This window comes from Lysinibacillus parviboronicapiens (genome assembly GCF_003049575.1).
Taxonomy (GTDB): Bacteria; Bacillota; Bacilli; order Bacillales_A; family Planococcaceae; genus Lysinibacillus; species Lysinibacillus parviboronicapiens.
This window is the reverse complement of record NZ_PYWI01000017.1, coordinates 57,672-100,116: the sequence shown is the minus strand read 5'-3', so window position 1 is coordinate 100,116 and position 42,445 is coordinate 57,672. Positions and strand designations below refer to the sequence as shown.

Annotated in this window: 38 protein-coding genes and 1 riboswitch; of the genes, 10 read left to right on the top strand and 28 right to left on the bottom strand. The window is 37.7% G+C overall.

The genetic code is table 11. From position 1 onward, the window contains the following. The first annotated feature begins 4 nt into the window (after positions 1-4). Positions 5-97, top strand: a complete 93-nt coding sequence (locus C9J35_RS15100) for an IS3 family transposase (RefSeq protein WP_369122296.1) — start codon at positions 5-7, stop codon at positions 95-97. Positions 98-216: 119 nt separating this feature from the next. On the opposite strand, the gene C9J35_RS15095 is transcribed toward C9J35_RS15100, so the two are convergent. The 5 genes from C9J35_RS15095 to C9J35_RS15075 form a co-directional block, all read right to left on the bottom strand. Continuing rightward, the gene (locus tag C9J35_RS15095) at positions 217-432 is read right to left on the bottom strand and encodes a hypothetical protein (RefSeq protein WP_107925155.1); all 216 of its coding nucleotides are present in this window, start codon (positions 430-432) and stop codon (positions 217-219) included. A 597-nt stretch (positions 433-1,029) separates the two neighbouring features. After that, the gene (locus tag C9J35_RS24250) at positions 1,030-1,227 is read right to left on the bottom strand and encodes a hypothetical protein (protein WP_235616328.1); all 198 of its coding nucleotides are present in this window, start codon (positions 1,225-1,227) and stop codon (positions 1,030-1,032) included. Between the two features lie 118 nt (positions 1,228-1,345). Continuing rightward, the gene (locus tag C9J35_RS15085) at positions 1,346-1,729 is read right to left on the bottom strand and encodes a hypothetical protein (protein WP_235616327.1); all 384 of its coding nucleotides are present in this window, start codon (positions 1,727-1,729) and stop codon (positions 1,346-1,348) included. 279 nt (positions 1,730-2,008) lie between these two features. Further along, entirely contained in the window at positions 2,009-2,989 is a 981-nt protein-coding gene (locus C9J35_RS15080; protein ID WP_054770046.1) for a VanW family protein, read from the bottom strand. Positions 2,990-3,188: 199 nt separating this feature from the next. Then, positions 3,189-3,401: an S-layer homology domain-containing protein gene (locus tag C9J35_RS15075; RefSeq protein WP_054770045.1), complete on the bottom strand. Its 213-nt coding sequence runs from the start codon at positions 3,399-3,401 to the stop codon at positions 3,189-3,191. On the opposite strand from C9J35_RS15075, the gene C9J35_RS23660 reads away from it, so the two are divergent. Together C9J35_RS23660 and C9J35_RS15070 are read left to right on the top strand one after the other, a co-directional pair. Continuing rightward, on the top strand, positions 3,400-3,567 hold the full coding sequence (locus tag C9J35_RS23660; protein ID WP_167395978.1) for a hypothetical protein: 168 nt from the start codon (positions 3,400-3,402) through the stop codon (positions 3,565-3,567). The genes C9J35_RS15075 and C9J35_RS23660 overlap by 2 nt on opposite strands. A gap of 258 nt (positions 3,568-3,825) precedes the next feature. Then, positions 3,826-4,011, top strand: a complete 186-nt coding sequence (locus C9J35_RS15070; RefSeq protein ID WP_054770044.1) for a response regulator transcription factor — start codon at positions 3,826-3,828, stop codon at positions 4,009-4,011. 313 nt (positions 4,012-4,324) lie between these two features. Here C9J35_RS15070 and safA read toward each other — a convergent pair whose 3' ends face one another. Both safA and C9J35_RS15060 read right to left on the bottom strand, forming a co-directional pair. Continuing rightward, positions 4,325-4,933 (bottom strand): SafA/ExsA family spore coat assembly protein, encoded by a 609-nt coding sequence (gene safA / locus C9J35_RS15065; protein WP_107925153.1) that lies wholly within the window; start codon positions 4,931-4,933, stop codon positions 4,325-4,327. 483 nt (positions 4,934-5,416) lie between these two features. Then, positions 5,417-6,052 carry a transmembrane-type terpene cyclase gene (locus C9J35_RS15060; RefSeq protein ID WP_107925152.1) on the bottom strand — a complete coding sequence of 212 codons (636 nt, stop codon included), beginning with the start codon at positions 6,050-6,052 and terminating at the stop codon, positions 5,417-5,419. A gap of 233 nt (positions 6,053-6,285) precedes the next feature. On the opposite strand from C9J35_RS15060, the gene pgeF reads away from it, so the two are divergent. Together pgeF and C9J35_RS23410 are read left to right on the top strand one after the other, a co-directional pair. Next, a complete protein-coding gene (gene pgeF, locus C9J35_RS15055; protein WP_107925151.1) occupies positions 6,286-7,047 on the top strand; it encodes a peptidoglycan editing factor PgeF in 762 nt (253 codons plus the stop codon). 168 nt (positions 7,048-7,215) lie between these two features. Then, positions 7,216-7,596, top strand: a complete 381-nt coding sequence (locus C9J35_RS23410; protein WP_153062960.1) for a DUF5658 family protein — start codon at positions 7,216-7,218, stop codon at positions 7,594-7,596. Between the two features lie 95 nt (positions 7,597-7,691). Here the strand turns inward: C9J35_RS23410 and C9J35_RS15050 are convergent, their stop codons facing one another. The 12 genes from C9J35_RS15050 to C9J35_RS14995 form a co-directional block, all read right to left on the bottom strand. Continuing rightward, complete coding sequence (locus tag C9J35_RS15050) at positions 7,692-8,804, bottom strand: Ger(x)C family spore germination protein (RefSeq protein WP_107925150.1); 1,113 nt, start codon at positions 8,802-8,804, stop codon at positions 7,692-7,694. After that, positions 8,801-9,883 (bottom strand): GerAB/ArcD/ProY family transporter, encoded by a 1,083-nt coding sequence (locus C9J35_RS15045; protein WP_107925149.1) that lies wholly within the window; start codon positions 9,881-9,883, stop codon positions 8,801-8,803. Before C9J35_RS15045 ends, C9J35_RS15050 begins: the two co-directional genes overlap by 4 nt. Before the next feature lie 30 nt (positions 9,884-9,913). Beyond that, positions 9,914-11,308 carry a spore germination protein gene (locus C9J35_RS15040; protein WP_107925148.1) on the bottom strand — a complete coding sequence of 465 codons (1,395 nt, stop codon included), beginning with the start codon at positions 11,306-11,308 and terminating at the stop codon, positions 9,914-9,916. Between the two features lie 651 nt (positions 11,309-11,959). Beyond that, entirely contained in the window at positions 11,960-13,336 is a 1,377-nt protein-coding gene (locus C9J35_RS15030; protein ID WP_107925146.1) for an amino acid permease, read from the bottom strand. A 340-nt stretch (positions 13,337-13,676) separates the two neighbouring features. Then, positions 13,677-15,035 carry a magnesium transporter gene (gene mgtE / locus C9J35_RS15025; RefSeq protein WP_107925156.1) on the bottom strand — a complete coding sequence of 453 codons (1,359 nt, stop codon included), beginning with the start codon at positions 15,033-15,035 and terminating at the stop codon, positions 13,677-13,679. 259 nt (positions 15,036-15,294) lie between these two features. Continuing rightward, a riboswitch (M-box (ykoK) riboswitch) is annotated at positions 15,295-15,460 on the bottom strand. Positions 15,461-15,682: 222 nt separating this feature from the next. Next, a complete protein-coding gene (locus tag C9J35_RS15020) occupies positions 15,683-15,892 on the bottom strand; it encodes a hypothetical protein (RefSeq protein WP_107925145.1) in 210 nt (69 codons plus the stop codon). 70 nt (positions 15,893-15,962) lie between these two features. Next, the gene (locus C9J35_RS15015; protein WP_107925144.1) at positions 15,963-17,483 is read right to left on the bottom strand and encodes an NCS1 family transporter; all 1,521 of its coding nucleotides are present in this window, start codon (positions 17,481-17,483) and stop codon (positions 15,963-15,965) included. Between the two features lie 414 nt (positions 17,484-17,897). Continuing rightward, the gene (gene preA, locus C9J35_RS15010) at positions 17,898-19,160 is read right to left on the bottom strand and encodes an NAD-dependent dihydropyrimidine dehydrogenase subunit PreA (protein WP_107925143.1); all 1,263 of its coding nucleotides are present in this window, start codon (positions 19,158-19,160) and stop codon (positions 17,898-17,900) included. A 205-nt stretch (positions 19,161-19,365) separates the two neighbouring features. Beyond that, positions 19,366-20,718 (bottom strand): NAD(P)-dependent oxidoreductase, encoded by a 1,353-nt coding sequence (locus tag C9J35_RS15005; protein WP_107925142.1) that lies wholly within the window; start codon positions 20,716-20,718, stop codon positions 19,366-19,368. A gap of 150 nt (positions 20,719-20,868) precedes the next feature. Further along, positions 20,869-22,272: a dihydropyrimidinase gene (hydA, locus tag C9J35_RS15000; protein WP_107925141.1), complete on the bottom strand. Its 1,404-nt coding sequence runs from the start codon at positions 22,270-22,272 to the stop codon at positions 20,869-20,871. 229 nt (positions 22,273-22,501) lie between these two features. Then, entirely contained in the window at positions 22,502-22,648 is a 147-nt protein-coding gene (locus C9J35_RS23650) for a hypothetical protein (RefSeq protein WP_167395977.1), read from the bottom strand. 67 nt (positions 22,649-22,715) lie between these two features. Continuing rightward, positions 22,716-23,960 (bottom strand): Zn-dependent hydrolase, encoded by a 1,245-nt coding sequence (locus C9J35_RS14995; RefSeq protein ID WP_054768055.1) that lies wholly within the window; start codon positions 23,958-23,960, stop codon positions 22,716-22,718. 153 nt (positions 23,961-24,113) lie between these two features. On the opposite strand from C9J35_RS14995, the gene C9J35_RS14990 reads away from it, so the two are divergent. The 3 genes from C9J35_RS14990 (at position 24,114) to C9J35_RS14980 (ending at position 28,449) form a co-directional block, all read left to right on the top strand. Then, positions 24,114-25,283 carry a PucR family transcriptional regulator gene (locus tag C9J35_RS14990; RefSeq protein ID WP_107925140.1) on the top strand — a complete coding sequence of 390 codons (1,170 nt, stop codon included), beginning with the start codon at positions 24,114-24,116 and terminating at the stop codon, positions 25,281-25,283. 245 nt (positions 25,284-25,528) lie between these two features. Further along, entirely contained in the window at positions 25,529-26,890 is a 1,362-nt protein-coding gene (locus C9J35_RS14985) for an aspartate aminotransferase family protein (RefSeq protein ID WP_107925139.1), read from the top strand. 38 nt (positions 26,891-26,928) lie between these two features. After that, positions 26,929-28,449, top strand: coding sequence for a CoA-acylating methylmalonate-semialdehyde dehydrogenase (locus C9J35_RS14980; RefSeq protein WP_107925138.1), 1,521 nt, complete (start codon positions 26,929-26,931; stop codon positions 28,447-28,449). A gap of 144 nt (positions 28,450-28,593) precedes the next feature. On the opposite strand, the gene C9J35_RS14975 is transcribed toward C9J35_RS14980, so the two are convergent. From C9J35_RS14975 to C9J35_RS14940, 8 genes are all read right to left on the bottom strand, one after another. Next, complete coding sequence (locus C9J35_RS14975) at positions 28,594-28,926, bottom strand: DUF378 domain-containing protein (protein WP_054768054.1); 333 nt, start codon at positions 28,924-28,926, stop codon at positions 28,594-28,596. Between the two features lie 1,223 nt (positions 28,927-30,149). Then, entirely contained in the window at positions 30,150-30,641 is a 492-nt protein-coding gene (locus C9J35_RS14970; RefSeq protein ID WP_054768053.1) for a methylated-DNA--[protein]-cysteine S-methyltransferase, read from the bottom strand. After that, positions 30,634-31,542, bottom strand: a complete 909-nt coding sequence (locus C9J35_RS14965; protein WP_107925137.1) for a DNA-3-methyladenine glycosylase family protein — start codon at positions 31,540-31,542, stop codon at positions 30,634-30,636. The genes C9J35_RS14970 and C9J35_RS14965 overlap by 8 nt, the downstream gene beginning before the upstream one ends. A 12-nt stretch (positions 31,543-31,554) precedes the next feature. Then, complete coding sequence (locus C9J35_RS14960; RefSeq protein WP_107925136.1) at positions 31,555-32,115, bottom strand: bifunctional transcriptional activator/DNA repair enzyme AdaA; 561 nt, start codon at positions 32,113-32,115, stop codon at positions 31,555-31,557. Between the two features lie 24 nt (positions 32,116-32,139). Then, positions 32,140-32,910 carry an isocitrate lyase/PEP mutase family protein gene (locus C9J35_RS14955; RefSeq protein ID WP_054768052.1) on the bottom strand — a complete coding sequence of 257 codons (771 nt, stop codon included), beginning with the start codon at positions 32,908-32,910 and terminating at the stop codon, positions 32,140-32,142. Positions 32,911-33,447: 537 nt separating this feature from the next. Further along, positions 33,448-34,110 (bottom strand): peptidylprolyl isomerase, encoded by a 663-nt coding sequence (locus C9J35_RS14950; protein ID WP_107925135.1) that lies wholly within the window; start codon positions 34,108-34,110, stop codon positions 33,448-33,450. 156 nt (positions 34,111-34,266) lie between these two features. Further along, a complete protein-coding gene (gene dinG, locus C9J35_RS14945; protein WP_107925134.1) occupies positions 34,267-37,038 on the bottom strand; it encodes an ATP-dependent DNA helicase DinG in 2,772 nt (923 codons plus the stop codon). Positions 37,039-37,601: 563 nt separating this feature from the next. Further along, complete coding sequence (locus C9J35_RS14940) at positions 37,602-38,087, bottom strand: hypothetical protein (RefSeq protein WP_107925133.1); 486 nt, start codon at positions 38,085-38,087, stop codon at positions 37,602-37,604. Between the two features lie 275 nt (positions 38,088-38,362). Between C9J35_RS14940 and C9J35_RS14935 the strand changes: the two genes are divergently transcribed. Beyond that, complete coding sequence (locus tag C9J35_RS14935) at positions 38,363-39,637, top strand: cation:dicarboxylate symporter family transporter (RefSeq protein ID WP_054768050.1); 1,275 nt, start codon at positions 38,363-38,365, stop codon at positions 39,635-39,637. Positions 39,638-39,828: 191 nt separating this feature from the next. Here the strand turns inward: C9J35_RS14935 and C9J35_RS14930 are convergent, their stop codons facing one another. Then, a complete protein-coding gene (locus C9J35_RS14930; RefSeq protein ID WP_054768049.1) occupies positions 39,829-41,361 on the bottom strand; it encodes a thiol-activated cytolysin family protein in 1,533 nt (510 codons plus the stop codon). A 468-nt stretch (positions 41,362-41,829) separates the two neighbouring features. On the opposite strand from C9J35_RS14930, the gene C9J35_RS14925 reads away from it, so the two are divergent. Continuing rightward, positions 41,830-42,276, top strand: coding sequence for a helix-turn-helix domain-containing protein (locus tag C9J35_RS14925; protein WP_107925132.1), 447 nt, complete (start codon positions 41,830-41,832; stop codon positions 42,274-42,276). The last annotated feature ends 169 nt before the right edge of the window (positions 42,277-42,445 follow it).

The following is a 42,445-nucleotide window of genomic DNA, read 5'->3' as shown; positions in this document are numbered from 1 at the left end:
GTATATCAATTATTATAATAATGTTCGTATTAAACAAAAACTGGCCGGCATGAGTCCGGTAAATTACCGAAAACATGCCAGCCAATTAGCTGCATAATAAAACTCTAACTTTAAGGGGTCACTACCGAATCGCGCCCGATTGTTATGGGTTTCGGTCTCTTTTCAAACTTTCATTTGGGAACGTTATTGTATTATGACATGCATAAGCAAACAAATTTAAAGCTCTACTTTCATACGTTTTATTTTTTTAAAACGAAAAACTAAATCAACAAGATATATAATTGATAAAGCCATTGGAAGAACTATTTTTATAATTAAATCATCAACTAAGTACCAACAAACAACATACAAAACTATTAATGCTAATAAACCCGTCCAAAAAGCACGAATAAATTTTTCCTTGTTGTCTAATTTCCAAAAGAAAAATTTCATAGTATCACCAATCCTTTAGTCGCTTTTATTCCTATGATTAATATTTCGCTATCAATGTATAGTGTTCCTTTAAAAAGCTTCCCAAAGCGTCGTTTTTAATAACATATCTTTAAAAAATGTTATTCAATAATATGGCCCGATTGCTGAATAAGTAGAACCTGAATTTCAATGCATTTATTTATCAATCTTTATTAAAAACCACACTTAAATAATTTTGAACCACCATTAATTTAAATTCTTCACTATATTTTGTCATAAAAAAATCACCCCAAAAATTAGTTTTTACTCTAACTTATGGGGTGCAGTAATACAGCCATCCTTTTTTTATTTAAACCTTTCGAATTGATTACCAACCCAACGTTGTTGATTCTCAACATATTGTTCTACTTCAATCAAACGTTTAACTAATTCCTCCTTAGAAAGCCGCATGTACTTCTTTCTAACGTTTGTTAATTCTCTTTCAGGGGAGATTCCTTCTTAAAGTAGATTCATCAAATGTAGAAGGCTTCTCTGGCTTTTTACGAGCATTCTTTACTTTATAAGTTCTACTATGCTGTTTGTAATACTCATATAGTTCTTCATTTCGTTTAATAGTATTTATGTGAATACCTTTCTCTTTATCATCAAATGCTTTTGAATGCCCCAAATATTATGATAGGTTACTGGAATCCCTTGTTCTACAAGAAAATCAATGGTTTGTTTGCCAATAGAAACAGAATGTTCCTTACGTTGTTGATGTACTTTATCAAGCCACTGACGTTTATCTGAATGGATTCGTTCTAATGATTGGTTCATAGTTACGTTCCTCTCTGTACCGCTTGATTAGTACCTGCAATTGAAGGCATTCTTGGCTTATCTTCTCGAACACCCTTTATCTCCTCTTTGTAGCTATGTAGGAAAGCCTGACCATCTATTAATGGATTACCTGTTTTAACCGTATCATTGACTTATAAAATGATTTTAATGCTGATAAAAATCGACTAATTGTGTTTGGACTTTTGTTAGTTAGATTTACAAACCGAAAGGTATCTTTATCACGAATTTTACACTTCATTTCATGCAACAAATAATCTTCACCCACAACACGTATTTTTTCTTCTGAATCATTCCATTGCACATTGTTTCCTTGATAATTACTTTCTTCCTCTAACCATTTAAAAAAGGGAAGTAGACAATTCAAATATGATATTGCAGAGCTTTTATCAATTCTCCCTAAACAATCATGATAATAATCTGTCAAAGGAATAAAGGGCTGGTTATCTTTAAATACAAATAACTGATATTTACTTTTCAACATGCTTCGGACAATACTCAAACCAATACAATTATTATCCCCCCTTAAAAGAACGTATGTTCCTATATTAATTTTTTTCTTAAACCTTGTAAAGTGTTTAACCTTTTAACAAATGTACATGAGAAAGTTAATGTAAATAAAAATGCACATTACTAAAATTTGCATTTAGTAATGTGCATTTTCTTTTAATGTGTAACATTATAAAAGAAACACTATTGAATAAGACATAATGTACAATTACCTTTACTTAATCTTACAGAGTACAGTGTCTTCCACCAGCAACTAAGGATTTTTCAAAAATTCTTCATATTTCTGCGAGGTTCTAACTTCCACCGTAAGAAAATCTTTCCCATAGAGCGTTGTGATTAAAAACGGCACATCACTGGTGTTTTGAAACCGGAAATCTAATCCTCCATAGGACACAGTAGCATCTCTTCCTTTTGGTACATACCCTATATCTAAGGAATGATGATGTCGTTCTACAAATTTTACTGGAATTTGATCAACCGCATTAAAAAGCGTCGAGGATGTTTGGCAAATGCCTCCTCCAATACCCATAACCACTTTCTTATTGATGATTTCAGGTGCAGGTTGATAGCCATTTGCTTCGTCTCTTGGACCGACCACCGTATTAAAGGAGAAGTAATCGCCACTGCCAACAATGACATTATTTATGGCCTTTGCAGAAAGTTCAATATTCTTGTTCCTACCTACATCTGAGGAATTGAAGTACGTGGTAAAGGATGCAACAACTACATCTTCTAAATAAGGAATATCCGCTAGATAATATCCACTTTCCGAAATATATAGCGGCATTTCCACATTTCCGCCGCTTGCTGATACAGCCATTACCTTTTCCACCAATTCACTTTCCTTCAAAAGCACCTGTGGATTTCCTTTAATGATGTGACCATTAGCACCAATTCGATCGAGTACCATTCGCTTATCATAGCCCGCTTCTGTCTCAGTCCCTCTTGCAAGCTCTTTCGCTAGTTGTTCAATCTTCTTTTTATACGTTGCAACATCTTCCTCATAACCTAAATCTTTCGGTGATAAGGTTTGTATGATATCCATTGTATTGGGGTCAACAATATTTACGACTACAGGCGCTGTTTCTTGTGTTTCCTTTTGCTCGGCAGTAACTGGCTCCTGTAAGCCATCGAGTTGTTGCTGTAATTCTTTTTCTTTCTCCGATTTCCCCTGACAACCCGCCAAACCAATGACACATACAAGGCACATTGTAGCTATCCACTTTCTTTTCACGTTCTAAACACCTACCTCTACGGTACTTCTACAGAGACATCTTATTCATGTATTGATAGTAGTGTGTTTATTTTCAGTGATTTTTATTTATATTTACCTATATTGCATTCTTTCGGCTTGTTCACTTTCTAATGCTTCAAGAACAAGTAACCGCAATCGTATAGGAATCGCAATATTTTAAACGTTCGTTATTTTCATACTATATTGACGCATCTGCAAGTGCGGCAATGTAATCATGACTCCAATGCGTAATTGGAACGTTTTGGAAGGTACTCGTTCCATTTGGTGTTATCCCAAATGCACGTACTAGTATTTTCGCCAACTGTGCACGTGTTATATTGGCATTTGGATTAAATGCACCATTTGACCCGGCCACAATGCCTGCTTGCTGAGTATTAGCAGGTGATAGCATGAATGCCGATATGGCGTTACAGGCTACGAAAACAAAACAGCCCTTTTGGAGGCTCGTTTACGCACGATTATTATTATTGAAGGAACAACATGAAGATGCCTTAACAATTTGTTATTCAAGTAAAAACAAAGGCACAACAGGATACACAAATTGCCACTATTATTGAAGCAACTGTTCTTGAGACACTATGTCATCTTAAACTTGGCAACACCGATTTGGCATTAGATATTTTACATGAAGCATTGGCACAAGGAGCACCCTATTATTATATTCGGACCTTTTTAGATGAAAAAGAGATTCAGCCTCTTTTAAACAGCTATTTTAAAATGTTACAAGATAATCGAATGACCAAATGGCAACCTCTTTCACTGCATTATTTGTAGCATCTGCAAGTCGAGGACACAGGTAGCAGTGAATTAGACCATTGACAACACCACGTGAACAAGAAGTGTTTGATTTATTAGCTGACGGTGAAACGAACCGTGAAATCGCGCAAAGGCTGAATTTATCAGAGGGGACAGTCCGTGTTTACTTATCAACCATTTATAGTAAACTCGATATCAATTCAAGAGCAAAGGCAATTCTTATAAAGAAAAATAAAATCCAGTGAAACATGAACAAAGTACTTGGACGTTGCTACTTTCACAATGAGATGCTCCGTTAAAATGACGCTCGTTATATGTAAATGCTACAACCTGTCCTCGTGTTATTAGCACAGTGCACCAAAGTTGTCGTTATACTCAAGCTATCGCAATCTAGTTAGAGCTGAAATACGTTTTCTGTACATTCCAAACAGGTATGTTTCGGTAAATCAGTTGTTTGGCGATGATAGGATTGTGAGCTATCACTCAATTGCGTTTCTAAAATGAACAAGGGCTGTTTCACTATCAGTATATACTGACAGTGGAACAGCCCTTGTTCTATTATTTTTGCACAAACATTTGTGTCCAGTAGTTACCTTCTGCAACATACCCTACACCAATATGTGTAAAGTTTTTACTCATAATATTCGCTCGATGTCCTTCGCTATTCATCCATGCTGTCACAACTTCTGCTGCTGAGCGTTGACCTTTGGCAATATTTTCACCTGCAGATTTATACGTAATACCAAAGTTTTTCATCATAGTGAATGGTGTACCATAAGTAGGACTTGTGTGGTCAAAGTATTTTTTGTCTAGCATATCTTGCGACTTGTATTGCGCTACTCTTGAAAGCTCCCAATCCTCTTTCATCGGTGATAGACCCGCTTTTTCGCGTTCAGCATTGACAAGTTTAACAACTTCTTGTTCTACCGTTGCTTGCTCTTTTGTTGGAATATTAATTTTTTGTCCTGGGTTAATTTGATCTGGATTTGCCAGTTGTGGATTCGCATCAATTAGCTCCTGTACACCTGTTTGGTTTTTCACGGCAATTTGCCAAAGAGTATCTCCTGATACTACTGTATATGAATCGGCTGCCATTGCGCTAATTGGTACTAATAAAGATACTGATAATACTGAGGCCATTGCCACTTTTTTTACTTTTTTAAACATCAAATCATTCCTTCCTGATTGCTCTATATTCATGGTAAATAGTTTCAAAGAATTATTCATCACTAAATATATGGAAGGATTTTTACAATTGTATGACAAGACGCACATTGGGATGCAAGATGCCTTTCATAGCGCTTTTTTGACTGTTTTACTTAGTAATAATTTCGCAATCTATTTGTAATAGGAATAAATTACCATAAACCTTTTTAGCAACCTACTAGTTTTCATGCTGAAAATATAACAATACATTAAATTTCAATTATTGATATTACCGATTGTTAGATGAACTAATCGAACTTTACGGTAGTTGATCAGTCCCCTTAGCTGACTCGTTGGCATCCCAAGTGGTGGTGGGCGTTTATCGAAAAATAAAAAAAATCACACTCAATGAATAGAAGCGTGATTTTCATACTGTTAGTTCACCTGGTTCATCGGCAACGAATGGGCCATTAATTATCTGCCGTCACCAGCCAAAATAAATAATTAGCCTCTTCTAAAATTTATCTTTCTACGATAAACCCTATAGAGCAAAACAATATAGAGCCAATCAAAGATAAATGTAGCGATTGACATAATGGTTATCAATGGCGTTCTAAAATAGATAAAGAACGCCACAGAAGCAAACAAGGTCCCAATCATTTTACAAACAGCAATGAACATTGATTGACCGTCAGTGTTCCCTCTCCAAAATAATAACGAGATAAACAACCCAGACATCATCAGATTTTGCGAAAATGCGGCGTATTTCCCTTCTATATCATTTAGTTCCTGTGTCATTACTAGGATAATTAGAAAGCTTACACTCAGTGTGATCAGGAAAGACGCATAAAAAAGTTTTGGGGACATGATTTTTTTATATTCCTTAGGACCATATTTTAAATACTGTAGCAAAATAACCATGTCGAGTAAAAACCACAGAAAAGTAATGATTTTTTGTAAATCATTTTGCGGATAAATAAAGGTAAAGATGAATTCCCACGATATATTCGCACAAAGCGCAACCATCGGCATGCCATATTTCTTATCTTGAAAGCCACGTTTTATAATGAGTATGTATGTAATAATCCAAAATAGCCCCATGCCTAATTGGCAAATCAATAGAAAGTAATGCTGATTCATATACACGCTCCCTTGTTACATATTTAAAAACAATGTCTTCTTGGATACTATATGACCAGAAAATTATCAATTATGTCTTTTTCAAGTCGTTCCATTTTTAATTGTAGGCGCCAATTGTAGAAATTGTTGCACCTGTTTTTTCTATATAGTATGCAAACCTAAGAAAAAAAATCGTCCATAGCATAAGCTATACTTTGGCAATTCAATCATATATAGTAAGACGGGGTGAAGATATGACAACTAAAATTTATTTCGACAACGAGAAATTCATAGCAGGAACTACCTTGAAGGATGCTACGCAGCAAGAACAAAACAATATGGCACTACATGTCTGCAAAAGTACAGATGATGTGCTTAAGAATCGAATGAAGTTAGCAGCGACATTGCATTGCGACCTGCATGATTTTATCTGTACCGAGCAAACACATAGCGCAAATTTCCAGCGGGTCACAGCTATCGATAAAGGGCGAGGAGCTTTACAAAATGATACAGCCATAGCCAATACCGATGCTCTCTATACATTCGAGCCGAATCTGTTACTTTGCAGTTTTACGGCCGATTGTGTACCCGTAATTTTCTATAATGAGGTGAAGGGCCTTGTCGGGGTTATTCATTCTGGTTGGCAAGGAACGGTCAAGGAAATAACATTACAACTGTTTCAGCACTTAATTCAACAGGAGCAATGCCTACCACAAGATTTTCATGTACAAATTGGCATGGCACTCAGCCAGCAGAAATTCGAGGTGGATGTGGATGTATATGAGAAATTTAAGAACCTCGGCTATGCAGAAGAATTTATGTATTACAATGCACAAACTAATAAATACCACATTGATAATCAACTAACGGTGAAAAAACAGTGTGAACTAGCGGGGATTCCGACCACGCACATTACAATTGATCCAACCTGTACGTATGTTAACGCAGATGGCTTTTCCTATCGCCAAGACAAACAAGCAGGAAGACATTTAAGCTTTATTATGCAAAAAACATAGCAAACCAAAAGTAACACCTATAAGCTTTGAAAGCATACTCATCGCACAAAAAAAGGCAATTTGTCACGCTACTAAGAATGATAAATTGCCTTTACAATATGTTGGTTGATTTTATAGCTGTATAGCCTTCCCGTTTCTCTATGTTTTAAAAAAACGACTGTCTTTTTTATGAATCACGTCCAAAATGGCTATTCTACTATTACTCCCATTTGCAAAGGCGTGATTATTATCTTTAAATGCAATATTCTGTTCCTTGGCCTGCTCATAGCGATATTGAATATTTTTGATGGTTTTGCTACACATTATGGGCTAATGCTAAATAAAATTGAAGAATTAAATCCAATCATGGATGTATTGTGGGTTCTTAGCCCCACATTGTTTTTAGTAGTGAAAATTATGCTGTCGTATTCCATTACTGCACTTTCCTATTTGGTTTATCGAAAGAGCGGTGAACGATTCAAAAATCTCTTCTCCATGTGTTTAACTGGGTTATTAATCATTTACTTAGGCGTATTCGGTCTCCATATATATTGGTTAACCTTGCTTTAACGATAAGACAATGTGAAAAGGACATGTAAAAGGCCTGCGTTCTTATCCCTATCGAACTCAGACCAAACAGTCGCCTGGACACTTTGTTAATTGCCTTATCGTAACGTTCCTGTACTAATAATGGACGTATTCACTTCCACATCTACCTCTAATTTGCTTATAATTTCTCTAGTCATCTCTTTCTTCCATTTTCCATGGTGATACATTCTGAAATATTCACTTAACCCACTAGGGTCCACTTTCATGTCATTCAGCTTAGCAAAAAACTTTTTAATGTCCTCTTCAAGCTCTTTATTTACATCATCCTCTAAAACCGCTAAGCTATCCGTGGTATTTAACTTATTTTCTCGTTCTCCTTTGTACTCGCTCAGCGTCCCTTTAATCTTTAGCTTAATCGTGAGCTTAGGCGTATCTATATTCTTATTGCTTTTAATTTTTACACTGTTTTCTATTAAGTCCATCATCAATCTTTCTTTGCCATGCCCTTGATTCATATTGATATCCAACGGAGCTAAGTTTTTTCTACCTTTAATGGCCTGAATCAACAACGCCTCTTCTGGCTTTATCGTATCAAACATATTATTTCCTTTGAACACAGCTACCCCTTTAATCTCAATTTTATCATTATTTTTATCAATAAACGGGAGAATTGGATCCAAGACCGGATTTGTGATTTCATACATAAAATCATGAATATTCGTATTTGGGTTAAACGCCGTGTTAATGCTTGGTTCCAACAAGTCATTTAAGTAAAAATTGATATTCGGTTTATCCGGATATTTATATCTTAACATCTCTTCTCCTCGTTCCTTCACGACCGCAATAAGCACCTTGTTACCGACCTCAGCATTTCTGTATAAGTGCTGAATGATTTTTAGAACATCCCCGTTTCGTGCTAGCTCTTCATTCACAAGAACGACGCGCAATTGGTTGAAAACAATTTTTTTATCTGACAGTTTTTCGATTTCAACAATCCCATTGGAAACAAGATCTGTCGCAACAGAGAAAATTTGTGTATTTTGCTCTGCTTGCGGAGAATACTGTGGAATTGCCACAGTTAATTGCGTTTTATCTTCATCAATATAGTCAAAAGCCATAATACCCACCATACCTACATCTTCCAATGGCACTTTTAGTTCTTTGTCGGCACAACCTGCCAAAAGAAAAAGGACAACAAAAGAAGTTAGGCAAAGAAATTTTCTACTCATGACTGCACCTGCTTCTTTTTTCGAAGTACATAAAGAATAACTAATAATAACGGCCAAATAATAAACATATAACCAACATAATTACTTGCGGTAAATAATTTATCTTGAAAATTACGTGATAACGGCATCTTCACAACAAAAAAAATGATAATAGCTAGTATATATAAATAAGCATTACTATTCTTTACTACGAGAGAATCTACACCCTTTTTCGCACACCATAGATAGGCAGCGACCGAGGATAATATTAAAAATACCCAGAGTGTGATACCGATAATATCGATTCTTTCAACAAATGAAAATTCGCCAGCTTTAAATAGGTTGAGTACTGAAAATTCTATATTTTTTAATTGCCATTCTGAGTAATACATCACACTAATAGCCGTGGTAATAAAACAAACAAAAATGCTAATCCAAATGCCGATTAATGTATGCTTATAGGCTTTTTTTTGCTGCACTATATATGGATAGTAAAACATGATTAATTCATATCCTAGAATCGATAAATACCCTTTCTTCATGGCTTCATAAAATTCCCCACCAGTAAAATTGAATAAAGGGAGAAAGTGGCTCATCTCCCCCTTTTGAAATGCCCAACTAGTGAAAAACATCATACCTATCGTAATAAAAAAGGTCATCATACAAAATCTGGCAATGGATTTAATGCCACCACTTACAATGTAAATAAGTAATAATAGAAAACAAATCACAGGTAAGGTAATAGTCTGCTCTGGCAGGGCTGTACTCTGAATAAGATGCATGTAATTACTAATAATTCCAGCACTAAAAACAAGAAATTGAAGGATGAAAAAAAAGTTGATGGTTTTTCCTAGCCATTTACCTAACAAAATTTCATTGATTCGATATAAATTTGCATCAGGATATTTCGAACCAATCCAAATCATTGGCCAAAGTGTCACACTTGCGATAACGCCAAATAGAAGTGGCATAAACGTCTGATTATAACCTAAAGAACTAAGTTTTTGAGGGAGTGAAAGAATACCTGTACCAATCATTATACTTTGTGTTAAAAAAACAACATGATATGCATTTAAAAGCTTTTTATTGTTTGTACTCAACGTTAACCACCTCTATTTCCATAAAACCATCTATTTTTTTTGTGCTCTTGAAATCCCCTTCTTTGCCATTAAATATTTAGTTGGAAATCTGATGACACCGTCCAATAAATCTGTCGCTTTCCGAGGAATAAATGGTGTCATATAAGGCGTACCTAAAGATTTTAAATTTTGTAAATGGTTGATTAACCATGCGAATGCTAGCATTTGCCCGAACAATCCAAAAAAACCAGCAGATAAGATAAAAATATAGCGCACAAACCGACTCGTATTACTCATTAAAAAAATGGGTGGCAGGAAAGAAAGTAATGCTGAAGTTGCTACTAACACAATGAGTATATTACTCAAAAGTCCTGCTTCTACAGCCGCTGTTCCTATTACAATACCACCTACGATACCAATCGTTTGCCCGACTTTTGCAGGCATTCGAGAACCGGCTTCCCGCAATACTTCAATGATGAGCTCGATAAACAGTACTTCGATGATTGGTGGAAACGGCACTTTACTTCTTGATTCTTGAAGATTTAATAACAATTCATATGGCAAAATTTCCGGATGAAATGTTAAGGCAGATATATACATTGGTGTAATCATTATCGTCAGGAAAAATCCAAAAAATCGAAGCATCCGAAGCAAAGAGGCAGTGGACCAACGGTTATAATAATCTTCAATTGATATGAACATTTCAAAAAACGATGTTGGGCAAACAACAGCCGCTTGACTATTGTCCATAAATAGGACAATTCGTCCGTCAATAAGATACTGACTGACACTATCTGGTCTTACACTCATATAATACTGAGGAAATGGCGATAATGGATTATCTTCAATCAATTGCTTCAACTCAGATATATCTGTAAAATAGGGATAATCTATGTTATCTATACGCTCTCGAAGGTTTTCCAGATTTTCTTTATTGACAATATTATCCATATACATGATGGAAATTTTAATATTTGTCTCTGTGCCTACTGTGCGAATTTCGGTCTTCAACAATGGATTTTGGATACGCCTTTTCACTAAAGAAATATTGGTCTCTAATGATTCTGTAAAAGCGTCCTGTGGGCCAATAACCGTAGACTCTGTTTCAGTATTTGTTATCGAGCGTGTGGGAGCACTATATGTGTCAATTGTTCGTAGTTGATTTAATTGATGAAAGAATAACAGCGTGTGACCAGCATTCAATTTTTGTAAAACAATCTCTATATTCTTAATATCCACGGATTCAGCTACACGAAGAATTTGACGAATATGATTAGCGAGTGGTATGAATATCATCGATTGTACGGTCATTTTCTCTACCAGAGAAGATATATATATAACGGTAACATTGCCTTCTTCTGTGTAAACTTTTTTTATGACGACATCATCTATTCCATGAATTTCTTTCTTTAGCAATTCAATGACTTGTTGTGTTGTCTCACTCATTTCATTTCAACCCCTTTATAGCGTCTAGCTGCCAGGTATTTACTACATTTTCAATCCATAGACATTTCATATTTTTTATGTAGTTTGTCCTTTTCTTAATCGATTATGTAATCAACATTTTCTGTAAAAATGCAAACAACCAAAGTATTGATTTTACATCAAAACAAAAAAAGAGATATCTCCTAATTTGCAGTAGATACACTGTTCCATCCACAGGCACAGCACCAACTAATTTTTCGAGCGGCCCCACAAAAATGGAGTTTCCGCACGAGCTGTTTCTACAGGAATGTTGCGCCATCCACGCCAATCAATACTGACCGCCTTTGCTGCTAACATACTTGAGATAATCATAAACATGATGTCCAACAATTAAACAATGCACGTAACCAGCTTGAAGTGCATTCAAAAACTCAAAAGGTATTCGGGTTGTGATCACTCCGAATACCTTTTGAAATTTTATCAGCAATACATCTAAGCGGAAGGCCCCGCAGTAGTGTAGCAACGGGGACACTGAAGCCATGCATGCGACAAGCGTCCACCATAACGTCATTCAACGAGTTTAAATAAAGAAAAAGACCGTCGACAAACTCATTTTTTGAGTTTGTCGACAGTCTGAAATGATGACTCTCATACATCATAGTAATATCGCGTTTAGTTGTTATCATCCATTTCTACTGGACGTCTCTTTCCAATACCAAAAGCATAGAAGCTAATTGTAACAAGCACAAGGAAAACAATTCCCACGATTAACGATACACGTGTATCCTCATTAAACCACATACCGATCAGTACCATTATTAAAAAAGCAATAGTTATATAGTTTGTAACTGGAGCAAATGGCATTTTAAACGGATGTTCTGCCAGTTGTCCATCTTTTACTTTTCTAAATCGAATTTGACTGATTAAAATAATAAACCAAGGAACCATCCCAGGAAGTACACTTGCACTATATACATAGACAAATAAATTTTCAGGAGCAATATAACTCAGTACAACGCCAATGACTAATCCAACAAGCACACCCGCTGTCCCGAATATCGGAACACCATTCGTAGAAAGCTTTGCAAAGAATTTTGGTGCTTGGCCATTCATCGCTAGTGTATAAAGCATACGTCCTGCGCTATAAATACCACTATTACAACCTGACATTGCCGCCGTGATGACAACGAAGTTAATAATCCCTGCTGCTGCAGTAATCCCTACCTTTGCAAAAGTTGCCACAAATGGGCTACCAATTGTTCCTAATTCATCCCACGGGTAAACTGTAATAATGACAAAAATCGCACCGATATAGAATATTAAAATACGCCAAATAATGCTTTGAATCGCATTGGTAATTGTTTTTTGCGGGTTTTTTGCTTCTCCCGCAGTTATCCCGATAAGCTCAACCCCTTGGTAAGCTGCTACAACCAATGATAACGCAAAGAAGAAGCCAGTCCAGCCACCAGTAAAGAAGCCGCCATGTTCCCAAAGATTTGATAACCCAATCGCAATGCCTCCATTACCAATACCAAAGAAAATCAGGCCAAAGCCTGCGATAATCATCAGAATTATCGTGACAATTTTAATCATTGCAAACCAGAATTCAAATTCACCAAACGATTTAACCGAGATAAAATTCGCTAAACCTAGAATCACCATCGCGATAAAACCTGGAATCCACGCTGGTAAATCTGGATACCAATACTGCATGTATGTTCCTACGGCAATAATTTCGGACATCCCAACGATAATCCACTGAAACCAGTTACTCCACGCCGTTAAATAGCCTGCTAATGGATGGATATATTTATAACCGAATGTTGCAAATGAGCCTGTGCTTGGTTCCATATAAAGCATCTCACCCATTGCACGCATGATGAAAAATATAAAAATCCCTGATATAGCATAAGCAAGTAGCACAGACGGTCCTGTCCACTGAATGGCACTGGCAGAACCCATAAATAGCCCTACACCAATCGTACCGCCAAGAGCAATCATTTGAATATGACGCGCCTCTAAGCCTCTTGTTAATTCTTTATTTGCCACTTGAATGAGCCTCTTTCCTTCATGTTGTTTCACATTTAAATTACTTTACTAATAATAATAAATTCTTTCTAAAAACACAATTGTATTTTTAGGAAAAACAGCATTTAAGTAATATTTAACCGGTAAAAAAGTATGAGAGCACTCGCTAAAATATTATTTCTAAATATTTTTAATATGTAGAATATTCGCATTTATAATTAAAAAGAATCCATTTTGACAGATCAAAGTGGATTCTTTTTCAGCACATTCGGTTAGGATTTTAATATTATTTGATGATTTTCATGTTGTTCCACAAACGTGCCCGATTGTGGAATAGTTTAATCTACAGGAACTTAAATCTCTACATCAATTTTGAAATAAACATTGTTGCAATTCCAAAGTAAATAAGTAAGGATAGGATATCATTCAGTGTTGTAATTAAGGGACCAGACGCCACTGCCGGATCGATTTTAAATTTATATAAGATTAAAGGAATAATAGTCCCAGCCAAAGTCCCGATAATCAGAGTCACAACTAATGAACTTCCAACAACTAAACCTAGAACCGCATTCCCTTGCCAAATATAGGCTATAATCGAGATTAATATGCCACAGGTAATACCTATAATCAACCCTACTTGCAGTTCTCTAATAATAAGTTTAATAACTACGCCTTTATTAGTATCAGTAGTAATTAGACCTCTTACCACAACAGCTAATGATTGAGTACCTGTATTTCCAGTCATCCCAGCAATCATAGGCATAAAGAAGGCCAGTGCGACGACTTTGGATAATGTTTCTTCAAAACCACTAATAATGGTTCCCGAAACTAATCCGATAAATAACAGTAAAATTAGCCAAGGCAGTCGGCGATATGCAGCCACATGTGCCTTCGTGTCAAAATCAATGGCTTTACCAGATGCCGAAAGTTTCTCAATATCTTCGTTTGCTTCCTTGATAACGACGTCAATAATATCATCGACTGTTACAATTCCTACCAATTCATTATTTTTTTCAACAACAGGAACTGATAAAAAATCATAACGCTCTATTACACGAGCTACTTCTTCTTGATCCGTTTCAGCAGAAACGGAGATTACTCTGCTATACATAATATCCTGAATCTTTTCAAATTCATCACTTATTATTAAATCTCGATAGGATACAACACCTACTAATTTTTTATCATCATCAATTACATATAAATAGTTTATCGTTTCTGAGAATTCTGCAAATATTTTAAGTTTATCAACTGATTCTCGAATAGTATAGTGTTGAGGAATCCACACAAAACGGTTTGTCATGATTCGTCCTGCCGTTTCAGGAGGATAGTTCATAATATTTTTAACAATTTTCGATTCTTCTTGCTTCATGCCTGAAAGCAGTTCTTCAATTTTATCAGGTGATAGGTTTTCTAACAATGAAGCTAAATCATCATTATCCATTAAATCCATTACCTGACCTGATTCTTCGATCCCTAATTTATTCAGAACTATTAATTGATGTACTTTTTCAAGCTCTTGAATGAGTTCAGCGATTTGTTCAGGAGTAAGAAACAATAAGAAACGTGTATGATATTTTTCTGGTACCCCCTCAAAAATCCGTGCAATATCATACGGTTGGAGTTCCTTCAATATTGCTTGGAATTCTTGTTGTTTTCCTTCTTTTAATGCCTTAATAATCTGAATTGTTATTTGGTTTTCTGGCATGTTTTTAATCATTTTAACAACCACTCCTTCATTGAGGAACAAAAAATATTCCCCCAACGATAAAACAATCGTTAAGAAAGATAAATTAAAATTCCTCATGGATATTCTGTGTATTTAATTCATTTTTATAATACTTCGAGTCTGGTTCTGAATAGTCATAGTTATCCATTTTCCTCACCTCACATAAAAATAAAACACCTTCATAACGAATGAAGGTGTTTAGACGGTACTATAAACGTACATGATTGCACAACAAAAAAATTGTAGCAAATCTGCTCCTCCATTCGTAGAGCTTTAGCACTGTGTGGCATAGGACAAAGCCAGCTACATTAAAAACCACCTTATGTCGATGGTTTCTGTTGACCCATTGGCGTCTTTCGACATTTCTGGGCAGTAGCATATCTCCTACACAGGAGCCTCACCTAACGAGGATATTTAATTACAAGTTCACTCTAAAAGAATATCTTTTAGAAGTCAATGGTTTTTTTAAAACTTTATATGGATACCCTAGATTTTTTTCTTAAAGTTACCTGCTAATGAATGGCATTTTGATTAACATTTTTTTATAAACCATCAGGCTTTATGATGGTCATAACCCTATTCCATTATCTAAAAAGAGTCATGGAATAGAGTTTTTATCGCTACATATAAAATTTGCCTTATTGCAATAATGTTTGTTCTTGAAGTTTTGCTGCGAAATACTTACGTGCATCTGCTGTGAGGATCTGTAAATGTACAACTTCATCCTGTCGTCCAAACTCTACAAACATCCCACTTAAGTTTTCATAGACATATTGAATCTTATAGCCACTGTCCAAAAAATGATCCACTTTATTTATTTCATCCATACTTTGTAAGTAATCTGACATGCAATCACCTCGCTTTGTTCAACATTACTGGCCTTAATTCGCTACCGTGGAATATCCACTTGCTTTTATTTTATTCAGCACCTTTTATTTCAAGTACTGGATCAATTGACTCTACTGCATCCCCTTCATCTGTGTTGACAGGTGGCATGGGTACTGGTTCTTGACCGAAGATTTCATCCAAATTATGACCAGCAGTAATTCCTAAATACTTGGCATCACTTGGATCATCTAGTTCTGCTTGTGGGTACTTTTTGAACCACCAATATTTCGCTAATAGATAATAAAGAATGGCCCCAACGAAGAAACCGATTAATGATGAATAAGTTGGAAACATATTTGCGATGGACCCACCGATAATCCAAGCAATTAGCCCCGCTAAGTTGAAGCCTTTCATATACTTAAATTGGCCATCTAACTCGTAAAGATCTTTTACATTTACGCGTCGTTTACGAATTAAGTAATAATCAGCAAATAAAATGCCTACAATGGCTGTTAAAATACCACCTATAATTAATAGGGCATTGACCAAAACATCAAATAGGCTCCACGGCTGTGCTAGTATTCCAATAATCCCTGCAATGACAACCCCTACCCAAAACGGAACTTTAGGCCCGCCAATATTCGAAAAAATCGTGGCTGCCGGAATAACATTGGCAGAGGTATTTGTAGACCATTGTGCTAATACAATCATTAGCAGAAGAATACCTAAGACAATCCCACTAGCACTTTGTTGTAATGCGTTTATAGGATCCGCTGATGACACTGCCATATAACATACCGCACCAATTACAATCATAAAAGTATTGGTAATAGGCATCACAATCAACGAACCAATTAACTGTGTTTTATTGCGTTTGAACCAATTACGTTCATTTTTTGGTGCTTTAAAAAAACGTGATAGTGTAGGCATATCGGCTGCTAATGTTGCCCAGAAGCCCATATTTGCCATGATAACAACCATAAACGCAGTAAAGGCTGCCATACCCGTTGTTGGTGCTTCCACCCAAGTCCAGACATCTTTGCCTTGGGAAGTCGCATTATCTGCCAGCGTAATATACATCCAGCACGAAATTAAAATAATAATCGGTGCTGCTAAATCTGCAAATCGCTCAATCGATTTAATGCCGAGCGATGTATTGAATAACTGTAACGCCGCAAAGACAAGGAAACATATAAACCAATTGTCATAGCCAAAAAGCAAATTCAAAATACCATTAATCGCCATTGCACCAAAATATGTGTTGATACCAAACCAACATGCTGCTGTCACGCCACGAACAAGTGACGGTATATGCGTGCCAAATGTACCGAATGGCGCGCGCATATATACGGGGAATGATAAGCCATGTTCGATACCAATATCACCAATTAACGTCATAAATACGCCAATTAAACACGAACCTATTAATGTCGCTAAAATAACCATTGGCATTGGTAAACTCATAATAGCCGATCCACCAATCGCAAAGGCCGCTAAGACTATCGCCATCCCTACCCAAATAACCGCAAAACCAAATGCGCCAATATTTCTTTGTTGATGTGTCACTGGAAGTAAATCTGGGGATTTCAAATAATGCCCGTCATTCTCCATACATTTCGCTCCTTTTTAATCAATTACGTCTCGGCGTAATTGAGTCCGAATTTTGAAGTGAGCTAGAGTCTACATGCGGGCCGATTTTGCAGTCGGTCATTTTTTATAGCCACAGAAACATGGCGTTTTTCGATGTAGAATCTAGTTAGCCGCTAAGGCATGGCTACGCCGAAGTTACACTAACATCCTCAATTGATTTCCTTCAAAATCCGTGACATCCGCCGGAGGCATGTTCTTTATTCAGGCGTCGGCTGATTATCCACTGCCTTGTAACTGTTACAAAAAGAGGACGCTTCTACCGAATAAAGATTTTTTCGTGACAGCTACATGCGGTATTTCTTTCTTTTAGCTAATGTTAAGCCATTGGCAAAATGAAAGTGGCCTTTCAGTACATACCTAAACAACGGGATTTCTTTATCGAGAGAGACTACCGATAAGCGACTGGCGTTCATTCCAAGTCATTGGCGCAATAGCAGATTTTCTTTCAACCATTGTAATGGCGCCATCTACAGGGCACACAATGGAGCATAAATTACAGCCAACACAATCCTCTTCACGCACCTTTAGCATCGGACGATCACTCTCTGAATACAAGTCAATACATTGATGCGACGTATCTTCACAAGCGATATGGCACTTATTACAGTTAATGCATACATCATTATTAATTTCAGCAACGATTTTGTAATTTAAGTCTAAGTTGCCCCAGTCAGAATAACGCAGGACAGAGCGACCCACTAGATCCATCGCCGCGGCAATCCCTTTATCATCTAAATAATTATTGAGACCATCAATCATGTCCTCTACAATACTAAATCCGTGGTGCATCGCCGCTGTACACACTTGAACTCCAGTTGCACCCATCAGCATAAACTCTGCAGCATCTTGCCAGTTGGAAATACCCCCGATGCCAGATATAGGCACATCGATTAATGGATTTCTAGCACATTCTGCCACCATGTTGAGCGCAATCGGTTTAACAGCAGGGCCGCAATAACCGCCATGTGCTCCCTTTCCGGCAACATGAGGCACTGTGTTCCACGTATCTAAATCAACGCCGGCTAAGCTATTAATTGTATTAATCATACTGATAGCATCGGCTCCGCCTCTAGTCGCCGCTTCAGCTGTGACCGTAATATCTGTGATATTCGGTGTTAGCTTAACAATGACTGGCGTACGTGCAACCTCTTTCACCCAATGCGTTTGCTTTTCAACCAATTCAGGGACTTGACCAGAGGCAGAGCCCATTCCTCGTTCTGCCATCCCATGTGGACAACCAAAGTTAAGCTCAAGACCATCAACCCCCACATCTTCTACTCGTTTTACGATTTCATGCCACTTTTCTTGCTTTGGCTCTACCATTAATGACGCAATAATCGCATGATTAGGAAACCTTTTTTTCGTGTCATAAATTTCTTTTAAATTAACTTCTAACGGCCGATCTGTAATCAGTTCAATATTATTAAAACCCGCTACTCTTTGTCCGTTATAGCTAACTGCGGCAAAACGTGATGAAACATTCAAAATCGGTTCACCCAATGTCTTCCATACAGCGCCGCCCCATCCCGCTTCAAATGCACGTTGCACTTGATAGCCTGAATTCGTTGGCGGTGCTGAAGCGAGCCAAAATGGGTTTGGTGATTTTATGCCCGCTAAGTCAATGCGCAAATCTGCCATGTCGCTTCCCCCCTATCAAAATCGCCCCAGCGAATTTGGCATCCAGACTTTGGATCGAGTGAACACGCTACACTCTTGACCAAAATCAATGGTATCCGCCGGACACTATCACTACATTCAGCGAACATTCTACATCCGCTGTGCAAAACTCGAAACGATCATTCTCTTATCACGTATAGAAGTGTAAACCTTCTGCTACATGCAGTTATGCAATCTCGCTAGGCTTTCGCAAACGCTCATGTATCCTGTAGGCTGCATCTTTTCCTTGCTGAACAGCTGTAACAACCATCGCCTCGCCTTGTCCATTTCCGAAGACGACATCTCCACATGCAAACACTTTGCTATGGGACGTTTGCATTGTCGTTTCATCAATATCGACTACACCATTGGTATGCTTTAACTTAAAGGCTTCAATCAATGATACAAAGCGGGTCTGACCAATAGCTTTAATGACCGCATCCACTTCAATTATAAAATTGGAACCTTCAATTTCTTCTGGTCTTTGACGACCATCAGCACCTGCCTCACCTAATTTCATCTTGATGCATTCAATCGCTACTACTTCACCAGCATCATTACCAATAATTTTTTTGGGCGCAGTCAGCCACTTAAACTCCACACCATCCTGTTTGGCAAATTCAAATTCGAAGTGGTAAGCTGTCATTTCATTTCGTGTTCTTCTGTAAAGAATTTTCACATTATCTGCACCTAAACGAACAGCACATGTCGCACCATCAATTGCCGTATTTCCCGCGCCAATGACCGCTACTCGTTTGCCTACAAAATCGGTTGAAAGCGGGCCGATTTTTGTTTGCCTTACAAACTCAATGGCATCATGGACACCCACTAAATCTTCACCTTCAATACCAACTTTCGGCACAGCGCCCATACCAATCGCCAAAATGACACTGTCATATTGTTGTAAAATTTCATCCGCCGAGATATCTACACCTACTGTTGTATTCGTTTTAATGTCCACGCCAAGCTTGACAATTTGCTCGACTTCCCAATCTACAACCTCGTTTGGCAGGCGGAACGACACGATGCCATAATTCCCTAAACCACCCGCTTTCGACTCGGCTTCATAAACTGTGACATCATAACCAAATCGGCTAAGCTCGCGCGCAGCAGATAACCCAGCAGGTCCCGCGCCAATAATGGCTACCTTTTGTCCATTGCTTTGTCCTTTTGTAAATAGCTCAACATTCGACTCCATCGCCCAGTCGGTTGCATAGCGCTGTAAGTGGCCGATTTTTATTGGTTTTGTCGAGGAATTTAACACACATGCCCCTTCACATAACTCTTCTGTCGGACATACTCGCGCACAGCTTGCACCAATCGGATTTGCCTCAAGAATCGTTGTGGCCGAACCTTTCATATTGCCTGAAGCAATTTTCTTAATGAAATTTGGGATTTGAATGCTAGTCGGGCAAGCTGTAATACATGGTGCATCGTAGCAATATAAGCAGCGGTTTGCCTCTTCTATCGCTTCATTTTTTGTCATCCTGCTTGTCAATTCAACAAAATTTCGGTCAAGCTGTGAAGTCATTGAAACCATTTCCACATCCCCCTCATGTGTTCACTTTTCCTAACACGATTGTTTGTGCTCTCCAGACAGAAACAATCGGACATCCACGAATAAAAGATGAATGATGCCTTGGTATAATTGCGTCACGCTTTTGGTACAATTAATATTTGCTGAAAGAAGTTAAATTTTTATCGTTTCTGCAGTAGCCGGTTTTAAACCCCGTTTTAAATATTGGCCACTACCTAATCCCCCTACGAATTCTTTATCCTTAATGACATACTCCCCGCGTACAAGTACACTGATAGGTTCTCCAGTAACTTCCCAGCCTTCATACGGGTTATAGTCCACATTCATATGATGTGTCTTAGCTGAAATTTCACGTTTTACCTGTGGATCAAAAATAACAATATCGGCGTCAGAATCGATGGCAATCGTGCCTTTTTGTGGGTATAAGCCGAAAATTTTTGCAGCACTTGTAGAAACCATATCGACAAATTCATTGATTGAAATTTTTCCAGTCGTCACGCCTTCTGAATATAAAATGCTGAATCGATCTTCGATAAACGGACCGCCATTTGGAATTTTAGAGAAATCATTTAAGCCCAATTGTTTCTTGCCATTGAAACTAAATGAACACTGATCCGAACCAATTGTTTGTAATTGTTTTGCTTTTAGCGCGTTCCATAAATGCTCTTGGTGGTATTTCGGACGAAGTGGTGGTGACCAAACATATTTTGCCCCTTCAAAACCTGGCTGTGCTAACGCAGATTGATCTAGTGTTAAATAAGGCGGACATGTTTCGCCATACACGTCATATCCTTTTTCACGTGCTGCAATAATTTCATCTACTGCCTCTTTACAAGTAACATGCACTACGTACAGCTTGGCACCTGCGATATGAGCCAGTTCAATTGCCCGTTTCGTCGCTTCGCCTTCCAATTCCACTGGGCGGGTAAGTGCATGATAGATTGGCTCTGTATGACCTGCTCGTTTCGCTTCTTCGACAAGTTCATCGATGACAGAGCCATTTTCACAGTGCACCATCACGACAGCACCTACATCTTTAGCGATTTTAAATGCTTTAAATAGCGTACGATCAGTCGCTTGGAATTCTTTTGCATAGGCCATGAACACCTTCACAGACGTAATGCCTTGCTGTTCTAGTAATACCGGTAATTCTGCTTCTGTCTCAGGTGTTAAATCCCCAATCATTAAATGGAAACCATAGTCGATTGCCGATTTGCCCTTTGCTTTTGCATGCCACTTTTCTACAGCTGTCGAAAGCTTTTCTTCACCGGCAGTTAAACAAAAATCCAAAATAGTTGTGGTGCCGCCGAATGCAGCGGCAATCGTACCAGACTTCCAATCATCATCCGTCACTGTATTGTTAAATGGCATATCTAAATGTGTATGGGGATCAATACCTCCAGGCATTACATACTTGCCAGTAGCATCCACTATCTCTGCATCTAAAACCGTTAAATCTTTACCAATTTGCACAATTTTCCCGTTCTCAATGAAAATATCTGCCTCATACACATCTGAAGCAGTTGCAATTAGTCCACCTTTAATAATTTTTTTCATACTCCCCCACACCCTTCATCTCAAATTAATAGCTAAATGAATCCATTTTATAAGTCCCTTCATGTCAATAAACGCGAATATTATTAAAGAAAATCAAGTAATTATTCCTCTCACACAGTTATAATGCGCTACAGCTGGACGCTTTCTGTGGGCAAGCACCGAGCTACTTTCTTAAATTACGTTCGGTCCAGCGTCTCGGTTTGCTTGCTTTCCCGCTCGAGTCGCCATCTTACACGCCTATCAAGAATGTTCGTGTTTCTTTAAATGCCAACGTGAAAAAGCGACGCATTGTCATGAAACCTTTACTGCTAGAAGTGTGAATTGCGTTGATTGCACGGCTACTTCCACCGATAATCGGAAAGCACTGATAGAGCATCTATCAACGCTCATGGCCCGTTGGTGTTGGCGCTATCATGAATGGGCTTTCCATAACTAACGGCATATTAATGTAATGTGTAAGTCACACCCATGCTGAACTTTGTTTGCAGTGTCAAAACTGTCTCCAATAAGACATCAGCACCCTTCGCACAGTCCTCAAATGGCGTCTCTTCTTCTTCACAATGGCTTTTCCCATTAATACTCGGTACGAAAATCATTGCTGAAGGAATGATACTAGCCATATACTGGGCATCATGGCCAGCCCCACTAAACATTCGCTGAGAACTATAGCCGAAGCCCTGACATGATTTTTCCACTTCAGCGCAAATCAATGCATCAAAAAACACAGTATCTCTCCCCCATCGTTTAGCTGGCTGAACATGGCAACCTTGTTGTTCGTTCGGGAGACCCTTTAGTACTTGTTCTACTTTCTGCATCACCTCTGGACTCTGATGACGTGAATCTATCGTAAACGTTACTTTATTCGGTATAACGGTATGAATATTAGGTGATACATGCATTCGCCCAAACGTGTACACCAGTGTTTCATCGATTTTACCAAGCTGTTCATGTAAATAGGTAATGATTGTGGATGCTACAATCATGGGATCTTTACGCATCGACATCGGTGTTGTCCCAGCATGATTTGATTCTCCAGTAATTGTTATTTCATAACAAACCATGCCTAAAACGCCTTCCACCACACCAATCTCCAGTTGCTGTGCAGCTAATACGGGCCCTTGCTCAATATGCAGTTCTATATAAGCAAGTGCTTCATGCAAACGGTTTTCTTTTTCCCCCTCATAACCACTTTCTTGCAGTGCCTGTTTAAACGTCATGCCGTTTTTATCGACAGACTGTAGCATTGTGTCCTTGTCAAATTTGCTAGCAATCACACCTGAACTCATCATCGCTGGGTCAAATCTTGCGCCTTCTTCATTCGTAAAATTAACAATCATTAATGGCACATCTAGTTCTATATCATTTTCCTTCAACGTTCTAATTGCTTCTAATGCTGTTAAAACACCTAAAACACCATCAAATTTTCCGCCTTTTTCAACCGAATCTAAATGGGATCCCATAACAATTGGCGGAACATCCTTTTTCCCTGGTAGAATGGCATAGATATTTGCCATATCATCTATCGTAATTTTCATACCCAATTCCTCACAACACTTACAAAAATAGTCTCTCGCTAATAGGTCCTCGTTTGAAAGAGACAAACGCGTAACGCCCCCATTTGGCGTTGCTCCAAATTGACTAAATTGTTCAATTGACTCTTGCAATCGTCTACTATTACATTTATACATATGCAAGTCCTCTCTTTCACATTAGTAATTGAAGGTTCATTTATGTAAATTCTAAGATAGAAAAAAACGGTGAGCTATAGCTATAAACCTAAAAAAATATGTGCATCTGCACATTATATATGGTAAGTTATGTTCATATTAAGGGGGGGTTATATGGGGACGATTCGCAAAATTGTGGAGGGAGTTCAATTCCCTATGCTAACATTAGTAGCTGGTCATAGTGGTTTGTATCGTAGAGTTACAGGTATTAACGTAGTAGAGAGCATTGATTTAATCATGTTTTGCCGACCAAATGAATTAGTCGTAACGACAGGTATCAACCTATCACAACAGGACGACGCCTTGGAACAACTTGTTAAACTCGCCTTCGCTAAAAAAGTAGCGGGCTTTATTGTGAACACAGGTCCTTATATTCCGGACATTCCTGTATCGGTTATTACTTTTGCTAACGAGCATGATTTCCCACTTTTTCAAATGCCATGGAATTGTCGTGTAGCCGATCTATTAAAAACAACCTTTCAATTTATCGCCACGCATCAGCAAGAGCATTCTGTTGAAGAAAAAATTCTTTATAACTTACTTTTTCACTACAAACAGCACTCAAATGCTATGAAAGAAAATCTACTCCAACTCGGATTTCTACAAGGTCGAGAGCTAGCCATCATTACTTGTACAACCGTTGGCGGACAATCTAGCATTGACCGATATGAGGTCATGATACAGTTCGCATTTCAACATAGATATAAGCGCTTCTTGAAACTGAAGTATAAAAATCACCTCATTTTTTTAATCGATCGAGCACAAATCAATACACCAATTATCCCCTTCTCAAAAATTGTTGAAGAAATATACGACAAAATTTCACAGAAAAATGGTGATTTAGATATCATCATTGGCAAAGGAAATTATTATAAAGAACTTGAAAATGTTCGTAAAAGCTATGAAGAATCTTTAACGGTTATCCAATTAGCACAGCTGCACAACAATCGCTTCTTATACAAATATAAAGAAATTGGCGCCTATAAAATTATTATGGCTGTACAAAATCAGACGTTAATCAAATCATTTAGCCAAGATATACTCGGGCAACTTTACCAATACGATGATCTACACAATACAGATTATGTACCGTTTCTACGCATTTTCCTTGAGGAAAATGGCAGCACGAGTAAAATTAGTGAACGACAATTTATTCATCGCAACACAGTTCTTTATAAAATTAAAAAAATTGAAACGCTGTTAGATATGGATTTAAGTAATCCATTTACAAAAACAAATCTCTATATTGCCTTTTTAATAGAAGATGTTTTAGCGCATAAATAACTGAAACTTGTCGATATGTGCATTTGCACAATTTAATATATCAGAATCTTCGGTCAATAGATATCTCTTCTAAAGCTCCTCCTGTATTCATATAAAGTACCAATGGAGTTGTCTTTAGAAGTAATATTTGAGATACCTCTATCTATACCAAAAGTAAAGCAGCCTACTCAGGACAATCTAGTACTCAACAGTCGTAATAGATTGCTTGCCTAAGTTGCTTCAGTTAAAAGGAGAGATGATCGACAATGACGAATTTAACAAGTCAAAATTGGCAAGTAAAAGATGAACAGTATGTTTGGCACTCGATGAAACCCTACAATCCCAATGCAACTATGATTGTCCAAAAATCAAAGGGTGCTTGGATTACGGACACAACAGGCAAGCGATACCTAGACGCGATGTCTGGATTATGGTGTGTCAATGTTGGCTATGGACGAGAGGAAATCGCCAAGGTTGCTTACGAGCAATTACTTGAGAATACCTATACACCATTATCTGTCGGTCACATCCCTGCCGTCCAATTAAGCGAAAAAATTAGCGAGCTTTTAGGGGATGATTATGTCGTATTTTTTTCCAATAGTGGCTCCGAAGCAAATGAGGCTGCATTTAAGATTGCCCGTCAATATCACCAACAACAAGGCAATGTAAATCGCACAAAGTTTATATCTCGCTATCGTGCCTATCATGGTAGCTCAATGGGCGCATTAGCCGCAACGGGACAAGCACAGCGCAAATACAAATACGAACCATTGGCACCTGGGTTCATCCATGTCACACCGCCGGATACCTATCGTGCCAATGAAGATCATATTGAAGATCCTGTGGCTCTGCCATCTGTACAGGCCATCGATCATGTAATGACCTGGGAAATGTCCGATACCATTGCAGCGGTTATTATGGAACCAATTATTACTGGTGGCGGTGTGATTATGCCACATGAAAATTACTTACAGGGAGTTAAAGCTGTATGTGAAAAACATGGGGCTCTTCTAATCGTTGATGAAGTAATTTGTGGCTTTGGTCGTACAGGCAAAGCATTTGGTTTCCAAAACTATGGCATACAGCCCGATATTGTCACAATGGCAAAAGGTTTAACGAGTGCCTATATGCCACTCTCTGCAACAGCTGTGCGCCGAGAAATTTACGAGGCATTTGCGGGTAGCGAAGAATATGATTTCTTCCGCCACGTCAACACATTTGGTGGTTCGCCAGCAGCCTGTGCGGTTGCCTTAAAAAATATCGAAATTATGGAGCGGGAAAATTTATTTGCTCGCTCTGAGGAGCTCGGTACTGTGCTACTCTCTGAATTGCAAGAGCACTTAAAAAATCACCCAAATGTTGGTGATATTCGTGGAAAAGGTCTACTTATTGGCGTAGAGCTTGTAAGCGACAAAAACACTAAGGCCCCACTCGACGTAACTGAGGTTAATAAAGTGATTGGCTTATGTAAAGACCAAGGTTTACTTATCGGAAAAAATGGCGTTACCGTAGCCGGTTTTAATAATATTTTGACACTGTCGCCACCGCTGATCATCACCTTGGATGAGAAAGATTTCATTGTAGAAAAATTCACAAATGCCTTAAAAGCCCTTCAACAACAGTCCTAATCTTTTTGAAAATAGTAGAAATAAGGAGGAATAAATTAATGGTAACGAATACAGAAGTAAAAGAATTGGGTCATTTTATTAATGGCAAGGTCGTTCCGGGAAAGAGTGGCAAATTCTCAGATGTCTTTAATCCAAGTGCAGGCTCCGTCATTGCCCGTGTACCACTTGCTACAAAACAAGAGGTACTGCTTGCCATCGAAACGGCGAAAAAAGCATTTCCAGCTTGGCGTGCACTGTCTGTTGGCAAACGAGCTGAAATTGTCTTGAAATTCCGTCAACTACTTACCGAGCGTATGGATGAATTGATTGAACTGATATGTACAGAAAGTGGTAAAACCAAGGAGGATGCTAAGGGCGAAATCACACGAGGCTTAGAATCTGTTGACTTGGCAATCAATGCCCCACATCTATTAAAAGGAGAATATTCGGTAAACGTTGGCGGCCATATCAATGCTTACTCTACGAAAGTACCACTTGGTGTTGTAGCAGCGATTTCGCCATTCAACTTCCCTGTTATGGTGCCACTTGCTATTACAAGTATGGCGGTTGCGGTCGGAAATGCTGTTATTTTAAAACCATCTGAACGCGTTCCTTGTTCCGCTCTATTTTTATCAGAACTTTGGCAAGAAGCTGGTTTACCAGATGGCATTTGGACTGTGATTAATGGCGATAAAGACACAGTCAATGAGCTGTTAACAAACCCTTCCATTGAAGCGATTTCGTTTGTCGGCTCAACACCAGTGGCAGACCATATCTATGCAACTGGTTCAAAGTACGGCAAACGGGTCACGGCATTAGGTGGTGGTAAAAACAATATGATTGTGATGCCTGACGCTGATTTAGAACAAGCAGCAAACGCATTTTTAGGCGCAGCCTATGGAGCAGCTTCTCAACGTTGTATGGCTATTTCAACGGTTATACCGGTTGGCGAAGACACAGCGAACCAGCTTGTGAAAATATTAACCACTAAAATCGCCAAATTAAAAGTCGGACCCTACACAGATGACGAGGTTGATTTTGGACCTGTTATCACACAACAATCTAAGGACGCCATTATTGGTTTTATCGACCGTAGCCTAGACGAAGGGGCTACATTAGTTTGCGATGGTCGACATCCAGAGATCGCGGAAAATTCAAAAGGTTTCTATTTAGGGCCTACCTTATTAGACAACGTGAAACCAGGTATGGAAATTTACGAACAAGAGGTCTTTGGTCCAGCTCGCAATGTGGTGCGTGTAGAAACATTAGAAGAAGCCATTCAATTAATCAACGAACATGAATTAGGAAATGGTGTCACGATTTTCACGAATAACGGTGCTGCAGCACGTAAATTCACAACCGAAATCGAGGTCGGGATGGTCGGTGTAAATGTGCCGATTCCGATTCCAGTCGGTTATTATAACTTTGGTGGTTGGAAGCGTTCAAAATTTGGCGAAGGCCATATGTTTGGTCCTGACCAAGTCCGCTTCTTCACGAAAACCAAAACAATCTCAGAGAAATGGTTTGAAGAACATAGTACCTCCACATCCTCATTTGCTTTTCCAAGTAATCATGACTAAGCACACAACAATACACTAACAAGCATTAAAGCCGTCTCAGTTACGCGAGACGGCTACTTTTGTATAAAGTAAAACGGATGAACTTAGAGCACCGTCGAAATGACGGTTAGAGCCGCCGAAGATTGGGGCTTCTATTTAGCTCAATTATTTCTTCTTAGAAGCACCATTTTTTTTCTCCGTTTTTGGCACTTCCGTGAAATCCGCTTCTTCTCCAGCTTCCATGCTGTAATTTGGATTACTGTAATTACGCGTATTTGTATCTGTAATCACGTCATCCTCTTCATCTAATCGTTTCATAAGAATCGGTATAGAGATCAGTCCGGCTATCCCAACAAGAGCATAAACCCATCTCGACAATACCGCAGTTTGCCCACCAAATAAATAAGCGACTAAATCAAATCTGAAAAATCCGATAAGTCCCCAGTTTATCGCACCTATAATTACTAAAACTAAGGCAATCCTATATAAAACGCCCATCGTGTAACACCTCCTTCATCTTTTTAAATACGTCGCTCATGAAAAGCCACGCCGCCCTTACTCGCAACAAAGTAAGATTAAAACACGTCAGTTCAAGTAAGTCATTTTCAACGCTTGTCATCCTTACAGCTCATAAAGACCTGAATTATTGACAAACATCACAAAAGAACACTTGTTATGACGCATTCGTATTTTTTGCAGTAACCGTTTTTTTATACGAGTCCAATCGGCGATAAAATATGAACGGCACATGCATACGGAGCAAGGAAATATGCCAAAAAGACTGACCATCATGACGGTATTAAAAAGTAAGCGCCAAAAATACACAACTATTCCCAGTGTGTATTATTTGGCGCTAATGTAGAAATATCGAATTAACAACAATAACTGTATTTTAACGGTCTTTTTTAAAGAGTATCAAACGTCTGAAAGATTTTTTCCAGGACATTACTAGCGTAATATCTGCTAAGGCTAGTTTTTTACTTTTTACGGATTTTATGCCCCAATAATCTTTGTCGGCTATCGCTTAATTTCACTGTCGCCGTTAATAGATCATGTTCGTCTATTGTAATATTCATGACGTCCTTATTACGGATTGGATAATAAAATCTCCAGTGATGAGTTGGAGAGCACCCTTCCGACCAGGCTTCTATGTCCTCATAATCAAATATTATATAATTCGATTTCCATCACATAGATTGGACTGTTATACCAACCATTATCAAAGGACTCATGTTCCTGGTGTTGAAATAATAAAATAAAATCATTGATATACCAACCTGAATAAGCATTATCTGATTTATAACGTAAAAACTTGTTAACGACACTTACATAGTTTGTTTTTTCTGGTGCAATTATTCGACAATATTCATTAATTTATGGATGTTTTCATATGTACGGTGGACGACATGGAACGCATTATGTATATTACTATTTAAATTCATAATACGCCTCCTTAATTGGGATACTATATTGAAAACTAAAATCTGTTTTACTTTGTTGTGTGAACACAAAAGGCTGGCATACATCAATTTCTTGTGCATCAGAAATTAATCATATTCTTAAAGTCATCAAATCCTTTTTTTACAAGCAATTGAATCATATCCTGCACAATAATTTGTTAGTATGCCATAAATCTCTGCCTGCATTCGGTAATCCTCCATCTTTCTTAGCCCGTACCTTTTTACGCAAATTAGTGCCTTTATGTGGAGGATATTTGCCCATCATTTTAGTTCATGGCTAAAGTTAGCTTTTTCATGTTGAAGCAGCCACTCTTTTCGCCACAAACCACCTTCATAGCCGGTTAATGTACCATTTGAACCGATAATTCGATGACAAGGGATGACGATACTTAATTTATTTTTACCGTTGGCACTTCCTACGGCTCTGACTGCTTTGTCTTTTCCAATGGCTATTGCAATCTGTTTATAAGTCCCTGTTTCAGCGTAAGCAATAGTTGTTAACGCATGCCAAACCGCTTTTTGAAAGTCAGTGCCCTCAAAATTATAAGGAATAGCAAATGAAAAGCGCTCACCCTGAAAATATTCATGAAGCTGCTCCATACAATCCACTAGCACTTGGGGAGTATCAACTTGCTTAACATGCACAATTTTGTCTTGTTCTGAAAACATAATGGAACGAATGCCTTCAGCTGAACCAACTATTTCTACTATTCCAATCGGGGATTCGTAATCTAATTTGTATCGTTTAGTCATATAAGGACCTCCATAAATAAAAGGTAGCATATGCTTGCCAACCCTTCCACTGTGTTGCAATTTGTGTAATTTCCGCTATTGTTGGTTTATGCTCAAGGCCTAATTGAATTTTTAACGCATTATGTAGACCCACATCCGCCATCGGTAAAGCAGTTGGACACCGCAAGGATTTCATCATGACATAATCTGCGGTCCATGCACCAACACCTCTAATAGACATTAATGCTTTTTTGATGTCTTGATCGTTTTCTTTCTGAAGTAATTTTTCTGTTGTTAAGGCACCACCAGCCATGAGTTTTGCAATATCAATGATGTATTCACACTTTCTTACAGTAAATTGTAAGTCCCTTAATGTAGCGACCGAAATGGTCGCTATTTTTTCACATGAAGGAAACAGCCAATACGTCTCGCCTTCAAAAGTTAAACTCTCACCAAAATGTTCCACCAATCTCTTTTTTAATGTATAGGCAAATGTTAAGTTTATTTGTTGTCCTATAATCGCCCAAACCAGTGCTTCAAATAAATCTGGAATGCCAATTATCCGTAATCCGTAATATTTTTGCCCGAGCGGCTGCAAAATAGAATCTTTGTGAGCCATCTCATAAAAAGAACTCAAATCCCGCTCTACATCAAACCATTGCCATAAATAGGCGGCAACTTTTTTTCGCGTGGCTGCTGATGGTGATGTTAGTGGAAAATTTACGTGCATCGAGTTTTGCTTACTAGCAATTTGACAGAACACGACTTCTTCATCGAACTTTAGTAATTTAACTAAATAACCAGCATTTATGCGATGCAACGTCTCTTGATTGGACCTGTCTAAAAACACGAGGCATTGGGCAAAATTAAATGCTAGCGGCGTGTAAAGCTCTATCGATGATCCGTGATCCGTCCATTTCATAATCATCACTCCTTATTTATGTAAATTGCGATATTCCGTAGGAGAACAATTATTCATACGGCGAAATACTTTATAAAAATTAGAAGGACTTTGAAAGCCAATATCATAACAAATTGCTAGCATTGTCCAATCTGTACTTTTTAGTAGATGTATTGCCTTATCTATTCTTATTTTTTCCAAATAACTACGTGGTGTTTCAGCAGTCTCTTGTTTAAATAGTCGTTCAAGATAAAACGGGCTAATACCAACATTGTTAGCAATATCCTGTAACGTTAGCTGTTGTTTATACTCTTTTATCAAAAAAGCTGTTACATTTTTGATAAGTTGAGTGTGCGGAGAATGCTCAACCTCTGGCTGACACCTTTTGCAAGCACGAAAACCTGCAAGTTCAACCATATGGATATCATCGTAAAAATCCACGTTGATTTTTTTCGGCTTTCTCGATTTGCAGGAGGGCCGGCAATAGATTTTAGTGGTTTTCACAGCGGTATAAAATTGTCCATCATATGTGTGATCACAAGCTATGATTTTATCCCACATTTCATCAAAAGTAAGATTGATGTTAGTCTCCACTTGAAATTCCCTCCTTGTGTTCAGTTATTCCTCATATAAAAACGAAGTATCCCGTGTGTCCATTAATCGACGAGCATGCTTTGTCAAATAAGCAATGATGCTATCTGATAATGCATTGCCAAAGCTAAAACGTTTAACCCCTAATTCTTTAAGAATAGTACAATTCGTTAATCCAGGTAAAGACATTAAATTTATGGGTACATCAACAGTCAGCGTAAGTTCTCTTATTTCTTGATGATCCGTCATCCCTGGAATAAATATACCGCTAGCTCCACTCTCCACATAAGCCTTCGCCCGGTTTAGTGTTTCAAGAAAAGGCTGCTCCTCATGAAAATAGGTATCCGTTCTAGCGTTAATATAGAAATCTTTATAGCCACGATGTTCTAACGCTGTTCTCAAATGAGTTAGAATATCACAATGCTCTCTTAATGTTCTTAACCCCTGTTGATTTTTCAGTGAATCCTCAATATTGATACCAGCCACACCAACATCCGCTATCCTTAACACATTTTCAACAATCGTTTTAGTGTCACTGCCGTAACCGGCCTCTATATCTGCAGACACAGGTATATTTATATTGTCAGCCATCGTTTTTATAATTGCTAAATGTCTATTAAAATCTATTAACTCACCATCTACGTAGCCAAGCGAATTGGCAATCCCCCAGCTGGTTGTACCAATTGCTTTGAAGCCTGCTTTTTCAAGCGTTAACGCAGATAATAAATCCCAGGCATTGCCGATAAATAAAAGTTCTGGTGATGCATGTAGCTCATTAAATTGTTGTATTGTTGTCATTATACTGCCTCCCTACTGTTTGTAGCTCTCATATTAACAGGGATTCCGTATGTATTGCGTCCTCAATCTTGCTATTATGGTCTGTGAAACTTTTTGATGCATTGAATTTTTCATCACCTTAGCTATAGCCCATTTAACTGCTATATTGTAAGCAAAAAAGAAGCGTCAACCGACAGTAAATACTGTCCCAACGCTTCTTTTTGTTATTAATGGATTACCTCAGAAAAGAATTTTTGTACATGCCAAGGATAGAATCGAATTTTGACCTTTAAAACCTATTATGCCTGTTCTATTATTATAAGCTGACATGGCCATAGTTAGAAATTGTATACTTTCACTTTAAATAAAAACACAATGAGCTTAACCATTTGGGTAAAACTAACTCTGCTAATATCGTCCATTAGAATATAGGGCTCAAGCCGTTTCATTATTTAAACTGTCTACTTGTTAGGGGTCAGTTTTTTGCAGCACTATTACTTACAATTTTATCAAATGATACTACGTTAAATACACCAAGTTTCGGATCGTCATACGACCCTATTTTTGTACTACTGGAGCTGGGTAGTCAAAACCCTTCGTATCCACTTCGACCTTTTTCATTTGCTGATCTTCTAACGGCTTATTTGCACTATCTCGGTCAGCAGCAACAATAGCATCAACTGTTTCCATTCCCTCGATTACTTTCCCAAAAGAAGCATATTTACCGTCAAGTTGTGGTGATTCTTCTACCATTATAAAAAATTGAGAACCTGCAGTATTCAGATCCTCCGTCCGCGCCATTGAAATCACACCGCGTTCGTGTTTTAGATTATTTTCAAAACCATTTGAAGAAAATTCACCTTCAATGGTATAGCCTGGTCCACCTGTCCCATTGCCTGAAGGATCTCCACCTTGAATCATAAAACCAGGGATAACTCGATGGAAAATCAGACCATCATAGTACCCTTCTTCAACTAAAGAAATAAAATTAGCAACCGAATTGGGAGCTGTAGAAGGCTCTAATTCAATGACAATTTTTTCATCATTGCTCATGGTAATCGTCACAATCGGATTTTCTTTCACAGCTGATGAATAATCTGTTTTTTCGCCTGATTCCTTCGCTGTGTTCTCTTTTTCTGCCGATGTTCCACAACCCGTTAATACAAAAGCTACTGCCATCAGACTAAAGACAAAACTAAATAGTTTATTTCGCATGGACATATTCTTGTCAACTCCTCTATATATTCAGTTACAAATATTTACCTAAAAGACAAATGAGCATTCTATGAAAATATAACACTACATTATATATGTACTCATGTTGAACACGAAAGTTTGGCAAAAATCCCCTAGGTGTTAATTTAGGGGGATTTTCATTTATTTTTGCCAATTGCTTAATTCCTTCAGCAACTCTGGTAACTGCAATTTCTTGACATCAATTGGTGGCAAGGCCTTAATAAATTCCTTACCGTATGACTTTGTGCTAATGCGGCGATCCAAGACAATAAATGCTCCTTTATCTTGAGACGAACGAATCAAGCGACCAAATCCTTGCTTAAAGCGCATGATGGCTTCTGGTAATGATAGTTCATTGAAAGAGTTGTGCCCTTGTGCTACGAGATGTTTTGCTCGTGCTTTAAAGACGGGTTCTTCTGGTGACGAGAATGGTAGGCGCACGACAATAACAGAGGCAAGTGCGTCGCCTGGTACGTCTACACCTTCCCAGAAGCTATTTGTCCCAAATAGCACGGCATGACTAAATTTTTGGAATGATTTTAGGATACGCATACGACTCCCACCCGTGACTCCTTGTGCAAAGAGCATATAGTCGTCGAGTAGTTCACTGTCTTGGATGAGCTCAACCGTTTTTCGCAGCATGTCCTGCGCTGTAAATAGCACGAAACAACGCCCTTCTGTCATACGCACTGTGCGTGTGATGGCATGTGCCACGGCTTCAATATATTCATCCTGTGTAACATGTTGAATATCAGGCATATCTGTCACAATATAGGCCTTGGCACCCGCATAATACGCTGATGGTGCCTGTAGCTGTACCACTTGCACACTATCGGAAATGCCTAGCTGACGTGTAACAAAGCGTTCATTCCCTGGCACAGTTAACGTACCTGAGGTCCACACGATACTTGCTTGTCGTCGAAGTGGTGCAAGTACTTTTTCAATAATAGGTGTCACATTAATGGGCTTTTTATAGACGCATAGACTGCCTGGTACACTGCGTAAATCAAACTCAAGCCATACAGAATTATCCTCCTGTGGAGACAGGAAAATTTCTTCCCATTCAACGATTTTCAGCTTCATTTCGCGAATCCAATAATGCCACTCTGATAGAATGAAAATTTCATTGTTGTCGAGCTGTTCGATATCGTTGTCAAAAGCTTGACCCGCTTCCGTTGCTAGATCTAGCCACTGCTGTAGAAGCTTGCTCACGTGCAAAAGCGGCTCTTTCGCTAAAGCGACATCCTCTAAAAACAATGTACACTTGCTGCCTATTTGCTTGCCCTTTACTTGTTGCTGCATTCTTTGTACCGCACGAGAAATGGTTTCATCAAAGACGCGCTGTAGGCGGATAAAATGTTTATCGAGTTGCTGTAAGTTCTGCATAGGCACACGTTGTTTCTTCTTAGCAGCTTGACTAAATTGCTGAAAGAGCGCTGTGTCCTCCATTGTGCCAATTTGTCCAAACACGTATTTCCACTGTGTATAGGATAAAACTGTTTCATCTTGTTGCATAGCAGATTGAATAAATTGATGGGCCTCATCGATAATCCAGCCATCAATTTGTGTAAAAATAGGCGTTTGACGCACTAAATCACTGAGTACCATTGAATGATTGGTCACAATACAATCCGCTGTCTCACTATTTTTTAACGCCTGTTCATAGAAATCGAAGCCCTTTGATGGTTTTTCATCAGGCATTTTCCGAATTTTTTCTAAAAATAGCTGTCCTCCACCTGAAACATTGAGCTCACTTAATACACCGGTTTCAGTTTTCGTAAGCCACACAAGAAGCTGTAAAATGGTAAAAGTATCATCATAGGATTCGTCCGCATAAGCCATGTACTGCTCAAAGCGTGTGAGGTCGATATAATGTTGCATGCCTTTGAGTACAGCAATATTCACCTTTGTGCCGAGGATTCTTTCGATTTTCGGTAGCTCCTCTTCAACAAGTTGCTCCTGTAAGTGTGCTGTATACGTACTGATGGCAATTTTTTTATCATGTGTACGGGCATATAAAATGGCAGGTAATAAATAGCCGACCGTTTTGCCGATGCCTGTCGATGCCTCAATGACACATTCTTCTTTATCGTTAAGTGCCTGCCAAATTGTGTCCATCATCATAAATTGTGCTGGGCGTTGCTCAAAATTCGGCATAGCCTTCGCCATAATGTTTTCTTTGTCCGTTGCTGTTTGTGGGTAAGATGGTAGCTCCAACTTGTTGGTATGTGTTTTTCGTCCATCACAAATAGCAAAATTGCGGTAATAGGATACATTATCATGATTTGAGAGGTGTTGGCGTTTAATTTGCAGTGCCTCAAAGAACAACTGTGCTAAATTTGATTTTAAGCGGAACGAACGCTTATGCATTTGTTCGAGTGTTAGTTGAGGTAGGCTGAGGAGCTCGTTCCAACATTGTTTGAAAAGTTCAGCTGTCGCACGAGCATCATCGTCCGCCCGATGTGCATTGGCTAACTCGATATTTAAATCTGCTGCTAAATCACCAAGCTTAAAGCTTAATGACATAGGGAAGACAATTTTTGCTAGTTCAACCGTATCCATCTTCTTGCCATGCCATTTTGGTAAACCCGCTCGTTTAAATTCTGCTTGTAAAAAGGATAAGTCAAAATCCGTATTATGCGCGACAAACACACAATCGGTAATTAGTTCATATATGTAGTCCGCATGCGCTTCAAACGGCAAGGCATCCTTTACATCCTCATCCGTAATTTGCGTTAAATCTTGAATAAAGGACGGAATGGCTTTTCCTGGATGAATAAACTTCGTATACGTACGCTCAATTTTCCAATCCTTCATAATCACAATGGCAATTTGAATCATTCGGTCACCATTTGCTGGCGAATGACCAGTTGTCTCCAAATCTACAATTGCATACTTTTGACTTTCCATCATACATCTCAACTCACAGTTCACATTTGATAGATGAATTTTATCATAAAACCATGTATCGGGTCATGCTTCTGTCGTTTTCATTTGCTTCGGCTGAGTGGATAGAGCGTTTAGTCAGAAAAGTTGGGCGGTTTTCATACAAAACTGGGCTACTTTAATTCTTCCTGTTGAGCTGTTTAATCCTTTTATTCACTTCTCCCCCTGTGAAATTAATGGTTTCAATTTGTTTTATTGATAGAATGAAGCACTTGAAGCATTTTCTATACAGAAAAGGACAGGGTTGTCGCAAAAGTTTTTCGTTCCTTCCAAACGGAATTGGAAAACAGTAATGTATTGCAATGTATATAACGAAGCATCTAGCCCATCGTTTACAAACGGGATAGTCAAAATTATAAAAAAATGAAAGATGGAAAGACAATTCAATTTCTCTCCATCTCTTTAAATTTGTGAATTATTTCTATGATGGTGATTTCAAACTCCAAAATTACTGAACGAAAAAGACAGCAAAACGCTGTCTTTGTAAGAAGATACTATTCACGATGTTTTCGATACGAATATTGATCTAGTTATTGAAGTAACTCAACCTTTACCTTTAATTTTATATCTATAGGAGGCTCTTCCTCTTCTACAACAGCATATATGTCATAATTTCCTTTGGGTAATCCGTCAAATACTTGTTCAAAACTTTCTTTCCTTTTTAAGACACCATTTGCTACATATGTTTCTGTATCTACATTTCGAATTTTGTATAAAAAGCTTTCAGTACCAGTATTTAATAAGGATATTTTAAAGGGCACACGACCCGCATAAGTAAAATAAGATATATTTTCACCTATAGGTGATATTATCTCTGCATCAATCTCAAGAGGATGAAAGCCTTCCAGTGTTTCTTCGTTTTCCTCCTTATGAGTAGTATCTAAGACAACAGGTTCATTTTTTATAACTTCTGACGCTACTTTTGTAGATGGTTCTTCTGTTTTTGATGAAAATGCATTACACCCTGATAGGAGTACAATCAAAGTACATATACAAGCTAATTTATAAATTTTCATATTTCCCCCTACTTAAATTAGTAAATATTTGTAATTATATCACAAAGCATAAATAGTTCTAAATTATAAATATAAGAAGAACAGGCGCCCTTTGTCATTTCCTCCTACTTTGTGGTTCAGCAAAGTTATCTATTAAGAAATTTATATCAAAATATTATATTCAGATATTTCTCAAAAATAAATTAATTTTCATCGGATTTTGTCGGATTTCGTAAGTCCTTCGTATTATAAATGGCAGACATGTCTGATAAATTTAATATTCGGAGGTACGAGGTTTGAAAAAGAAATTTAAAATCAGTTTAGCCACTCAAATCTTAGTTGGTTTGATTTTAGGTATTATCGTTGGCGGCATCTTTTATGGAAACCCCAAAATTGAAACATATTTACAACCACTAGGGGATATTTTTCTTCATCTAATTAAGATGATTGTTGTACCGATTATTATTTCGACATTAATCGTAGGTGTTGCTGGAACTGGCGACATGAAACAGCTAGGACGATTAGGTGGGAAATCACTTATTTACTTTGAAGTCATTACAACAGTCGCAATTGTTGTAGGACTACTTTCAGCAAATCTATTCCAACCAGGTGCTGGTGTGAATATGAACGAGCTTTCTCAAGGCGATATTTCGAAATACGTTTCGACAACAGAGGCAGTACAACATGAAGGTCCGTTCGATATTATTGTAGGTATTGTACCAACAAATATTATCCAATCTATGGCTGAAGGCGATATGCTTGCGATCATCTTTTTCTCTGTGATTTTTGGTCTAGGGGTTGCTGCCATTGGTGAACGAGGTAAACCAGTGTTAGACTTCTTCCAAGGGGTAGCTGATGCTATGTTCTGGGTAACGAACCTTGTTATGAAATTCGCGCCACTAGGGGTATTTGGTTTAATCGGTGTAACCGTTTCCAAATATGGATTCGCTTCATTAATACCGCTTGCGAAACTCGCTATACTTGTTTATGCAACCATGCTATTCTTTATCTTTGTCATTCTAGCGCTTGTGGCAAAATTCGCAGGAGTCAGCATCTTCTTCTTAATTAAAGTATTAAAAGATGAGCTGATTTTAGCGTTCTCAACAGCAAGTTCTGAGGCTGTGTTACCTCGAATTATGTTAAAAATGGAGAAATTAGGTGCTCCAAAGGATATCGTATCCTTTGTTATTCCAACTGGTTACTCCTTTAACTTAGATGGTTCCACACTGTACCAAGCGATTGCTGCCTTATTTATTGCTCAAATGTACGGCATTCACCTAAGCATTGGTGAACAAATTACGTTAATGCTTGTATTAATGGTTACATCTAAAGGGATTGCAGGTGTCCCAGGCGTATCATTCGTTGTCCTTTTAGCAACGTTAGGTACTGTCGGCATTCCACTTGAAGGCTTAGCATTTATTGCGGGTATTGACCGTATTCTTGATATGGGACGTACAGTCGTTAACGTAATTGGTAACTCTCTTGCGTCATTAGTAATGGCGAAATGGGAAGGCCGTTTCGATACAGATAAAATGAAAAATTACTTTAAAGATAATGAAAACTTAGCATAAAAATCAGCACATTATAGGGCATCGCACTGCCTAAAAATGAGACAAATAAAAACACCTTACGTTGAAATTGAATACCAAGATCAGCGTAAGGTGTTTATTCTATGTTTTATTCATTTCTAACAAAAGAATGAAGTACTTTTTGTATAGCCCAAGTTTGGATGGACGTTACAAGTACCGCCCATGACGAATACCTAATTAATCGTGCCTGTTGGGTATAATGTTGTTCCCCCAATTGAAACTTTTATTTCATTAGATAATGGAACATTGTATTCATCAATAATTGTTCTCCACCAATCCCATGCAAGACCTGTACATTCTCTTGCATAAATTCTTATATTTTTCGAATTAGGCGGAAGTGGTATTACTGTAGAGAAATGAGCTGTTTTGTCTTTCCAGTTTCCTTCCCAAGTTTTATGGGTTAGTACTTCTACCCCGTTTTCATCATATGAAAATTCATCCCAGGCTACTTCAAATTGCGCAACATATGCGCCATAATGATCAAGGATGATGCTACCTTTCGAATATTCTGTAGTTGTCGTCTCGATATAATCTGTACTGTTATGAACAGCAGCAATTGAATTATCCTTTAAGAAAACACTACTATATGAAATTGGGTATGCTGGATTTTTAAGACTAAATTCTGCGTTATCTTTAATTATTTTTCTAATATCATTAAAGTCTTTTGAGACAACCTGATTATGTGCTTGTGAATCTCCGCCTAATACTACAGCAGTAAAGGAACTTTCTTCAAAAATATCTTTGTACTGTGCACTAGACTCAACATTGGTATTGACATCATTTAGTAAGGCTTTAAAAGCTGCTTGTACATCCTTACTCTTAGAGCTTGTTTCTAATTTCACATAAATGGTTCTGCCATAAGCTACATTTGACACCATAACTGGAGGAGCTTCATTACTTACCCCTTTACGGGTTAACTCTTCAAAAAGAACACTATCATCAAAAAGGTCTGATGGATTGTTAGGTAGTTCTGCACTTACGGTATAAAATATTTGTTTATATGCCGCAACCATCACTTTTTTCTCTCCATTTTCAATCGCGTTAAAATCAATTCCCAGTGAATTGTCAAGAACTTTGGCGTTAACATTCAGAGTGCTTGCTATTTGAGATTTACTATAAACCATAGATTCTGAATATTGTAGTCTTGCAGGTAAAGTATGGCTTGTTGAATATTTTTCACTCCAAGTAGATATTAACTCATCTACTGCCCCAGACACATTACCATATGTTGGATTATCCACAGTCAGAGTATTTTCTCTTTTCATGCCAGGTAAATCTATGCTAATATTTAGCGGTTTTCTTTTAGCCACCAATAAACTAGGTTGATTGTCTGCAAAAGCTTTGTTTGCCAGTTGTAATGCTCCTGGATAGGCACGATTCGCAATAGAATCGATAATAGAAATATCCACCGGTGAAGTTGTAAGTGATCTTTTGTTACGTTCAACCACTATAAATTTATTATTTGAGTTTATTCCTTCTTTTGGAACAAAACTATCAATTTTATCACCATTCACTGCTAAAACTTCGCTACTATTGTAGTTCAAGTTTGCTATACCAGTATCAATGTCATTAGATTTGCTTGTTTCACTAGGCAAATTAGTATCAAGTGGTTCAGCAAAGGAAATAATCGGATAAGTTATAATGCATAAACTAACAGATAAACATACTAGAAATTTTATTACTTTAAAATAATTTGGATTCCTCAAAAAAACCACTCCTTTTTTAGGAAATTATACCATAGAAATATCCGGTTTAAATATAGCAGTTTAGTTGCATATTCGGTTCGCTATAGAGCAATTCATTAGTAAATATGACACATTAGACCATACTCCCCTACCAACACTTACAGTGTACTTTTGTTGAACTATTGTGCCCCGATTAGTTGAAATTACAAGAAAAACGGTGTCCTAGCAGCCTTTTTCTTAAATGAAAAACATTTATAAGGAAATAATGAACAAGGAACCCCATAAAAGACACTGACTAAACTGCTACTTTAACAATTTACAGAAATTCTGTTAAATCCTATTTTTTGTAAAAATAAACAGGTAAATGAAGGGCTACAAACAAAAATAAATGCTGTTTCCAAGGGGAAACTAATAGTTTACACCCTTGCAACTATACGGTTCTTTATTTTTTTAGTGCAAATAAATATACTGTGGATAGGAGTTGATCAAATGTATTTTTCTTCAAAAATAAAGGAAGAACGTCAAAAGCATAATATGTCACAACAACAGCTTGGAGAAAAACTTAATATTAGTAGACAATCTATTTCCAAATGGGAACGTGGAGAAAGTTATCCTAGTATTGAATTGTTAATTAAGTTAAGTGACATATTTGATATTACTCTTGATGAATTAGTAAATGAGGATAATTCTTTGAAAGAGAAACTCATAAAAGATAGCCAAAAATTAGTCTATCCAAGGTGGAAATTGTTTTTTGATATTCTTCTAATAATTGGATTTTTAATCATACTAGCTAAGATATTCATTGTAATAGGTAATAAGTTATTTGATTTAAATATTGTGTTCTTACAAGATTCTCTGTTATTTCAAATTGGACCGTTTTTTATGACTATCATTGGAGCAATTGGTAGCGAATCTCTAGCCAAAAAATACAAATAATCATTTTGGATTTAGAGTTATACACTAATTATATCGGAAAGTCCCTTCAAACTATCTGAAGGGACTTTTTTCAGTATATATCTTCTTAACAAAACTGCGTCATTAGCACAAGAAGCGACTTGTCTTATTGAACAATCGCGTCCGATAACAAAGGAGTCTAAAACAATAA

Excerpts from the sequence above, each read along its gene's own strand:
- C9J35_RS15095 (WP_107925155.1), bottom strand. The coding sequence starts at position 432 with ATGAAATTTTTCTTTTGGAAATTAGACAACAAGGAAAAATTTATTCGT.
- C9J35_RS24250 (WP_235616328.1), bottom strand. The coding sequence starts at position 1,227 with ATGAACCAATCATTAGAACGAATCCATTCAGATAAACGTCAGTGGCTT.
- C9J35_RS15085 (WP_235616327.1), bottom strand. The coding sequence starts at position 1,729 with ATGTTGAAAAGTAAATATCAGTTATTTGTATTTAAAGATAACCAGCCC.
- C9J35_RS23660 (WP_167395978.1), top strand. The coding sequence starts at position 3,400 with ATGAATGCCGATATGGCGTTACAGGCTACGAAAACAAAACAGCCCTTT.
- C9J35_RS15075 (WP_054770045.1), bottom strand. The coding sequence starts at position 3,401 with ATGCTATCACCTGCTAATACTCAGCAAGCAGGCATTGTGGCCGGGTCA.
- safA (WP_107925153.1), bottom strand. The coding sequence starts at position 4,933 with ATGTTTAAAAAAGTAAAAAAAGTGGCAATGGCCTCAGTATTATCAGTA.
- C9J35_RS15060 (WP_107925152.1), bottom strand. The coding sequence starts at position 6,052 with ATGAATCAGCATTACTTTCTATTGATTTGCCAATTAGGCATGGGGCTA.
- pgeF (WP_107925151.1), top strand. The coding sequence starts at position 6,286 with ATGACAACTAAAATTTATTTCGACAACGAGAAATTCATAGCAGGAACT.
- C9J35_RS23410 (WP_153062960.1), top strand. The coding sequence starts at position 7,216 with ATGAATCACGTCCAAAATGGCTATTCTACTATTACTCCCATTTGCAAA.
- C9J35_RS15050 (WP_107925150.1), bottom strand. The coding sequence starts at position 8,804 with ATGAGTAGAAAATTTCTTTGCCTAACTTCTTTTGTTGTCCTTTTTCTT.
- C9J35_RS15040 (WP_107925148.1), bottom strand. The coding sequence starts at position 11,308 with ATGAGTGAGACAACACAACAAGTCATTGAATTGCTAAAGAAAGAAATT.
- mgtE (WP_107925156.1), bottom strand. The coding sequence starts at position 15,035 with ATGATTAAAAACATGCCAGAAAACCAAATAACAATTCAGATTATTAAG.
- C9J35_RS15020 (WP_107925145.1), bottom strand. The coding sequence starts at position 15,892 with ATGTCAGATTACTTACAAAGTATGGATGAAATAAATAAAGTGGATCAT.
- C9J35_RS15015 (WP_107925144.1), bottom strand. The coding sequence starts at position 17,483 with ATGGAGAATGACGGGCATTATTTGAAATCCCCAGATTTACTTCCAGTG.
- preA (WP_107925143.1), bottom strand. The coding sequence starts at position 19,160 with ATGGCAGATTTGCGCATTGACTTAGCGGGCATAAAATCACCAAACCCA.
- C9J35_RS15005 (WP_107925142.1), bottom strand. The coding sequence starts at position 20,718 with ATGGTTTCAATGACTTCACAGCTTGACCGAAATTTTGTTGAATTGACA.
- hydA (WP_107925141.1), bottom strand. The coding sequence starts at position 22,272 with ATGAAAAAAATTATTAAAGGTGGACTAATTGCAACTGCTTCAGATGTG.
- C9J35_RS23650 (WP_167395977.1), bottom strand. The coding sequence starts at position 22,648 with ATGCTCTATCAGTGCTTTCCGATTATCGGTGGAAGTAGCCGTGCAATC.
- C9J35_RS14995 (WP_054768055.1), bottom strand. The coding sequence starts at position 23,960 with ATGTATAAATGTAATAGTAGACGATTGCAAGAGTCAATTGAACAATTT.
- C9J35_RS14990 (WP_107925140.1), top strand. The coding sequence starts at position 24,114 with ATGGGGACGATTCGCAAAATTGTGGAGGGAGTTCAATTCCCTATGCTA.
- C9J35_RS14985 (WP_107925139.1), top strand. The coding sequence starts at position 25,529 with ATGACGAATTTAACAAGTCAAAATTGGCAAGTAAAAGATGAACAGTAT.
- C9J35_RS14980 (WP_107925138.1), top strand. The coding sequence starts at position 26,929 with ATGGTAACGAATACAGAAGTAAAAGAATTGGGTCATTTTATTAATGGC.
- C9J35_RS14975 (WP_054768054.1), bottom strand. The coding sequence starts at position 28,926 with ATGGGCGTTTTATATAGGATTGCCTTAGTTTTAGTAATTATAGGTGCG.
- C9J35_RS14970 (WP_054768053.1), bottom strand. The coding sequence starts at position 30,641 with ATGACTAAACGATACAAATTAGATTACGAATCCCCGATTGGAATAGTA.
- C9J35_RS14965 (WP_107925137.1), bottom strand. The coding sequence starts at position 31,542 with ATGAAATGGACGGATCACGGATCATCGATAGAGCTTTACACGCCGCTA.
- C9J35_RS14955 (WP_054768052.1), bottom strand. The coding sequence starts at position 32,910 with ATGACAACAATACAACAATTTAATGAGCTACATGCATCACCAGAACTT.
- C9J35_RS14950 (WP_107925135.1), bottom strand. The coding sequence starts at position 34,110 with ATGTCCATGCGAAATAAACTATTTAGTTTTGTCTTTAGTCTGATGGCA.
- dinG (WP_107925134.1), bottom strand. The coding sequence starts at position 37,038 with ATGATGGAAAGTCAAAAGTATGCAATTGTAGATTTGGAGACAACTGGT.
- C9J35_RS14940 (WP_107925133.1), bottom strand. The coding sequence starts at position 38,087 with ATGAAAATTTATAAATTAGCTTGTATATGTACTTTGATTGTACTCCTA.
- C9J35_RS14925 (WP_107925132.1), top strand. The coding sequence starts at position 41,830 with ATGTATTTTTCTTCAAAAATAAAGGAAGAACGTCAAAAGCATAATATG.